This window comes from Mycobacterium sp., assembly GCF_019247615.1.
Taxonomy (GTDB): Bacteria; Actinomycetota; Actinomycetes; order Mycobacteriales; family Mycobacteriaceae; genus Mycobacterium.
On the sequence record NZ_JAFBAT010000027.1, the window covers coordinates 1 to 44,945 of the forward strand.

At 67.6% G+C, this 44,945-nt stretch carries 40 protein-coding genes and 2 pseudogenes; 33 read left to right on the plus strand and 9 right to left on the minus strand.

Annotated elements, in window-relative coordinates:
* The first annotated feature begins 41 nt into the window (after positions 1–41).
* Positions 42–470 (plus strand): cellulose-binding domain-containing protein, encoded by a 429-nt coding sequence (locus JO059_RS01705; protein ID WP_293314325.1) that lies wholly within the window; start codon positions 42–44, stop codon positions 468–470.
* An 11-nt stretch (positions 471–481) separates the two neighbouring features.
* Here the strand turns inward: JO059_RS01705 and JO059_RS01710 are convergent, their stop codons facing one another.
* Positions 482–1,747, minus strand: a complete 1,266-nt coding sequence (locus tag JO059_RS01710; protein WP_293314260.1) for an HNH endonuclease signature motif containing protein — start codon at positions 1,745–1,747, stop codon at positions 482–484.
* Between the two features lie 134 nt (positions 1,748–1,881).
* Here JO059_RS01710 and pyrR point away from each other — a divergent pair, with 134 nt between their 5' ends.
* The 7 genes from pyrR to pyrF are packed head-to-tail and all read left to right on the plus strand — an operon-like array spanning position 1,882 to position 10,578.
* Positions 1,882–2,478, plus strand: coding sequence for a bifunctional pyr operon transcriptional regulator/uracil phosphoribosyltransferase PyrR (gene pyrR / locus JO059_RS01715; RefSeq protein WP_293314262.1), 597 nt, complete (start codon positions 1,882–1,884; stop codon positions 2,476–2,478).
* Positions 2,475–3,431 (plus strand): aspartate carbamoyltransferase catalytic subunit, encoded by a 957-nt coding sequence (locus JO059_RS01720; RefSeq protein WP_293314264.1) that lies wholly within the window; start codon positions 2,475–2,477, stop codon positions 3,429–3,431. Before pyrR ends, JO059_RS01720 begins: the two co-directional genes overlap by 4 nt.
* Positions 3,428–4,720 (plus strand): dihydroorotase, encoded by a 1,293-nt coding sequence (locus tag JO059_RS01725; RefSeq protein ID WP_293314265.1) that lies wholly within the window; start codon positions 3,428–3,430, stop codon positions 4,718–4,720. The genes JO059_RS01720 and JO059_RS01725 overlap by 4 nt, the downstream gene beginning before the upstream one ends.
* Positions 4,717–5,226, plus strand: a complete 510-nt coding sequence (locus JO059_RS01730; RefSeq protein WP_293314267.1) for a transporter — start codon at positions 4,717–4,719, stop codon at positions 5,224–5,226. The genes JO059_RS01725 and JO059_RS01730 overlap by 4 nt, the downstream gene beginning before the upstream one ends.
* Positions 5,223–6,341, plus strand: a complete 1,119-nt coding sequence (carA, locus tag JO059_RS01735) for a glutamine-hydrolyzing carbamoyl-phosphate synthase small subunit (protein WP_293314269.1) — start codon at positions 5,223–5,225, stop codon at positions 6,339–6,341. The genes JO059_RS01730 and carA overlap by 4 nt, the downstream gene beginning before the upstream one ends.
* Positions 6,341–9,754, plus strand: coding sequence for a carbamoyl-phosphate synthase large subunit (gene carB, locus JO059_RS01740; protein WP_293314271.1), 3,414 nt, complete (start codon positions 6,341–6,343; stop codon positions 9,752–9,754). Before carA ends, carB begins: the two co-directional genes overlap by 1 nt.
* Entirely contained in the window at positions 9,751–10,578 is an 828-nt protein-coding gene (gene pyrF, locus JO059_RS01745) for an orotidine-5'-phosphate decarboxylase (protein WP_293314273.1), read from the plus strand. The genes carB and pyrF overlap by 4 nt, the downstream gene beginning before the upstream one ends.
* An 89-nt stretch (positions 10,579–10,667) precedes the next feature.
* Here pyrF and JO059_RS01750 read toward each other — a convergent pair.
* A pseudogene (locus JO059_RS01750) lies at positions 10,668–10,790 on the minus strand (DeoR family transcriptional regulator); the annotation flags it as partial.
* 395 nt (positions 10,791–11,185) lie between these two features.
* On the opposite strand from JO059_RS01750, the gene mihF reads away from it, so the two are divergent.
* From mihF to JO059_RS01780, 6 genes are all read left to right on the plus strand, one after another.
* Positions 11,186–11,500 (plus strand): integration host factor, actinobacterial type, encoded by a 315-nt coding sequence (gene mihF, locus JO059_RS01755; protein WP_293314275.1) that lies wholly within the window; start codon positions 11,186–11,188, stop codon positions 11,498–11,500.
* A 78-nt stretch (positions 11,501–11,578) separates the two neighbouring features.
* Positions 11,579–12,202 carry a guanylate kinase gene (gmk, locus tag JO059_RS01760; RefSeq protein ID WP_293314277.1) on the plus strand — a complete coding sequence of 208 codons (624 nt, stop codon included), beginning with the start codon at positions 11,579–11,581 and terminating at the stop codon, positions 12,200–12,202.
* Positions 12,203–12,279: 77 nt separating this feature from the next.
* Positions 12,280–12,603, plus strand: a complete 324-nt coding sequence (gene rpoZ / locus JO059_RS01765; RefSeq protein ID WP_293314279.1) for a DNA-directed RNA polymerase subunit omega — start codon at positions 12,280–12,282, stop codon at positions 12,601–12,603.
* 20 nt (positions 12,604–12,623) lie between these two features.
* Entirely contained in the window at positions 12,624–13,910 is a 1,287-nt protein-coding gene (coaBC, locus tag JO059_RS01770) for a bifunctional phosphopantothenoylcysteine decarboxylase/phosphopantothenate--cysteine ligase CoaBC (RefSeq protein ID WP_293314281.1), read from the plus strand.
* 67 nt (positions 13,911–13,977) lie between these two features.
* Positions 13,978–15,189 carry a methionine adenosyltransferase gene (metK, locus tag JO059_RS01775; RefSeq protein ID WP_293314283.1) on the plus strand — a complete coding sequence of 404 codons (1,212 nt, stop codon included), beginning with the start codon at positions 13,978–13,980 and terminating at the stop codon, positions 15,187–15,189.
* A 107-nt stretch (positions 15,190–15,296) separates the two neighbouring features.
* Complete coding sequence (locus tag JO059_RS01780) at positions 15,297–18,335, plus strand: PPE family protein (RefSeq protein ID WP_293314284.1); 3,039 nt, start codon at positions 15,297–15,299, stop codon at positions 18,333–18,335.
* A gap of 40 nt (positions 18,336–18,375) precedes the next feature.
* On the opposite strand, the gene JO059_RS01785 is transcribed toward JO059_RS01780, so the two are convergent.
* Together JO059_RS01785 and JO059_RS01790 are read right to left on the minus strand one after the other, a co-directional pair.
* On the minus strand, positions 18,376–19,854 hold the full coding sequence (locus JO059_RS01785; protein ID WP_293314286.1) for an NAD(P)/FAD-dependent oxidoreductase: 1,479 nt from the start codon (positions 19,852–19,854) through the stop codon (positions 18,376–18,378).
* On the minus strand, positions 19,851–21,239 hold the full coding sequence (locus tag JO059_RS01790) for a cytochrome P450 (RefSeq protein WP_293314288.1): 1,389 nt from the start codon (positions 21,237–21,239) through the stop codon (positions 19,851–19,853). Before JO059_RS01790 ends, JO059_RS01785 begins: the two co-directional genes overlap by 4 nt.
* 76 nt (positions 21,240–21,315) lie before the next feature.
* Here JO059_RS01790 and JO059_RS01795 point away from each other — a divergent pair, with 76 nt between their 5' ends.
* The gene (locus JO059_RS01795; protein WP_293314290.1) at positions 21,316–22,341 is read left to right on the plus strand and encodes an AraC family transcriptional regulator; all 1,026 of its coding nucleotides are present in this window, start codon (positions 21,316–21,318) and stop codon (positions 22,339–22,341) included.
* Here the strand turns inward: JO059_RS01795 and JO059_RS01800 are convergent.
* Both JO059_RS01800 and JO059_RS01805 read right to left on the minus strand, forming a co-directional pair.
* Complete coding sequence (locus tag JO059_RS01800) at positions 22,338–23,309, minus strand: alpha/beta hydrolase (protein ID WP_293314292.1); 972 nt, start codon at positions 23,307–23,309, stop codon at positions 22,338–22,340. The genes JO059_RS01795 and JO059_RS01800 overlap by 4 nt on opposite strands.
* Positions 23,310–23,334: 25 nt before the next feature.
* Positions 23,335–24,306 (minus strand): alpha/beta hydrolase, encoded by a 972-nt coding sequence (locus JO059_RS01805; RefSeq protein ID WP_293314293.1) that lies wholly within the window; start codon positions 24,304–24,306, stop codon positions 23,335–23,337.
* On the opposite strand from JO059_RS01805, the gene JO059_RS01810 reads away from it, so the two are divergent.
* The 7 genes from JO059_RS01810 to ribD all read left to right on the plus strand — a co-directional run bounded on the left by JO059_RS01810 (position 24,305) and on the right by ribD (position 32,009).
* Complete coding sequence (locus tag JO059_RS01810) at positions 24,305–25,090, plus strand: lysoplasmalogenase (protein ID WP_293314295.1); 786 nt, start codon at positions 24,305–24,307, stop codon at positions 25,088–25,090. The genes JO059_RS01805 and JO059_RS01810 overlap by 2 nt on opposite strands.
* Before the next feature lie 139 nt (positions 25,091–25,229).
* Positions 25,230–27,194, plus strand: a complete 1,965-nt coding sequence (locus tag JO059_RS01815; protein ID WP_293314327.1) for a primosomal protein N' — start codon at positions 25,230–25,232, stop codon at positions 27,192–27,194.
* 98 nt (positions 27,195–27,292) lie between these two features.
* Positions 27,293–27,781, plus strand: a complete 489-nt coding sequence (locus tag JO059_RS01820) for a MarR family transcriptional regulator (protein ID WP_293314297.1) — start codon at positions 27,293–27,295, stop codon at positions 27,779–27,781.
* A gap of 52 nt (positions 27,782–27,833) precedes the next feature.
* Positions 27,834–28,772 (plus strand): methionyl-tRNA formyltransferase, encoded by a 939-nt coding sequence (gene fmt, locus JO059_RS01825; RefSeq protein ID WP_293314299.1) that lies wholly within the window; start codon positions 27,834–27,836, stop codon positions 28,770–28,772.
* A complete protein-coding gene (locus JO059_RS01830; protein WP_293314301.1) occupies positions 28,769–30,172 on the plus strand; it encodes an rRNA small subunit methyltransferase B in 1,404 nt (467 codons plus the stop codon). Before fmt ends, JO059_RS01830 begins: the two co-directional genes overlap by 4 nt.
* Positions 30,173–30,282: 110 nt before the next feature.
* Positions 30,283–30,981: a ribulose-phosphate 3-epimerase gene (gene rpe / locus JO059_RS01835; protein ID WP_293314303.1), complete on the plus strand. Its 699-nt coding sequence runs from the start codon at positions 30,283–30,285 to the stop codon at positions 30,979–30,981.
* Positions 30,978–32,009 carry a bifunctional diaminohydroxyphosphoribosylaminopyrimidine deaminase/5-amino-6-(5-phosphoribosylamino)uracil reductase RibD gene (ribD, locus tag JO059_RS01840; RefSeq protein WP_293314304.1) on the plus strand — a complete coding sequence of 344 codons (1,032 nt, stop codon included), beginning with the start codon at positions 30,978–30,980 and terminating at the stop codon, positions 32,007–32,009. Before rpe ends, ribD begins: the two co-directional genes overlap by 4 nt.
* A 27-nt stretch (positions 32,010–32,036) precedes the next feature.
* Here ribD and JO059_RS01845 read toward each other — a convergent pair whose 3' ends face one another.
* A complete protein-coding gene (locus tag JO059_RS01845; RefSeq protein ID WP_293314306.1) occupies positions 32,037–33,599 on the minus strand; it encodes an MFS transporter in 1,563 nt (520 codons plus the stop codon).
* Positions 33,596–34,303 (minus strand): LppX_LprAFG lipoprotein, encoded by a 708-nt coding sequence (locus tag JO059_RS01850; RefSeq protein ID WP_293314307.1) that lies wholly within the window; start codon positions 34,301–34,303, stop codon positions 33,596–33,598. Before JO059_RS01850 ends, JO059_RS01845 begins: the two co-directional genes overlap by 4 nt.
* Before the next feature lie 84 nt (positions 34,304–34,387).
* Between JO059_RS01850 and JO059_RS01855 the strand changes: the two genes are divergently transcribed.
* Positions 34,388–35,044 (plus strand): riboflavin synthase, encoded by a 657-nt coding sequence (locus JO059_RS01855; RefSeq protein WP_293314309.1) that lies wholly within the window; start codon positions 34,388–34,390, stop codon positions 35,042–35,044.
* 96 nt (positions 35,045–35,140) lie between these two features.
* Positions 35,141–35,904: pseudogene (locus JO059_RS01860) on the plus strand (PE family protein); the annotation flags it as partial.
* 99 nt (positions 35,905–36,003) lie between these two features.
* Here JO059_RS01860 and JO059_RS01865 read toward each other — a convergent pair.
* Positions 36,004–36,390 (minus strand): hypothetical protein, encoded by a 387-nt coding sequence (locus tag JO059_RS01865; RefSeq protein ID WP_293314311.1) that lies wholly within the window; start codon positions 36,388–36,390, stop codon positions 36,004–36,006.
* Between the two features lie 252 nt (positions 36,391–36,642).
* On the opposite strand from JO059_RS01865, the gene JO059_RS01870 reads away from it, so the two are divergent.
* The 9 genes from JO059_RS01870 to JO059_RS01910 form a co-directional block, all read left to right on the plus strand.
* Complete coding sequence (locus JO059_RS01870) at positions 36,643–37,920, plus strand: bifunctional 3,4-dihydroxy-2-butanone-4-phosphate synthase/GTP cyclohydrolase II (protein ID WP_293314312.1); 1,278 nt, start codon at positions 36,643–36,645, stop codon at positions 37,918–37,920.
* Positions 37,917–38,399, plus strand: a complete 483-nt coding sequence (gene ribH, locus JO059_RS01875) for a 6,7-dimethyl-8-ribityllumazine synthase (RefSeq protein WP_293314314.1) — start codon at positions 37,917–37,919, stop codon at positions 38,397–38,399. The genes JO059_RS01870 and ribH overlap by 4 nt, the downstream gene beginning before the upstream one ends.
* A 5-nt stretch (positions 38,400–38,404) precedes the next feature.
* Complete coding sequence (locus JO059_RS01880; protein ID WP_293314328.1) at positions 38,405–38,869, plus strand: PH domain-containing protein; 465 nt, start codon at positions 38,405–38,407, stop codon at positions 38,867–38,869.
* A gap of 88 nt (positions 38,870–38,957) precedes the next feature.
* On the plus strand, positions 38,958–39,353 hold the full coding sequence (locus JO059_RS01885; RefSeq protein WP_293314316.1) for a DUF4189 domain-containing protein: 396 nt from the start codon (positions 38,958–38,960) through the stop codon (positions 39,351–39,353).
* 30 nt (positions 39,354–39,383) lie between these two features.
* The gene (gene uvrC, locus JO059_RS01890) at positions 39,384–41,327 is read left to right on the plus strand and encodes an excinuclease ABC subunit UvrC (RefSeq protein ID WP_293314318.1); all 1,944 of its coding nucleotides are present in this window, start codon (positions 39,384–39,386) and stop codon (positions 41,325–41,327) included.
* Positions 41,324–42,247: an RNase adapter RapZ gene (gene rapZ / locus JO059_RS01895; protein WP_293314320.1), complete on the plus strand. Its 924-nt coding sequence runs from the start codon at positions 41,324–41,326 to the stop codon at positions 42,245–42,247. The genes uvrC and rapZ overlap by 4 nt, the downstream gene beginning before the upstream one ends.
* Before the next feature lie 20 nt (positions 42,248–42,267).
* Positions 42,268–43,305: a uridine diphosphate-N-acetylglucosamine-binding protein YvcK gene (gene yvcK / locus JO059_RS01900; protein WP_293314330.1), complete on the plus strand. Its 1,038-nt coding sequence runs from the start codon at positions 42,268–42,270 to the stop codon at positions 43,303–43,305.
* The gene (gene whiA / locus JO059_RS01905) at positions 43,302–44,279 is read left to right on the plus strand and encodes a DNA-binding protein WhiA (protein WP_293314322.1); all 978 of its coding nucleotides are present in this window, start codon (positions 43,302–43,304) and stop codon (positions 44,277–44,279) included. The genes yvcK and whiA overlap by 4 nt, the downstream gene beginning before the upstream one ends.
* A gap of 20 nt (positions 44,280–44,299) precedes the next feature.
* Positions 44,300–44,945: wax ester/triacylglycerol synthase family O-acyltransferase (locus JO059_RS01910; RefSeq protein ID WP_293314323.1), on the plus strand; the 646-nt coding region annotated here is incomplete at its 3' end.

Below are 44,945 nucleotides of genomic sequence, written 5' to 3' on the forward strand. Positions count from 1 at the left end.
GGTGTGTCCGGGCCAGAATTTTGGCTCTAGTGTTGGCTGCTATGGCCGGACTGGACAATTACGTGAAGCGCTGGCGCGCAGCGCTTCACGTTTCCGTGTCGGCATTGACAGTTGCCGGCCTCGGACTCGCCATTGCCCCCGTAGCTCATGCAGCTGCGGCCACGGCGACGTTGTCGGTGTCACATTCGTGGCAGACCGGTTTCATCGCCGAATTCACCGTCACCAACTCGAGCATCGCGCCGCTGAGCGATTGGAGGCTTGATTTCGACTTGCCGGCGGGGGAATCCGTCTTGCACACGTGGAATAGCAAATTTGCTCAATCTGGCACCCACTACGTTCTCACCCCCGCGAACTGGAATCGCGTCATCGCACCGGGTGGTTCAGCCACAGGTGGTATGAGAGGTGTGCTGACCGGTTCCTACTCGCCGCCGGCGAATTGCGTGCTCAACGGGCAATACCCTTGCGGCTAGCTTAGCTATAGCTACGCGGCGTGGTGCCGGGCAATCGTGACAGCGATGCTGGTCTCCACCTCGCTGACGAATATCTCGAGCGGCAACCCTTTCGGCGGTGCGGTCGAGCGATAGTGCATCCCGGTCGGAGTGATGAATTCGGCTATGTGAGAGCATGTTTCATCTATCGTCGCGTGGACCCGCCAGCCCGCTGCTTCTTTGGCGTAGTTGCAGAGCTCACACGACCCGACGCCATTGGTCGCGCTGGTCGGTCCGCCGCGGCGATGCGGCCGGGCGTGGTCGTGGTGGCGGATCGGGGCATCGCAGTACGGGGTGCGGCAGCGCTCATCGCGCAATTCGATGAATGCCGCCAGCCCCTTCGGGAAGCAGCGCGCCCGTGACTCCATGGTCACCAGCGCCCCCGAGCGGGGATGGCGGTAAAGCCGCCGAAGCGTGGCACGCGACCGAGCATCGCCGACGGCGGTCCGCACCAGATTGCGGGCCACGCCCGCCGGTATCGGCCCGTACCCGGCGACGGTCGCCGTGGTCTCGTCACCGCCCAGAAGCGTCTCGTCGGTCAGGATGAGGTTGACCGCGACCGGTTGCGGCACGTCCGCGGGTCTTCCCGTGATGCGCTCGACCAGCGTGTCCGCCATGACCTGGCCGCGCGTGCGGTCGTCGAACGTGGTGTCGGCGGCCCTCTTGAGCGCCGCATACACCGAAACGCCAAGGGCCATCGGGAGCAGCGCCGTCACGTAGGTCATGGTGTCGGGGGCGGGTCGAATCGTCACCGTGCGCTCGGATTCGGCCTTGGCCGCACGATCCACCACCGCCTGCGCATTGAGTCGGTACGCGATTGCCCGGGCTGCCGCGGCGATCCGCGCGTCGCCCATCCCCTCGAGCTTCGACCCCTCGGCGCACAGCTCGGCGTCCAGCGCACGGCGATCGTCGAGGTCCAGGCAAGCCGATTCCCGCACGATCAGCGTGGCCCGCCACTCCGACAACAGGCCAGCTTCCAGCGCGGCGAGTGTGTGGGGCATCTCGTGCACGAGCGCCTTGGCGAAACCGAGATGCCGCCCGCCCCTAGCTGGCGAGTCCCGCCGTGCGAGCGCGATCTCGCTGGCGAGTCCGCGGCCGCGCTGAGCGGCCGGGATCCCGGCGGCAGCCTCGTTGCGACGACGTAATCCGTCGAGGTCTGCGGCCGCGCGTGCCTGCTCTGCGGCGGCGGCCGACTTGACCGTCTCCCACTCTCGGATCCGCGCGATGAGCGCCGCCTCTGCGGCATCCCTTTCGAACATGCTTTCGATACTACACGGGCGCACCGACACGATGACTGCGGTGCGGCGGCGCCGCGCGAAAGTGCTAGGCTGCCCGGCAGTCGACATCCTTTAACGATCCGTCCGGCGAGGCGGAGAAGGAGGTCAAATCACGCATGGGCGCCGCGGGTGACACCAGCTGTGCAGGTGACAGTGCAGGTGACAAAGGCCGCGAATCCCGGGAGTTGATGTCGGCGGCCGACGTGGGCCGCACCATCTCCCGCATCGCGCACCAGATCATCGAGAAGACCGCGCTGGATGGTTCGGACGCGCCCAGGGTGGTGCTGCTGGGAATCCCGACCCGTGGCGTGATACTCGCCGAGCGCCTGGCGACCAACATCGGCGAGTACAGCGGGGTCCAAATTCCCCACGGCGCGCTCGACATCACGCTCTACCGCGACGACCTGATGATCAAACCGCCGCGGCCACTGGCGGCAACCTCGATCCCGACCGGCGGCATCGACGAGGCACTGGTGATCCTGGTCGACGACGTCCTGTACTCGGGCCGCTCGGTGCGATCGGCCCTGGACGCACTGCGCGACGTGGGCCGCCCGCGGGCGGTGCAACTGGCGGTGCTGGTCGACCGCGGCCATCGCGAACTTCCGCTGCGCGCCGACTATGTCGGCAAGAACGTGCCCACCTCGCGCAATGAGAGCGTGCACGTGCTGCTGAGCGAGCACGACGGCCGCGACGGGGTGGTGATCTCGCGATGACGCGCCATCTGCTTGCGGCCGGCGACCTGAGCCGCGACGACGCCACCGCCATCCTCGACGACGCCGACCGGTTCGCGCAGGCGCTCGTGGGCCGTGAGATCAAGAAGCTGCCGACGTTGCGGGGCCGCACGATCGTGACGATGTTCTACGAGAACTCCACCCGAACCCGGGTGTCCTTCGAGGTGGCGGGCAAGTGGATGAGCGCCGACGTGATCAACGTCAGCGCGGCCGGATCCTCGGTGGGCAAGGGGGAGTCACTGCGCGACACCGCGCTGACCCTGCGGGCGGCCGGCGCGGACGCGCTGATCATCCGGCATCCGGCGTCCGGTGCGGCGCACCTGCTGGCCGAGTGGACTTCGGCGGTGAAAGCCGCCGATGGCTCTGCCCCCGCGGTGATCAATGCCGGCGACGGCACTCACGAGCACCCGACGCAGGCGCTGCTGGACGCCCTGACCGTACGGCAGCGGCTCGGTGCCATCGAGGGTCGCCGCATCGTCATCGTCGGCGACATCCTGCACAGCCGGGTCGCCCGTTCCAATGTCATGCTGCTGGCCACGATGGGCGCCGAGGTGGTGCTCGTGGCGCCCCCCACCTTGTTGCCGATCGGTGTGGAGGGCTGGCCGGTCACCGTCTCGCATGACTTCGACGCCGAGCTGCCGGCCGCAGACGCGGTGTTGATGCTGCGGGTGCAAGCCGAGCGGATGAACGGCGGCTTCTTCCCGTCGGTGCGCGAGTATTCGGTGCGGTACGGGCTGTCCGACCGGCGCCAGGCGCTGCTGCCGGACCACGCCGTCGTGCTGCACCCTGGACCCATGGTCCGCGGCATGGAAATCTCGTCGTCGGTCGCGGACTCATCACAATCAGCCGTGCTGCAACAGGTTTCGAATGGAGTGCACGTGCGGATGGCGGTGCTCTTTCACGTGTTGGTGGGGGCGGAGGAGGTCGCGGCGTGACTGTGCTGATTCGTGGTGTGCGCCTCTACGGTGAAGGCGACCGCGTCGACGTCCTGGTCGATGACGGCCAGATCGCCGATATCGGTCGCCGACTTGAGATTCCGGACACCGCCGACGTCATCGACGCGACGGGCCACGTGTTACTGCCGGGATTCGTCGACCTACACACCCACTTGCGCGAGCCGGGTCGCGAATACGCCGAGGACATCGAAACAGGTTCGGCCGCAGCGGCTTTGGGTGGCTATACGGCGGTGTTCGCGATGGCCAACACCAATCCGGTGGCCGACAGCCCGGTGGTCACCGACCATGTCTGGCACCGTGGCCAGCAGGTCGGCCTGGTCGACGTGCACCCAGTCGGCGCCGTCACCGTCGGGCTCGGCGGAACCGTGCTGACCGAGATGGGCATGATGGCGGCCGGCGCCGCGCAGGTGCGGATGTTCTCCGACGACGGGGTCTGCGTGCACGACCCGTTGGTGATGCGCCGCGCCCTGGAGTACGCGACCGGCCTGGGCGTGCTGATCGCCCAGCACGCCGAGGAGCCGAGGCTGACCGTCGGCGCCGTCGCCCACGAGGGGCCCACCGCCGCCAGGCTGGGACTCTCGGGTTGGCCGCGGGCGGCCGAGGAGTCGATCGTCGCCCGTGACGCGCTGCTGGCCCGCGACGCCGGCGCCCGGGTGCACATCTGCCACGCCTCCACCGCCGGCACCGTCGAGATCCTCAAATGGGCCAAGGCCCAGGGCATTTCGATAACGGCCGAGGTCACCCCCCATCACCTGCTGCTCGACGACAGCAGGCTCGCCAGCTACGACGGGGTGAACCGGGTCAACCCGCCGCTGCGCGAGGCCGCCGACGCGGCCGCGTTGCGTCAAGCGCTGGTCGACGGGGTAGTCGACTGTGTGGCCACCGACCATGCCCCGCACGCCGAGCACGAGAAATGTGTTGAGTTCTCGGCGGCCCGCCCTGGCATGCTGGGGTTGCAGACGGCGCTTTCCGTGGTGGTTCAGACGATGGTGGCGCCGGGCCTGCTGACGTGGCGGGACGTAGCGAGGGTGATGAGCGAGAATCCCGCTCGCATCGCGGGTTTGCCCGATCAGGGACGCCCGCTGGAGGTCGGGGAACCGGCCAACGTGACCGTGGTGGATCCGGACGCCACCTGGACGGTCGCCGGTCCGGAGCTGGCCAGCCGGTCAGCCAATACGCCGTACGAGGCAATGACCTTGCCGGCCACGGTGACCGCGACCCTGTTGCGGGGAAAGGTCACCGCTCGGGACGGGAAGAGCCCCGCATGAACTCCGCAACGCTGGTGGGGTCGCTGATCTTCGCGGCCGTGCTGGTGGTCGTGATCGCGGTGCTGATTCAGCTGATGATGCGTGGCTGGCAGCGCCGCGCGCAGCGGCAGGAGGAGCTGATCGGCGACCTGCCCGAGATGCCCGCAACCGTGGGCGCCGCGTCGATCACGACACGCGGCCACTACTGCGGCTCGATGATGGCACCCGACTGGAACGAGCGGATCGCGGCCGGGGATTTGGGTTACCGGAGCAAGGCGGTGCTGATCCGTTACCCGGCGGGAATCATGGTGGAACGCGTACGGGCCCATCCCATTTGGATTCCTCAGGACTCCATCACGGATATCCGCATGGAACGCCGCATGACACCGAGGGTCGGTTCCCGCATTGGGATATTGGCGATCCGCTGGCGGCTGGCGTCGGGGGCCGAGATCGATACCGGCTTTCGGGCGGAGCACCGGGACGACTACCAACAGTGGCTGGAATCCCAGCAGAAGGGAGCCGCGTGAGCAAAGCGCTATTAGTGCTCGAGGACGGCCGGGTGTTCACCGGCACGTCGTTCGGCAAGGTCGGCCAGGCGCTCGGGGAGGCCGTCTTTTCCACCGGCATGTCCGGTTATCAGGAGACGCTGACCGACCCCAGCTACCACCGGCAGATCGTGGTGGCCACCGCGCCGCAAATCGGAAATACCGGCTGGAACGGTGAGGACGCCGAGAGCCGCGGCGACAAGATTTGGGTCGCGGGCTACGCAATACGCGACCCGTCGCCCCGCGCCTCCAACTGGCGTGCCACCGGCACGCTGGAGGACGAGCTGGTCCGCCAGGGCATCGTCGGGATCGCCGGCATCGACACCCGCGCGGTGGTGCGTCACCTGCGCAGCCGCGGTTCGATGAAGGCGGGGGTGTTCTCGGGTGACGTGCTGTCCGACGGAGACGAGCTGTTGGACCGGGTGCGGGACCAGGAATCGATGCTGGGCGCCGACCTCGCCGGCGAGGTCAGCACCGGAAACACCTACATTGTTGAACCTGAAGGGCCGCAAAGGTTTAGCGTGGCAGCGCTCGACCTCGGCATCAAGACCAACACGCCGCGTAACTTCGCCCAGCGCGGTGTCCGCAGCCATGTGCTGCCGGCGTCGGCGACATTCGAGCAGATCCTCGACGTCAAACCGGACGGCGTGTTCCTGTCCAACGGGCCGGGCGACCCGGCCACCGCCGACCACGTGGTCGCGCTCACTCGTGAGGTACTGGCCGCCGGAATACCCTTGTTCGGAATTTGTTTCGGCAACCAGATACTCGGGCGCGCGCTGGGCCTGAGCACCTACAAGATGGTCTTCGGACACCGCGGCATCAACGTGCCGGTGATCGACCACGCCACCGGGCGGGTCGCGGTGACCGCGCAGAATCACGGGTTCGCGCTGGAGGGCGAGGCGGGCCAGTCCTTCGACACGCCGTTCGGCCGGGCGCTCGTCAGCCACACGTGCGCCAATGACGGTGTGGTCGAAGGCGTCAAACTCGCCGACGGGCGAGCGTTCTCGGTGCAATACCACCCCGAGGCGGCCGCCGGCCCGCACGACGCGGAGTACCTCTTCGACCAGTTCGTCGACCTGATGGCGGGAGGACGCTAGTGCCGCGCCGCACCGACTTGCGCCATGTGCTGGTGATCGGCTCCGGGCCGATCGTGATCGGGCAGGCCGCCGAATTCGACTATTCGGGCACCCAGGCATGCCGGGTGCTGCGCGCCGAGGGGCTGCAGGTCAGCCTGATCAACTCCAACCCGGCCACCATCATGACCGACCCGGAGTACGCCGACTTCACCTACGTCGAGCCGATCACCCCGGCGTTCGTCGAACGGGTGATCGCCCAGCAGGCCGAGCGCGGCAACAGGATTGACGCTTTGCTGGCCACCCTGGGTGGTCAGACCGCACTGAACACCGCGGTCGCGCTGTACGAAAACGGGGCGCTGGAGCGCTACGGCGTCGAGCTCATCGGCGCGGATTTCGACGCCATCCAGCGTGGCGAGGACCGGCAGCGGTTCAAGGACATCGTCGCCAAGGTCGGCGGCGAATCCGCCCGCAGCCGAGTCTGTTTCACCATCGACGAGGTCCGGGAGACGGTCGAGGAGGTCGGACTGCCGGTGGTCGTGCGGCCCAGCTTCACCATGGGCGGGCTGGGCTCGGGCATGGCGCACTCCGCCGACGAGGTCGACCGGATGGCCGGCGCCGGCCTGGCCGCGAGCCCCAGCGCCAACGTGCTCATCGAGGAATCGATTTACGGCTGGAAGGAATTCGAACTCGAGCTGATGCGCGACGGCCACGACAACGTGGTGGTGGTGTGCTCCATCGAGAATGTCGACCCGATGGGCGTGCACACCGGAGACTCGGTGACCGTCGCGCCGGCCATGACGCTGACGGACCGGGAATACCAGCGGATGCGCGACCTCGGCATCGCGATCCTGCGCGAGGTCGGCGTGGACACCGGCGGCTGCAACATCCAGTTCGCGGTCAACCCGAACGATGGCCGGCTGATCGTCGTCGAGATGAACCCGCGGGTGTCCCGGTCGAGCGCCCTGGCCTCCAAGGCCACCGGCTTCCCGATCGCGAAGATTGCGGCCAAGCTGGCCATCGGCTACACCCTCGACGAGATCGTCAACGACATCACCAAGGAAACCCCGGCCTGCTTCGAGCCCACCCTGGACTATGTCGTGGTCAAGGCGCCGCGGTTCGCGTTCGAGAAATTCCCCGGCGCGGACGCCACCCTGACCACCACCATGAAATCCGTCGGCGAGGCAATGTCGTTGGGCCGCAACTTCGTCGAGGCCCTCGGCAAGGTCATGCGGTCACTGGAGACCGGCCGCGCCGGCTTCTGGACCACCGCCGACCCGGCCGGTGATGTCGAGGAGGCGCTGCACCGGCTGCAAACCCCGAACGAGGGCCGGCTCTACGACATCGAACTGGCGCTGCGGCTGGGCGCCGCCATCGAAGAGGTTGCCGAGGCCTCCGGTGTGGACCCATGGTTCGTCGCACAGATCGGCGAGCTGGTCAAGCTTCGCGGCGAGCTCGTCGCCGCCCCCGTGCTCGACGCCCAGCTGCTGCGCCGGGCCAAGCACAGCGGATTGTCTGATCGACAAATCGCCTCGCTGCGACCGGAGTTGGCCGGCGAGAACGGCGTGCGCTCGCTGCGCGAACGGCTGGGCATCCACCCGGTGTACAAGACGGTGGACACCTGCGCCGCGGAATTCGAGGCCAAGACGCCCTACCATTACAGCAGCTACGAACTCGACCCCGCCGCCGAGACCGAGGTGGCCCCGCAGGCCGAGAAACCGAAGGTGCTCATCCTCGGCTCGGGCCCCAACCGCATCGGCCAGGGCATCGAATTCGACTACAGCTGCGTGCATGCGGCAACCACGTTGTCCCAGGCCGGTTTCGAGACCGTGATGATCAACTGCAACCCCGAGACGGTGTCCACCGACTACGACACCGCCGACCGGCTGTACTTCGAGCCGCTGACATTCGAGGATGTCCTCGAGGTGTTCCACGCGGAGAGCCAATCGGGCAGCGGCGGGCCCGGCGTCGTCGGCGTCATCGTGCAGCTCGGCGGCCAGACCCCGCTCGGCCTGGCGCAACGGCTCTTCGACGCCGGGGTGCCGATCGTGGGCACACCGCCGGAAGCGATCGACCTGGCCGAGGACAGAGGCGCCTTCGGCGACGTGCTCAGCGCCGCCGGCCTCCCCGCGCCGAAGTACGGCACCGCAACGACTTTCGCCCAGGCTCGCCGCATCGCCGACGAGATCGGCTACCCGGTGCTGGTGCGGCCGTCGTATGTGTTGGGCGGCCGCGGCATGGAGATCGTCTACGACGAGGAGACGCTGGAGGGCTACATCACCCGCGCCACCGCGCTCTCGCCCGAACACCCGGTGCTCGTCGACCGCTTCCTCGAGGACGCGGTGGAGATCGACGTCGATGCATTGTGCGACGGCGCCGAGGTCTACATCGGCGGCATCATGGAGCACATCGAGGAGGCCGGCATCCACTCCGGCGACTCGGCCTGCGCCCTGCCGCCGGTCACCCTTGGCCGCAGCGACATCGAAAAGGTGCGCCGCGCCACCGAAGCCATCGCCCACGGCATCGGCGTCGTCGGGCTGCTCAACGTGCAATATGCCCTCAAGGACGACGTGCTGTACGTCCTCGAAGCCAATCCGCGCGCCAGCCGCACGGTGCCATTCGTCTCGAAGGCCAGCGCGATCCCGCTGGCCAAGGCCTGCGCCCGGATCATGTTGGGGGCCAGCATATCTCAGCTCCGCTCCGAGGGGATGCTCGCGCCCGACGGTGACGGCGCACACGCGCCGCCGCAAGCCCCGATCGCGGTCAAGGAGGCGGTGTTGCCATTCCATCGCTTCCGGCGCGTCGACGGGGCCGCCATCGATTCGCTGCTCGGACCGGAGATGAAGTCGACCGGCGAGGTGATGGGTATCGACCGCGACTTCGGGAGCGCCTTCGCCAAGAGCCAGACCGCCGCGTACGGATCGTTGCCGGCAGACGGCACGGTGTTCGTGTCGGTGGCCAACCGGGACAAACGGTCACTGGTGTTTCCGGTCAAACGGTTGGCGGACTTAGGCTTTCGTGTGCTTGCCACCGAGGGCACCGCGGAGATGTTGCGCCGCAACGGGATCCCATGCGACGAGGTGCGAAAGCACTTTGAGCCTCCGCAGCCTGGCCGACCGGCGACGTCCGCGGTCGACGCCATCAGGGCCGGCGAGGTCGACATGGTGATCAACACGCCGTTCGGGAATTCCGGTCCGCGCATCGACGGCTACGAGATCCGCTCGGCAGCGGTGTCGGTCAACATCCCCTGCGTCACCACGGTGCAGGGCGCCTCCGCCGCCGTGCAGGGCATCGAAGCGGGGATCCGCGGAGACATCGGCGTGCGGTCGCTGCAGGAGCTGCACAGCGCGATCGGTGCGCACAGCGCCGCGGCCATCGGTGCGCACGGCGCCGCGGCCATCGGTGCGCACGGCGCCGGCGATGAGGGGGCCCGGTGACCGGCTTCGCCGCGCGGCTGGCCGAGGCGAAGCGCACGCGCGGACCGCTGTGCCTGGGCATCGATCCGCACCCGGAACTGCTGCGGGCCTGGGACCTGCCGACCACCGCGGACGGGCTGGCCGCATTCTGCGACATCTGCGTCGAGGCTTTTTCCGGCTTCGCCGTCGTCAAGCCCCAGGTGGCATTCTTCGAGGCCTATGGCGCCGCCGGGTTCGCGGTGCTGGAACGCACGATTGCCGCGCTGCGATCGGTCGGGGTGTTGGTGTTGGCCGATGCCAAGCGGGGGGACATCGGGTCGACCATGGCGGCCTATGCCGCCGCCTGGGCGGGCGACTCCCCGTTGGCCGCGGACGCCGTCACCGCCTCGCCCTATCTGGGGTTCGGCTCGCTGCGGCCGCTGCTGGAGGCCGCAGCGGCGCACGACCGGGGGGTGTTCGTGCTGGCGGCAACCTCCAACCCGGAGGGTGCAACCGTGCAGCGCGCCATGTTCGACGGCCGCGCCGTTTCCCAGCTGATCGTCGACCAGGCGGCGGTCATCAACCGGTCAGCCACCGGATCCGAACGCGGATACGTGGGCGTGGTCCTCGGGGCAACCGTTTTCGAGGCCCCGGATGTCAGCGGGCTGGGGGGCCCGGTGCTGGTCCCCGGTGTCGGGGCGCAGGGCGGCCGCCCGGAGAAACTCGGGGAGCTCGGCGGAGCGCTGCCCGATCAGCTCTTGCCCGCGGTCGCCCGCGAGGTGCTTCGGGCGGGCCCGGTCGTGGCGGACCTGCGCGCGGCGGGCGAACGCATGTTGGATGCCGTCGCATACCTGTCGACCAAGTAGGGCGACGCGTCCGACGCGGAAGCCCTCAGGGGAGGCTTGCGGTCTCGACGATGACGGTCGTCGCCTTCACGACGGCCACCGCGACTGACCGCCAGGGTGGCCTGGTTGATCCGTCGCCGGACAGTGTCATCGCTGACTCCGAGCAGCTCGGCCGCCTGACGGACGCGCAGGTGGGCACGCGTTGATGGTAGTCCGGGGTTCTGAGCTGCCAGTTGACGCGGCGCGCGACACGCGCGACACGCCGCAGCCAAATGCGTGATCCGTGGCACTCGCGCCCGCGGCAGAGTCGGCAAGGGCTTCTCCGGTGGCCGCCAGTGCGCCACTTCAGACCGTCATCTCGCCGAAAGCCCTGGTAGGCACCAAATTTGGGAATCGGCCGAGGCGAGCGGGCCGGCGCGCTAGCGCAATGTCGAGCCGGTGTCGGCGACACCGCGGCGCCCGTCCCCCCGGCCCGCCCTCCGGGCTCACGCTGGACGTTTGCGCGCTTAAGCAGGGGGGCGGGTTAGATTTCGTCAGGAAGGCTGAGTACGGTCGTCTGCGCTGGCAGAAGTACCCGGCGAAGACAAAAGAGATCGACTGAGATCGATTGATCAGATACGGAGGAATCGTGGCCCTTCCCCAGTTGACCGACGAGCAACGCGCGGCCGCCTTGGAGAAGGCGGCTGCCGCACGTCGAGCACGAGCAGAGCTCAAGGACCGGCTCAAGCGTGGTGGCACCAACCTCTCCCAGGTGCTCAAGGACGCCGAGCGCGATGAAGTCCTTGGCAAGATGAAGGTGTCCGCGCTGCTCGAGGCCTTGCCGAAGGTGGGCAAGGTGAAGGCGCAGGAGATCATGAACGAGCTGGAAATTGCTCCCACCCGCCGCCTGCGCGGCCTCGGCGACCGGCAGCGCAAGGCCCTGCTGGAAAAGTTCGGCTCCTAGCCGGCCGACGATGCAGGCCGGAAGGCCTGAGGAGAAGGCGGGCAGTCGGATCGAGCCGGCATCGGCCCGGGAGCGCCGGTGAGCGCCGGCCGGGGACCGGACGTCGACGACGGGACACGTAACGGGCCAACGGCCCGGGGGCGCGTCGTCGTCCTGTCCGGTCCCTCCGCGGTCGGCAAGTCAACCTTGGTCCGGTGTCTGCGCGAGCGGATTCCCAACCTGCAGTTCAGCGTCTCGGCCACCACCCGGGCGCCCCGACCAGGCGAGATCGACGGCGTCGACTACCACTTCGTCAGCCCCACCCGCTTCCAGCAACTGATCGACGAGGGCGAGCTCCTGGAGTGGGCCGACATCCACGGCGGCCTGCACCGATCGGGCACGCTGGCCGAGCCGGTGCGGGCCGCCACCGCCTCCGGGGTTCCCGTGCTCATCGAGGTCGACCTGGCGGGGGCGCGGGCGATCAAGAGAGCCATGCCCGAGGTCGTTACCGTATTCCTGGCACCTCCCAGCTGGGAGGACCTGGAGGCGAGGCTGGTCGGTCGCGGCACCGAGACACCCGAGGTGATGCGGCGCCGCCTGGACACCGCGCGCGTCGAAATGGCGGCTCAAAATGACTTCGATGAGGTCGTGGTCAACAGTCAATTGGAGTCTGCGTGCGCCGAATTGGTATCCTTGCTGGTAAATCCGTCGGGCCCGGCCTGAAACGCCTCGCGGGACCCCGTTAAGCACCGAATTTCTAGAGATTCCAGCCGCTCTCAACCCCCAGGAGATTGACCTACGTGAGTACTCCCCAGTCCGACGCGTCGCTGACCGCCGTGGACCAGTTCGATCCGTCGGCAGGCGGCCATGGGGGCTACGACACCCCCCTGGGCATCACCAACCCACCCATCGACGAGCTGCTGGACCGCGTGTCCAGCAAGTATGCGCTGGTGATCTACGCGGCCAAGCGGGCGCGGCAGATTAACGACTACTACAACCAGCTCGGCGAGGGCATCCTCGAGTACGTCGGTCCACTGGTCGAGCCCGGGCTGCAGGAGAAGCCGCTGTCCATCGCGTTGCGCGAGATCCACGCCGACCTGCTCGAGCACACCGAGGGCGAGTAACTAGGGCACGGCCGGGCGCTGTGGACGGAAACCGGGTTCCCAAAGGACTCCCCAAACGAGTCCCCAAACGAGTCGTCGTCGGCGTTTCTGGGGGCATCGCCGCCTATAAGGCGTGCACGGTCGTTCGTCAGCTCGCCGAGGCCGGTCATGAGGTGCGCGTCATCCCCACCGAGTCCGCGCTGCGGTTCGTCGGGGCGGCCACGTTCGAGGCGCTTTCCGGCCAGCCAGTGCGTACCGGCGTCTTCGACGACATCCCCGAGGTACCGCACGTCCAGCTGGGCAAGCAGGCCGACCTGGTCGTTGTTGCGCCCGCCACAGCCGACCTGTTGGCCCGTGCGGTGCACGGCCGGGCCGACGACTTGCTGACCGCGACGCTGCTCACGGCGCGCTGCCCGCAGTTGTTCGCTCCTGCCATGCACACCGAGATGTGGCTGCATCCGGCCACCGTCGACAACGTGGCGACGCTGCGTCGGCGCGGCGCGGTGGTGCTCGAACCCGCGGCCGGGCGCCTCACCGGGACCGACAGCGGGCCCGGAAGGCTGCCGGAGGCCGAGGAGATCACCACCTTGGCTCAGTTGCTCCTGGAGCGCCACGACGCGCTGCCCTACGACCTCGCCGGCTGGCGGCTCTTGGTGACCGCCGGCGGCACCCGCGAACCGATCGATCCGGTGCGTTTCGTCGGCAACCGCAGCTCCGGCAAGCAGGGATATGCGGTGGCCCGGGTCGCCGCCCAGCGTGGGGCCGAGGTGACGCTCATCGCGGGGCACACCGCCGGACTGATCGACCCCGCCGGGGTCAACGTCGTGCACGTCGGTTCGGCGCAGCAGCTCGCCGAGGCGGTGTCCAAGCACGCCCCGGCGGCGGATGTCCTGGTGATGGCGGCGGCCGTCGCCGACTTCCGGCCCGCACAGGTCGCCGCCGCCAAGATCAAGAAGGGCCCGGATGAGCGCGACGATCCGCCGCCCATCGAACTGGTCCGCAATGACGACGTGCTCGCCGGGGCGGTGCGGGCCCGCGCGCATGGGCAGCTGCCCAACCTGCGGGCCATCGTCGGCTTCGCCGCCGAAACCGGCGACGCCAACGGCGACGTGCTGTTTCACGCCCGGGAAAAGCTGCGGCGCAAGGGGTGTGACCTGTTGGTCGTCAACGCCGTCGGCGACAACAAGGCGTTCGAGGTGGACAGCAACGACGGCTGGCTGCTGGCATCCGACGGCACCGAGTCAGCGTTGGAGCACGGCTCCAAGACGCTGATGGCCAGTCGTATCGTGGACGCGATCGTCGCGTTCCTGCACGGAGACGGCAGGTAGCCGCGCACTTCGAGTGACGCCGAACCGATAACATTCGGCTGACTAATTCTTGGGAAGGATTGAGACTGTGAGCGAAAAGGGTCGTCTGTTCACCAGTGAGTCGGTGACCGAAGGGCACCCCGACAAGATCTGTGACGCCATCAGCGACTCGGTCCTGGACGCGCTGCTGGCCCAGGACCCACGCTCACGCGTCGCGGTCGAGACGCTGGTGACCACCGGGCAGGTGCATGTGGTCGGCGAGGTCACGACCTCGGCGAAGGAGGCCTTCGCCGACATCACCAACACCGTCCGCAAGCGCATCCTCGAGATCGGCTACGACTCGTCGGAGAAGGGCTTCGACGGGGCATCCTGCGGGGTGAACATCGGCATCGGGGCGCAGTCCCCCGACATCGCCCAGGGGGTCGACACCGCCTACGAGGCGCGCGTCGAGGGCGAGCAGGACCCCCTCGACGCCCAGGGCGCCGGTGACCAGGGCCTGATGTTCGGCTACGCGATCAACGACACCCCCGAACTGATGCCGCTGCCGATCGCGCTGGCCCACCGCCTGTCGCGGCGGTTGACCGAGGTCCGCAAGAACGGCGTGCTGCCGTACCTGCGTCCCGACGGCAAGACCCAGGTCACCATCGCCTACGAGGACAACGTTCCCGTCCGGCTGGACACCGTCGTGATCTCCACTCAGCATGCGGCCGACATCGACCTGGAGAACACGCTCACGCCCGACATCCGCGAAAAGGTCCTCAACACCGTGCTGGACGACCTCGCACACCGGACCCTGGACACGTCGTCGACACGGCTTTTGATCAACCCGACCGGCAAGTTCGTGCTCGGCGGGCCGATGGGCGACGCCGGGCTGACGGGCCGCAAGATCATCGTCGACACGTATGGCGGCTGGGCCCGCCACGGCGGCGGGGCCTTCTCCGGCAAGGATCCGTCCAAGGTGGACCGGTCGGCCGCTTACGCGATGCGCTGGGTGGCAAAGAACATCGTCGCCGCCGGGCTGGCCGAACGCGTCGAGGTCCAAGTTGCCTACGCCATCGGCAAAGCCGCCCCCGTCGGCCTGTTCGTCGAGACCTTCGGCACCGCGACCGTTGACCCGGTCAAGATCGAGAAGATCGTCCCGGAAGTCTTCGACCTGCGGCCCGGCGCCATCATCCGCGACCTGGACCTGCTGCGGCCGATCTACGCGCAGACCGCCGCCTACGGGCACTTCGGCCGTACCGACATCGAGCTGCCGTGGGAGCAACTCAACATGGTCGACGAGCTCAAGCGCGCCGTCTAGCGCCGCGATTCAGACCCAAAGCCCGGCGCGCATCGCTGCGCCGATTTGGCGCGGTATTCGTGCCCAATTTATGAGACACATGTTTTATAGGGCTTTATGGTGACCTGATGGCCGCCAGTTTCGCGGTATCGCCGCCGGAGGTCAACTCCGTGCAGATGTTTGCCGGCGTTGGACCGGTACCGATGCTGACAGCCGCAACGGCATGGGACGAGGTTGCCGCCGAGTTGGATTCCGCGGCTGCATCTTTTGGGTCGGTGATCTCGGGGCTGGCGGGGTCGTCCTGGCAAGGCGCGGCGTCGGTGGCGATGGCGGGTGCTGCCGCACCGTATGCGCAGTGGTTGAGCGCGACGGCAGCGCAGGCCGCACAAGCGGCGGTCCAAGCCAGGTTGGTGGCGGCGGGGTTCGCGGCGGCGCTGGCCGCGACGGTGCATCCGGCGACGGTGGCGGGTAACCGCGCTCGGCTGGGATCCCTGGTGGCGTCGAACCTGCTGGGGCAGAATGCTCCGGCGATCGCAGCCGCGGAGGCCGAGTATGAGCAATTTTGGGCTCAGGATGTGGCCGCGATGCTGGGTTACCATGCGGCGGCGTCGGAGGCGGTCTCGGCGTTGACGCCGTTCAGCTATCCGCTGCAAAGCCTGGGGAGCGTCGCCGGACCGCCCGGCAGGGTTGTCAGGGCAGCTTCGGCCAGCGTAGCCGCGGCCGGGAAAGATGTGGCCGGCCAAGTCGCAGCTGCCAAAGGGGCAATTGCGGAACCCGCGAGTTCGGGACGCGTTTCCTTCGGGATCAGTCTGCCGAGTTTTCCCGTGAGTGAAAGTCGGAGCTACACCTTCACCATTCCTTACAGAACGGTTCTCCCCACGGTCACTATCCCAAGCTTTACCCTCAGCGCCTTCAGCTGGGGCTCGCCAACGAGTCAGTACAGCGGCACTATTGGTCCTGTCACGATCCCTCCCGTCACCATCCTTGGCCCCACGGTGGGGATTAACGTCAGCGAAGTGGTCACTTTCGGTATCACCGGTACCGTCGGTCCCACGAACATCGTGCGCATTGATTTCGTGCCAGTTGGCAACGGCCTGATGAGCTTCCCCGTCCCCAAAATTAGCGTGCTGAGCGGCCCCGTGAACCTCAACGCGAGAATCACAGTCAATACACCACTCACCGGCGACGTCGGGGACATCAGGATCCCCAACCTGCAAATTCCGGCTTTCCCTTTGGATTTGCAATACAACAATACAACCTCCGCAATACAGGCAGACTTGGACTTTACGTCGTTCGGCCCTATTTCGCTGGGAACGATCAGTACCAGTTCAATTCCATTGAGCTTTGACGTAGGCAATGGTCTTGCGTTGGATCTACCCCTCACGGGCACTATCGGGCCCCATATCATTACGCGGTTTAATATTTTATCGCTGCCGGGATTTGGGAATTTGTACGGCCCGTTGCCGGATTTCTTCAACAGTGGCATCGCTGGCGGCCCGGATATCGGTAACTTGGGCATCGGTACATCAGGTTTGCCCGCCATCGGGTCGCTAGGTTTTGGGGTGGGGAGTCACGGTAACGGCTTCTCTTCCCCGTACCACACGAGCAACTGGGGCTTGGCGACCGGAGCCAGGATTATCGGTAGTCATCTGTCGAGTTTCTTGAACCACGGCAGCGTCTTCAGCGCGGGTCCGGCAAATGTCGGCGGCTTAATCGCGGGCTTTGCGAACCTCAGCAATCTCGACGTGGGCAGTGGGAACGTCGGTGTGCACGACATTGGTTTCGGAAACACCGGCAGCCACGACATCGGCCTTGGAAATACGGGCAACAACAACATCGGCATCGGCAACAGCGGAAATCACAACATCGGCTTGGGCGACGGGGGTCTGGGCGGCGGCAACAACAACGTCGGGATCGGGCTAACTGGCGATAACCAGCATGGTTTCGGCGGCTGGAACTCGGGCCCCAACAATAGGGGCCTGTTCAATTCGGGCAGCCGACACCAGGGTATTGGCAATTCGGGCACCGGAAACCGGGGCTTCGGCAACTCGGGCAGCATGAACACGGGCATCGCCAACAGTGGCATCGCGAACACGGGCATGTTCAACACGGGAAGTCACCGCAACAGTCCGATCAATCTGCCCAGCGTGCTCAACGTGCCCGCCATTCCCGTCAACCTCCACGCGAACATCCCCGTCGACATACCGATCACCGGCGACATCGGCCCGATTGTCATCAATATTCCACCGATTAATTCCATCCCCTTGGCCGGCACCGTGAAACTTTCCGTGGGCGGCACTCAGTATGTTAATCAGGCTGTCACCGGCTACTTCGGCTCACCGCCCGGTACCGATTCCAGCCCCATCATCATCAATCCGATCACTATCGACGTCACCCCGCTTAACCTCACCGTGGGCGGCCCAACGACAAACTTGGGTATAAATATCACCGGTAACATCGGTCCCTATCATGGTCTGATCAATCTCGCCAGGCCGCTCAACGTTTCCGGCATTCCCGTCAACCTGCACGCGAACCTACCCATCGATATACCCATCACCGGCAGCATCGGTTCTATCAGCATCGAGCCGATCACCACCAACCAATTCCCGCTACTCATCAATGACACGGTGTTCAGCAACCCGGAAACACTCTCTGGCCCCGTCGGTCCGATCACGATTTCGGCCACGTCTCCCGGGCCCCCGATACCTATCACTACCAGTGCCATCACATTCAACGGGGCCCTCGGCAGTCCGACTACCACGTTAGGTGTAACCAGCACCGGTTTCCTGGGCCCCGTCGACCTCAAAACTATCCGTATCACAAGCGTGCCAGGCTTTGGCAATCTCGTTCCTAGCTTTGCGGTCGGCGTTCCCTATATCCCGTTGAGTCTTCATACGAGCATCCCCGTCGACATACCTGTCAGCGGTGAAATCGGCGCTGTCACCATCCCGCCCATCACGGTTTCTGTACCTCTCGACCTCGTGCAAACTTATCATTTATTTGGTCCACATGAGGTCACGGTTATCGACCAGACGTATCAATTCGACATACCGCAACAAACGCACACAATTCCCAATAACACGTTTAGCTTCACAGTAGGCAGACCGGGAAGGATCTTGCACGTTCCTACTACTTTTAATTTGGGTCCCTTGGCCCTGAAATTCTAATGGCGGAGGTTCGTGCTCGCGGGGGGACCGCCCGTGGTCCTCAACGGCTGAACCGGTAATCGTCGAGATTGAATCGCCGGCTGCGCCAGTAGGCCTCGAGCGTGGTGGCGGGACGGATCGGGACGTCGCCGTTCTTGTCGAAGTAATAGCTATTGGCCAGCCGGCAACTGTCCTGCCAGAAAATCTGCCGGTGCCGCTTGCGCATCATCTCCGCGAAGTACCGGGCGTTGGCCTCCTCGGTGACCTCAACCCGGGTCGCGCCGGTGCGCCGCGCCCGCTTCAGGCACCGCACGATGTGGTGGGTCTGCGTCTCGATGAGCGCGAAATACGATGACCCGACGTAGCCGTAGGGGCCCAGCACGCTGAACATGTTCGGGTAACCGGGGACGCTGACACCCTCGTAGGCCTGGAGTCGGTGTTCGTTCCAGAACTTGCTCAAAGACCGGCCACCGGTGCCCGTGACCGCGTAGGTGGGGACGTGGTCGGGGTCCATGACCTTGAAGCCGGTGGCCAGTATCAGCACGTCGATCTCATGGTTTTCACCGTCGGTGGTGGCCACCGCCGAGGGCGTGACCTTGTCGATCGGTTCGGTGACCAGCCGCACATTGGCGCGGTTGAATGTCGACAGATAGGTGTTGTGGAACCCGGGCCGCTTGCAGCCTACCGCGTATCGCGGGGTGAGCTGGTCGCGCACCACGGGATCGTCGACCTGTTGGCTCAGGTAGCGGCGGCCCGCCGCCGCCATCCGCTTGGCCAGCGGAAACACCGAAAAGTAGTTCACCGAGATCGGGAACGTCAGCTCGACGAACGCTTGGCTGAGCAGCCGCTGGGCCGACTTGCCGCCCGGAATTCGCATCGCCCATCGCGCCGCCGTGGGTAGCGGCACGTCGAATTTGGGGAAGCACCAGATCGGGGTGCGCTGAAAGACGCTGAGCTGCTTGACAATCGGCGCGATCTCGGGGATGACTTGCACGGCGGAAGCGCCGGTGCCGATGATCGCGACGCGCTTGCCCGCCAGGTCCTCGCCGTGGTCCCACCGCGCGGTGTGCATGGTGATGCCGTCGAACGAGTCCACACCGTCGATGTCCGGCAGGTTGGGCACGGTCAGCACACCGGTGGCGCCGATCACGAATCGGGCCGTTAGTTCGCCGCCGGGGTCCGTCTGAATCCGCCACAGCGCATGGTGCTCGTCGAACTCCGCGGCGATCACCTTGGTGTTGAACCGGATTCGCGACCGGATGCCGTATTTGTCGACGCAGTGGTCGGCGTACGCCTTGAGCTCGCGGCCCGGTGCGTATGTTCGCGACCAGCGGGGGCTCTGCTCGAAGGAGAACTGGTAGGAGAACGACGGAATGTCCACGGCGATACCGGGATAGGTGTTCCAGTGCCAGGTGCCGCCGACGCCATCCCCGGCTTCGACGACGAGATAGTCGGCGAAGCCGGCCTTGTCCAGTTCGATTGCGGCGCCGATGCCCGAAAATCCGGCCCCCACGATCAGCGTGTGGTAATCGGGTTTCATCGGCGCCTGCTTGCCGTGACGTGCACCCCGCGCTTGGGCCGCAGAGTCAAGGTCGCCTCGAGTTCGACCGGGTCGTCGGGGCAGAGCTCAAAGGTGAAGCGCTGGCTCATGATTGCCGCCATTAGCACCATCTCCATCAGGGCGAAGCTCTGTCCGATACAGATGCGCCGACCGCCGCCGAACGGCAGGTATGCCGAGCGGGGACGGTCCTTATCCGGCGGACAGAACCGGGTTGGGTCGAAGGTTTCCGGGTCGGGCCACCAGCGTGGGTCGTGGTGGATGTGGTGGATCGGGATGAGGACGGTGGTGCCGCGGCGGATGTGGTGTCCGCCAATGACGTCGTCCTCGATGGCGCGCCGCGAGATGGTCCACACCGCGGAGAAGTAGCGCTGCGATTCCTGCAGGCATGCGGTGGTCCACGGCAAGCTGCCCAGGTCGTCGGCGGTTGGACGGCGAGTACCCAGCACATCGTCGACCTCGGCGAGCATCCGATCCCGGGCCTCGGTGTGCTGCGCCAACAGATACCAGAACCAGGACATGGCATTCGCGGTGGTTTCGTGACCGGCGAGCATGAACGTCAACGCCTCGTCGCGGATCCGCTGGCGTGGCCATCGTCCGCCGTCGGCGCGGAGCAACACATTGAGCAGGTCGGCGGAGTCGGTCGGGTGCAGCAGGCGGTGATCGATCACCGCGTTGACCGCACGGTCGAGCGTCAGCAAGATGTCCTGCATGTCGCGCAACGGTGGCGGCAGCCGGACGCCGCAGAAGGCAAACCAGTGCAGCGCGTCGTAGACCGGCCGCGGCATCAGGCCCCACAATGCGAATCGCTGCAGCCGCTCAGCATGCCGTAGTCCGCGGGTGGCCAGGTCGCTCATGCTCTGGACCAACGGTCCGAAGTCTTGGCTGAACAGGGAATTGGCGACCACGCGCAGGGTGGCCTCGACCATCGTCTCATGGATGTCGAACGGTTTGCCGGTTTCCAGCGCATCGGTGACGTCTGTGATCGGGTCGATCATCAGGTCGACGATGTCGTTCAGGCGGCGCCGCGCGAAGGTCGGGTTCAGGACGCCGCGGTGAGTGGCCCAGGAATCGCCCTCGTCGGTGAGCAGATTGATGCCCACGGTCGCCCGGATGGGCTCGTATTCGTTTGATTTCACGTATTTCAGCCGGGCCTCGTGCAGCACGTGATCGACATATTCGGGGTGGCTGATCGAGACGAAACGTCTACCAGCACAACGAAATCGGACGATATCGTGGCCGCGTGTCCGGCCCGCGAATCCGTTGCCCACATCGAATCCGACAGTGAGGGCTTCCCGCGTCATCGTCCAGGAGCTCAGCCGGGTGGCCGGTCCCGTTCGGGGCCGCTCGGCAGTGAGGATGGCCATAACTCCAACTGTATGGATGACGGCGGCGGTCAGTAATGAGATTATCGGACACAGAGTTGGGAATTTAGGACACCTGATGGAACTTCTGCCGACGCTGAGTCACCCGGTGCATGCGACCCGGGTGCTGTGCGAAGTGGCCAACGAACGCGGGGTCCCGACCAACGAGGTGCTGGCCGGTACCTCGATCGATCCTGCCGATCTCAACAAGCCGGACACGATGGTCAGCGCGGTCGACGAGATCACCGCGGTGCGCCGGCTGCTGGCCCGGCTTCCCGGGGTCGCGGGGATCGGCGTCGATGTGGGCAGCCGGTCCACGCTCACCCACCTCGGATTGTTCGGGTTTGCGGTGATGTCGTGCGGCACTCTTCGCGAACTGTTTTCCATCGCGATGCGCTATTTCTCGCTGACCACGATGCACATCCACCTCACGCTGTTCGAAACCGCCGAAGAGTGCGTCATCGAACTCGACGCCGATCACCTGCCCACCGACGTGCAGGGCTTCTTCATCGAGCGCGACATCGCCGGAATCATCGCGACCACAATCGGTTTCGTGCTTCCGGTGGCGGAGAAATACGCGGACGAGGTCTCGGCTGAGCTGGCGGTCGACGAGGAACTGCTGCGGCCGCTGCTCGAACTGGTGCCGGTGCACGTGCGGTTCGGCCGGGCGCACAACCGGTTGCACATCCCGCGCGCCATGTTCGACGAGCCGCTGCCGCAGGCCGACCCGCACACGCTGGAGATGTGCATGGCGCAGTGCGACGTGCTGATGCAGAAGAGCGAGCGCCGCCGGGGCATCACGGCGTTGGTGCGCAGCAAGCTGTTCCGCGATTCCGGCGTCTTCCTCACTCTTCCCGACGTCGCGGGCCAACTCGGCATCCACCCGCGAACGCTGCGCCGTCGGCTCGCAGAGGAGGGCACGTCCTTCCGTGCCCTGCTCAACGAAGCCCGCTCAACGGTGGCGGTCGACTTGCTGCGCAACGTCGGGCTGACCGTCGAAGAGGTGTCGACGCGGCTGGGGTACACGGAGGTCTCGACCTTCTCGCACGCGTTCAAGCGCTGGCATGGCGTCGCGCCGAGCGCCTACACGCAGCGCGGCCCCTAGGCGTGCAGCGCCTTCCTCAACGCCGCGATCCCGCGGTTGGTGGCCTCGGCGGCGGCGGGTATCACCAGCGCGAAGCTGGCGTAACCGTGCACCAGGGTCGGCTCGTTGCTCAGCTCGGCCGGCACACCCGCAAGGTTGAGCAGCTCGGCGTACCGTGCCCCGTCGTCGCGCAGCGGATCGTGCTCGGCGGTTCCGATGTAGGCGGGCGGCAAACCGGACAAATCGGCCGCATTGGCGGGCGAGAGGGTGGCGGGTAGTGCCTGAGGATCCGTGATGTCGACGCCGGGCAGATACCAGCCCAGAAAGGCGTCGATGACTTCCCGGTCCAGGATGGGCGCGAAGGCGTTCTCGGTGAACGACGGCAGCGACATGTCGGCCGTGACGACCGGGTACCAGAGCAGCTGGAAGGCGAGCGCCGGTCCGCCGTGATCGCGCGCGAGATGCGTCATCACCGCGGCGAGGTTACCCCCCGCGGAGTCGCCGGCCACGGCGATGCGATCCGGGTCGCCGCCGAGGTCGGCGGCGTTCTCGGCCACCCACCGCAACGCGGCCCAGCAATCGTTCACCCCGGCCGGGAAGGGATGCTCGGGGGCCAGCCGGTAGTCGACCGAAACCACGATGGCCTCCGCGCCGACGGCGTGGGAGCGGGCCACGGGGTCGTGCGTCTCCAGGTCGCCCAGCGCGAATCCGCCGCCGTGGTAGAAGACCACCACGGGCAGTGGTCGATCGAGCTCATCCTCGCCGGACGGCCAGTAGATCCGAACGGGAATGTCCGTGAGATCGCCGTAACCGATCGTTCGGTCTTCTACCTGCACCTCCGGCAGCAGCTGCGGCGGCACTTGGAGCTGCCGCAGCCTCGAGCGCGCCACCTCGACACCGTCGGCGGCGCTGAAGGTCATCGGAAACGCGTCGAGCAACGCTTTGAACGTCGGATCGATGCCCGCTCGGGCGATGGTCGGCTCAATCATGCGTTTACCGTACCGTTCCGAGCCGTTAATGCAGCGCAGCTCGCAAGGCGGCGAGCCCGCGATCCATTGCCGCGGTGGCGGCGGGGACCACACCCGCATAACCCAGGTAGCCGTGCACCATGGTGTCGGCGTTGTGCAACTCGACGGGGACGCCGGCAGCGGCCAGCAGCTCGCCGTATCGGATGCCGTCGTCGCGCAGCGGGTCGTGACCGGCCACTGCGATGTAGGCCGGCGGTAGGTTACCGAGGTCTTCAGCCCGCCCCGGCGCCATGCCCGGCGGGGGATCGGAGGGGTCGACTTCGCCTGCATACCAACGGGAGAACGCGGCCACCGCATCGGCGTCGAGGATCGGCGCGGCGGCGTTCTCGGTGAAGGACGGCAGTGACGGATCCCACAGCGTGGAGGGGTACCACAACAGCTGAAAAGCGATCGGCGGTCCGTTGTGGTCACGCGCCAGCTGCGCCGTCACCGCGGAGAGGGTCGCGCCGGCTGAATCTCCGGCGACTGCCATCCATGTGGTCCCCCGATCGACGACGGCACCAATGTCATCGGCGTGCGCGGCGACCCACTGCGTTGCGGCCCAGGCGTCTTCGACGGCGGCGGGATAGGGGTGCTCGGGCGCCAACCGGTAGTCGACGGATACCACGATCGCGTCGGCGCCCACCGCGTGCTGACGCGACGTCCCGTCGTGGGTGTCCAGGTCGCCGACGACGAAGCCGCCGCCGTGGAAATACAGAACGACGGGCGTTGCCGCGCTTCGCCCGGGATGAGTTGGTGGCCAATAGATCCGGATTCCGATTGGGCCGCCGGGACCCGGGATGGCCCGGTCCTCGACCAGCAGCTCGGGGTGCAGCGGGCGGCGCGGCAGGTCGCGGAACCGCCGTCGCAGAGCCTCGACACCATCGCGGGCTGATAGCCGGAACGGAACCGCATCAAGTACCTTCAGCAGAGTGGGGTCGATACCGGGTTTCTCGTCGGCGGTGTCCAGGCTGGGCATGGAAGTACCGTACGCACCCCGGCGGGTGTCGGGGGCCTGGGTCTTGGCCGGCTGGGCAGGGACCGCCTATGGCGTATACCTGACCGTGCTCGCCTTGCGCTCGCCGCCGGGAACCGTGTTGACCGGCCACTGGTTCCTGCAGCCGGTGTTCAAGGCGTCGATGGCGCTGCTGCTGGCGGTCGCCGCGCTGGGACACATCGTCATCCGCGAGCGACGCTGGCTGGTGCCGGCGCTGCTGTTGTCGGCCGCCGGCGACTGGCTGTTGGCGATTCCCTGGTCGACGCTTTCATTCGGCCTCGGGCTCTCGGCGTTTCTGTTGGCACACTTGTGTTTTCTGGTCGCGTTGGTCCCCCTGGCCCAACCGTCGACGGTGCGGGTGGCCGGCGTCATCTTGGTGTGTCTGGTTGCGGTGTCCCTGCTGGCGTGGTTCTGGCCGCACCTGAGCCGCGACAAGCTGACCATTCCGGTGACGGCCTATATGGTCGCGCTGGCCGCGATGGTGTGCATGGCGCTGCTCGCGGACTTGCCGACAATCTGGACCGCGGTGGGGGCGGTGTGTTTCGGGGTTTCCGATGCGATGATCGGCATCGGCCGGTTCATCCTGAACAACGACGCGCTGGCGGTGCCGATCTGGTGGCTGTACGCCGCGGCTCAGATCCTGATCACCGCCGGATTCTTTTTCGGCCGAGTGGATAGCGGTGAGGAATCGGAATACGACGCCGATTACGACGCGGAGTATGACGAGGAGTACGACGAGTACGAATCCGACTCCGACGAGCGATAGTGTCGGTCACCGGCGTTACGGTGGGCCGCGTGGCGAACACATTGGCTGACAAGGTAACTCGGGGCTCGAGGACGCGGTGACGCGGAGCGGCGGTGCGCGCACTCCCGTCGAGGTCGAACCGATCGCCCGAGTGCTGCCGATGCTCTCGGTGCCGCACCTGGACCGCGAGTTCGATTACCTGGTATCGGCCGAACAGTCCGACGATGCGCAGCCCGGCGTACGCGTGCGGGTGCGCTTCCACGGTCGGCTGGTCGACGGGTTTCTGCTCGAGCGCCGCAACGACACCGACCACGCGGGCAAGCTGGGCTGGCTCGATCGTGTGGTGTCGGCCGAACCGGTACTGACGGCGGAAACCCGTCGATTGGTCGACGCCGTGGCGGCCCGCTATGCGGGCACCCGCCCCGATGTGTTGCGGCTGGCCGTTCCGCCCCGGCATGCCCGGGTGGAACGCGAGGCCACGGCGACGGTTGCGCTGCCCGACACGTCGATTCCGGCGCCGGTCGACCCGTCGGGCTGGGACGTTTACGGCCGCGGCGGGCAGTTCCTTGCCGCTCTGGCCGAGTCTCGTGCCGCGCGCGCGGTCTGGCAGGCGCTGCCGGGCGAGCAGTGGGCCGAGCGGTTCGCGGAGGCGGCGGCGCAAACCATCCGGACGGGGCGCGCGGCGCTGGCGATCGTGCCTGATCAGCGCGATCTGGACGCGCTGTGGCGGGCGGCGACGGCGCGGATCGACGAGAACAGCGTGGTGGCCCTTTCGGCCGGACTCGGGCCGGCGGCCCGCTATCGGCGTTGGCTTGCCGCGCTGCGCGGTACGGCGCGCTTCGTGATCGGCACCCGGAGCGCGGTGTTCGCTCCGGTGAGCGACCTGGGGCTGGTCATGGTGTGGGCCGATGCCGATGACACCCTGGCCGAGCCCCGGGCGCCCTACCCCCATGCCCGGGAGGTCGCGATGCTGCGCGCGCATCAGGCACGCTGCGCGGCGCTGATCGGTGGTTATTCGCGGACCGCCGAAGCTCACGCGCTGGTGCGCAGCGGATGGGCGCGGGACATCATCGCGGCCCGGCCGGTGATGCGTGCCCGTACCCCGCGGGTGGTCGCCCTCGACGACAGCGGCTACGCCGACGAACGCGACCCCGCGGCGCGCACGGCGCGCATCCCGTACATTGCGCTGCGAGCGGCTCGCGCCGCGCTGGATGCCGGAGCGCCGGTGTTGGTTCAGGTACCGCGGCGCGGCTACATCCCGTCGTTGGCCTGCGGACGTTGCCGCACCATCGCGCGCTGCCGGCACTGCACCGGACCGCTGTCCCTGCACGAACGCGGCCCGGGTGGCGTGTGCCGCTGGTGCGGACGCGCCGAGCCGATGTTGCGCTGCGCGCGCTGTGGATCCGACGCGGTGCGGGCGGTGGTCGTCGGGGCTCGCCGCACGGCCGAAGAGCTCGGCCGCGCCTTCGCGGGTACACCGGTCGTCACCTCGGCAGGTGACGCGATCGTTGCCGAGGTGGCCGCCAGCCCGGCCCTCGTGGTTGCCACTCCGGGTGCGGAACCCCGCGCACGGGGCGGGTACGGCGCGGCACTGCTGCTGGATACCTGGGCGCTGTTGGGTCGGCAAGATCTGCGCGCGGCCGAGGACGCCCTCTGGCGGTGGATGGCCGCCGCCGCGCTGGTGCGTGCCCGCGGCGACGGCGGCACGGTGTTGGTGGTCGCCGAATCATCCATCCCCACAGTGCAATCGCTGATTCGCTGGGATCCGGTCGGTCACGCGGAGGCTGAACTGGCGGCTCGAACCGAGGTTGGTCTGCCACCGAGTGTGCACATGGCCGCCGTGGACGGGACGGCCGCCGCCGTTGACGCCCTGCTTGCAGAAGCCCGGCTGGGCGAGCAGGCAAGCCTGCACGCCGATCTGCTGGGACCGGTGGATCCGCCGCCGGGTGTGCGCCGCCCGGCGGGAACCCCCGCCGGGGTACCGGTGACCAGAATGCTGGTGCGCGTGCGCCGCGAGCAGGGCCTGGCGCTGGCGGCCAGCCTGCGACGGGGCGCCAGTTTGCTCAGTGCCCGCCAAGGCCAGGAGCCGGTTCGGATCCAGCTAGACCCGTTGCACATCGGTTAAACACCCGGTGCCAAATCGATCCCTATGGCGATAATATGTGTCGGAATGTGTCACCGAGTCCGATATTGGATGTTGGCCGGCAGGGGGAGAGGGCAGCGATGGTTTCGGACCACGTGACCTCGGCCGACGAGTCGCTGGACGCCATCACCGACGCGTTGCTGACGGCTTCCCGGTTGCTGGTGGCCATTTCGGCGCGTTCCATCGCGCAGGTCGACGAGACGATCACCATTCCGCAGTTCCGGACCCTGGTCATCTTGGCCAACCGCGGTCCCATCAACCTCGCCACGCTGGCGGGTTTGCTGGGTGTGCAACCTTCGGCCACCGGCCGGATGGTCGACCGGCTCGTTGCCGCCGGGCTGATCGACCGGCTGCCGCACCCGACGTCACGGCGCGAACTGCTGGCCGCGCTGACCAGGCGCGGCCGTGAGGTGGTTCGGAAGGTCACCGCCCACCGGCGTGCCGAGATCGCCGGCATTGTGGAGAAGATGCCGCCGCCGGAGCGCCACGGTCTGGTGCGGGCGCTGACGGCGTTCACCGCCACCGGGGGGGAGCCAGACGTCCAGCTGGACGCGGATATCGATGTGTAGCCTGCTGTCGATCAGGCGTGGCCCCCATCGAGCCGCTTCTTAGACTGGGCCCGTGCGTCTCGTCTTCGCCGGCACCCCGGAACCCGCGCTGCCCGCGTTACGCCACCTCATCCACTCAACCCGGCACGACGTGGTCGCGGTGCTGACTCGACCCGACGCTGCGGCCGGTCGTCGCCGCAAGCCGGCGCCCTCACCCGTGGCACGCGAGGCGCTCGCCCGCGGCATTCCACTGCTGCGGCCGGAGCGCCCCAATTCGCCGGAGTTCGTCGCCGAACTGTCGGAGTTGGCACCGGATTGTTGCGCCGTCGTGGCCTACGGCGCGCTGCTGCGCGACGCCCTGCTCGCCGTGCCCCCATGCGGCTGGATCAACCTGCACTTTTCGCTGTTGCCCGCCTGGCGCGGCGCGGCACCGGTGCAGGCCGCGATCGCCGCGGGCGACACGATCACCGGAGCGACCACCTTCCGGATCGAGCCGGACCTGGACAGCGGACCGGTCTACGGGGTGGTCACCGAGGCGATCCGTCCCACCGACACCGCGGGTGATTTGCTTGCGCGACTTGCAGTTTCGGGTGCGGAGCTGCTGTCGGCGACGCTGGACGGCATCGCCGAGGGCACGCTGACGCCGCAGCCGCAACCGACCGACCGAGTCAGCATGGCGCCGAAGATTACCGTCGAGCAGGCCCGCGTGCGTTGGGAATTGCCGGCGGCCGTGGTGGAGCGCCGGATCCGCGCCGTCACTCCGAATCCTGGCGCGTGGACCGTCATCGGTGAGTTGCGGGTCAAACTCGGGCCGGTGCGGCTCGGCGACGGCTGCGCCCCGCCGGAGCCCTTGGCGCCCGGCGCAATTCACGTAGACCGACAAGGCGTGTGGGTAGGTACCAGCTCGGAACCGGTACGGCTGGGCCAAATTCAACCGCCCGGCAAGAAATTCATGGACGCCGTCGACTGGGCGCGGGGCGCCCGGCTCGATCCCGCGGCACGGGCGTCATGAATCAACCCCGTCCGCGGGACCGAGGCAGCGGCAAGGACCGTCGAGCCCTGGACCCGGCCCGTGCCGCGGCGTTCGAGGTGCTGCGCGCCGTCAGCGAGCGCGATGCGTACGCGAACCTGGCGCTGCCCGCGCTGCTGCGCGAGCGCGGAATCAGCGGGCGCGACGCTGCTTTCGCCACCGAACTGACCTACGGCACCTGCCGCACCCGGGGACTGCTCGACGCCATCATCGGGGCCGCCGCCGGGCGGTCGCCGGAAGCCATCAACCCCGTCCTGCTCGACCTGCTCCGGCTGGGGACTTATCAGCTGCTGCGCACCCGGGTCGACCCGCACGCCGCCGTGTCCACCACGGTGGATCAGGCCGGCATCGAATTCGATTCGGCGCGAGCAGGTTTCGTCAACGGTGTGCTGCGGACCATTTCCGGCCGCGACGAGAAGTCGTGGGTAGCCGAGCTGGCTCCCGACGCGGCGCGAGATCCGATCGGGCACGCGGCCTTCGTGAGCGCACATCCGCGCTGGATCGCGCAGGCCTTTGCCGACGCGCTGGGTGCGGCCGCCACTGAACTCGACGAGCTGCTGGCCAGCGACGACCAACGGCCTCAGGTGCACCTCGCGGCGCGCCCCGGAGTGCTGACGGCCGCCGAGCTCGCCGATGCGGTCGGGGGCACCATCGGTCGGTATTCGCCGTACGCGGTGTATCTGCCGAAAGGGAATCCCGGCCGGCTCCAACCGGTCCGCGACGGCTCCGCCCTGGTCCAGGACGAGGGCAGCCAGTTGGTTGCCCGGGCCGTGACGCTCGCGTCCGTCGAGGGCGACGCCGGACGGTGGCTGGACCTGTGTGCGGGTCCGGGCGGCAAGACCGCGCTGCTCGCCGCGCTCGGCCGGAGTCAATACCCAGAATCCGGGGCTCGCATCACGGCCGTGGAGCCGTTGGCGGGTCGCGCGGATCTGGTCGCGGAGAACACCCGAGGGTTGCCGGTCGACGTCGTGCGCGTCGATGGGCGCCGCAGCGGTCTCGAGCCGGGCTTCGACCGCGTACTCGTCGACGCGCCGTGTACCGGGTTGGGGGCGCTGCGGCGGCGGCCCGAGGCGCGCTGGCGCCGCCGGCCCTCCGACGTGCCAACGCTGGCAAAGCTGCAGCGCGAGCTGCTGGCCGCCGCAATCGAGCTGACCCGGCCCGGCGGAGTGGTGCTCTACGCGACGTGCTCGCCGCACCTCGCGGAAACCGTTGGGGTGGTGGGCGATGCGCTGCGCCGCCATCCGGTGCGCACACTGGACGCCCGCCCGCTGTTCGAGCCCGTCCGAGAAGGCCTCGGGGATGGCCCGTATGTGCAGCTCTGGCCGCACCGGCACGGCACCGACGCCATGTTCGCGGCCGCGCTACGCCGCTTACCGGCGTAGCGCGGGCGCGACTTGATGACCGTGCCGCGGCCGCGCTACGCCGCTTGCCGGCGTAGCGCTACGCCGCGCCTGAGGTGAGCCCGTCGGCCGGGCTGCGTAATGTGGCGCGCATGGCTCGCAGTTCGGGACCTCTGACGGGGCCGTTGATCGCCCCCTCGATCCTCGCCGCTGATTTCGCCAGACTCGCCGACGAAGCGGCCGCCGTGCGGGGCGCCGACTGGTTGCATGTCGACGTGATGGACAACCACTTCGTGCCGAACCTGACCATTGGCCTGCCGGTCGTCGAGGACCTACTGGCGACCACCACCATTCCGATGGACTGCCATTTGATGATCGAGGACCCGGACCGCTGGGCGCCCCCGTACGCCGAAGCGGGTGCCTACAACGTCACCTTCCACGCCGAGGCCACGGACAACCCCATCAGCGTCGCCCGCGATATCCACGCCGCCGGCGCCAAAGCGGGGCTCAGCATCAAGCCCAAGACTCCGCTGGAGCCGTACCTGGAGATCCTGCCGCACTTCGATACCTTCCTCGTCATGTCGGTGGAGCCCGGTTTCGGCGGTCAGAGCTTCATCCCCGAGGTGCTGGGGAAGGTTCGTACGGTGCGGAAGATGGCCGACGCGGGGGAGCTGACGATCCTCGTCGAGATCGACGGCGGCATCAACGAAGACACCATCGAGCAGGCCGCCGAGGCCGGCGTCGACTGCTTTGTCGCCGGCTCCGCGGTTTACGGTGCCGACAATCCGGAGGCGGCATTGGAGTCATTGCGCCGACAGGCCGCGGGCGCGTCACCGCATCTGCGCGCATGAACCAGCCCCAGTCGGTCAAGAGCATCGACGACGCGATGCGCCTGGCGATCGAACAGTCTTACTCGGTCAAGGGCACCACCTATCCGAACCCCCCGGTCGGAGCGGTCATCGTCGACCAGGAGGGGCGGGTCGTCGGCGTCGGCGCCACCCAGCCCGCGGGCGGGGACCACGCCGAGGTGATGGCTCTGCGCCGGGCCGGCAGCTTGGCCGCCGGCGGCATCGCGGTGATCACCCTCGAGCCGTGCAATCACTTCGGGAAGACGCCGCCGTGCGTGAACGCCCTGATCGACGCGAGGGTCGCGACGGTGGTCTACGCCGTCGGCGATCCCAACGCGATCGCGGGCGGCGGCGCGGGCCGGCTCCAGTCGGCCGGGGTGCAAGTTGGGGCAGGGGTGCTGGCCGACGTCGTGGCCGGCGGACCGCTACGGGAGTGGCTGTACAAGGTAAGGACCGGACTGCCGCACGTCACCTGGAAGTACGCCAGCAGCCTCGACGGCCGCAGCGCTGCGGCCGATGGCACCAGTCAGTGGATCTCCAGCGAGGCCTCGCGGTTCGACCTGCATCGCCGGCGGGCCATCGTCGACGCGATCGTCGTCGGCACCGGCACCGTGCTGGCCGACGATCCGGCGTTGACCGCCCGGCTGGCCGACGGTTCACTGGCGCAGCGCCAACCGCTGCGGGTGGTGGTGGGCACCCGCGAGATACCGCCTGAGGCAAAGGTTCTCAACGACGATTCGCGCACCATGGTGATTCGTACTCGCGACCCGATGGAGGTGATCAAGGCGCTCTCGGACCGCACCGATGTGCTGCTCGAGGGAGGCCCCACTCTCGCCGGCGCATTCCTGCGAGCCGGGGCGATCAACCGCATCCTTGCCTACTTCGCGCCGATCCTGCTGGGCGGTCCCATCACGGCGGTCGACGATGTCGGGGTGCCCACCATCGCGCGGGCGTTGCGCTGGCGGTTCGACGGCGTCGACCGGGCAGGTCCCGACCTGGTGCTCAGCCTGGTGCCGCACGGCTACGGATGAATGAATGACTCAGCCGGCTAGCTGCAGTCAGTGCGCTCGGGCCGGGTTTGTCTCGGCCTGCTGCTCGGGCACTTCCGGTTCTTCGGCATGCTCTTTGCGGCCGCCGACCAGCAGGCCCAGCAGCGCTCCCACCACACAGATGCCGACCGTGACCTTGAAGATGTCGCCGTACATCTCGGCGAACGCCTGGAGGTACAGGGTTGCCTGGGCGGCCACCCGCTCGAACAGGGTGGCATTGGGGGGGATCGCCGCCGTCAGCCCCGCCACGATCTGGTTGAACCGGTAGAACCCCCAGGCCGTCAGCGCGGCGATACCGATCAACATCCCCGTCATGCGGGCCACCACCACGGACGCCGAGGCGATGCCGTGTTGCGCGGCCGGGACCACCCGCAGCGCGGCCGACGACAGCGGCCCGATCACCAGGCCGAGTCCAAGACCGGCCACCAGCAGGTCGGCGTGCAAGGCCGGCACGCTGAACAACCCGAAGATGTTGTGCCGGTGCTCCATCACGTCTTCGCGCCAGTAGTGGATCAGCCAGTACCCGTAGGCGGCGATGAGCAACCCGATGAAGGTCATCAACCGGTCGCCGATCCGGGTGGCGATCCACCCGCCCAGCACGGCGCCGACCGGCAGCGCGATGAGGAACCACAGCAGCAACCCGGCGGCCTGATTCTGGTTCATCTGCAGCACGCCCTGCCCGAACAGCTCCACGTCGACCAGCGTCACCATCAGCGCCGCACCCGCGGCCAGCGAGGCGCCCAGGGCGGCGAGGAAGGGGCGGAAATGCACGCCGGTCGGATCGATCAGCCGGGTGCGCGAGAAGCGCTCCCACACCACGAACGCCACCGCGGCGATAACGGCCCCGATCACCAACGGCAGCCCGTAGCTCGGCAGCACCTGCTTGCCGTCGGGGTTGGGGTTGTACAGCCCGATCACGGCGAGACCCAGCGCGATGGCCAGCAGCAGGCCGCCGACCAGGTCGATGCGCTCCGGCTCATCGGTGCGTTCCCGCGGCGGCAAGCTGAACTGGATCATCGCCATGGCGATCAGGGTGAGCGGCACGTTGATCCAGAACACATACCGCCAGTCGTGGAACAAATAGACGATAAAGATGCCGTAGAGCGGGCCCAGCACGCTACCGAGCTCCTGCGCGGCGCCGATGCCGCCCAGCACGCCGGCGCGGTTGCGTTTCGACCAGAGGTCGGCACCCAGGGCCAGGGTGACGGGCAGGAGTGCGCCGCTGGCCACGCCCTGGATGGTTCGGCCGGCGATCAGCAGATGGAAATCACCCCAATGCCCGGCCAGCGCGGTGATCACCGACCCGACGATGAAAAGCGCGAGGCTGGCCTGCAACAGCAGCTTGCGGCCGAACCGGTCGGAGGCCCGCCCCAGCAGCGGCATGGCCGCGATGTAGCCCAGCAGGTACATCGTGACGATCCAGGTGATGCGCTGCAGCTGGTTAATCGGAATCCCGACGTCGTGCATGATGTCGCGCATGATCGTGACCACGACATAGGTGTCGAGGGCGCCCAGCAGTACCGCGAGGCTGCCCGCGCTGATGGCGACGCGGCGTCCCGCCTGCGCTCTCACGAGGTCACCGGGGGCTTCGTGACGTTGACCGCCTGGCCCCAATTGGAGAACGTCATCTGAACCGAGTTGCCGGAGCTCTTCTGCAAACTGGCCTGGACGAGCTGGTGGTCGCCGGTCTCCTGGATCCACACCGTAGCCGGCACCGGCTGCGTCGCGTTGAACGGCGGCGCGAGCTTGTTCACCGCGTCCGCCGAGACGTTTCCGCTGATCTTGATCGTCGTCTGCCCGTTGATGGTTTCGCGGCCCTCGGCCTTGGCGTTGGTGAAGTTGTTCAGCGCGTTTGCCAAGCCGGAGTCCGGATTCAGGATCACCGAGGGATCGTAGATGTCGGAGGCCTTACCGAAATCGCTCCACTTGTTCGGCGTGAGGGTGGCGTACAGGTCGCCGTCGACGACGACGAAGTCCAGTTGCACGTCGGCTCCCCCTAGCGTGACGGTGGCGTTGCCTTGCGCGGCGGTGGCCGGTGCGGTGGTGAGGTCACCGGTGAGGACCTTGATTGGCATGCCCGTGATCTTGCCGTTCACCGTTAACACGAGATGGCCACTCTTGACGTTCTTGGTGGTTTCGGCGGATTGCTTGACCAGTGTGGTGGCGTCGGGCAGCGGGCCCCCGCTCTGCTTCGAACCTGACGAGCACCCGGCGATGGCAGCGGTGGCAAGGGTCAGGGAAGCGAGCACGGCAAAGAGACGGTGGCGGGTGTGCATACCCTGCATCGTAGAGGGTGCCGGTTAGCGGCCCCCCGAACGCGGGACCCGCTTCGCCCGTCGTCCACGCATTAACCTGGTGCGATGTTCACCGGAATTGTCGAGGAACTCGGGGAGGTGACCGGCCGCGACGTCCTCACCGACGCCGCGCGCCTGACGATTCGGGGGCCCGTGGTGACCGCCGACGCCGCCCACGGTGATTCGATCGCCGTCAACGGGGTGTGTCTGACTGTGGCCGAGTTGTTGCCGGACGCCCGATTCACCGCCGACGTCATGGGCGAAACCTTGAACAGATCCAATCTCGGGGAATTGCACGTGGGCAGCCGGGTGAACCTGGAGCGCGCCGCGGCGGTCAACAGCCGGCTCGGGGGGCACATCGTCCAAGGCCACGTGGACGGTACCGGCCGAGTGGTGGCTCGTTCACCCTCCGAGCATTGGGAGGTGGTGCGCATCGAGATGCCGGCGGCGGTGGCCCGCTACGTCGTCGAGAAGGGATCGATCACTGTCGACGGGGTGTCCCTGACGGTCTCGGGGCTGGGCGCCGAACCGCGCGACTGGTTCGAGGTATCGCTCATCCCGACGACGCGGGAACTGACCACGCTGGGCGGTGCTCCGGTCGGAACGCGGGTGAACCTCGAAGTGGACGTCATCGCCAAGTATGTCGAGCGGTTACTTACTCGCGGTGGCTCCGCGCCCCGCGCCGCAGAATCCGCGCCCCAGAACACTTTTCGACACATGTAGAGCAAAACGCGGAATGCTGGGCTGAAACCCGCGTACTCTCATAGAGCTTTCACATAAATCCCGGTAGCGATGTGTCGACGGCGTGGCGGAGTAGCGATGTCGTATCTCGTGGCGGTTCCCAGGGTTCGTGGCTTCGGCGGCGTCGGATCTGGCGGGCATCGGCTCGGGGCTGACCGCGGCGAATGCGGCGGCGGCGCCGTCCACGACCGCGGTGGTGGCGGCGGCGGGTGATGAGGTGTCGGCGGCGATCGCATCGCTATTTTCCACTCATGCGCAGGCTTTTCAGGCGTTCGGTGCGCAGGCGGCGGCGGCGGTTCATGCCTAGTTCGTGCAGACGATGAATGCCGCCGGGAGCGCCTACGCGGGCACCGAAGCGGCTAACGCCCCTGCATTGCAGAACACTGGCAAGACGTGCGGGCGGTGATCAATGCGCCCACCAACTTCCTGTTGGGGACCCCTTTGATCGGCAAGGGGGCCAACGGGGCGCCGGGGACCGGGCAAAACGGGGGGCCGGGCGGGCTGTTGTTCGGGCCCGGCGGTGACGGCGGGTCAGGTGCGCCTGGGCAGCCCGGCGGCAAGGGCGGCACGCTTGGTTTGTCGGCAACGGCGGCCGAGGCGGCGCCGGCGGGGCCGGCACCACGGGCTCCGCGGCCAACGGCACCAACGGCGGCAACGGCGGGGTCGGCGGTACCGGGGGCAATCCCGGCAACAACGGCAACAGGGGCTCGACCAACACCGGTGCTGTCGGCAGCGGCGGTTTCGCCGACAGCAACGGCGGTGGTGGCGGCGGCGGAGTCGCTGTCGGAGGCGACTTGAGCGGTTTCGCCGGCGGCGGCATTGGCGGCAATGGGCGGCTAGCGCTGCCGGACCAACCCCAAGCGCACTTTTGGCCGCAGCGGCGGCGTGCCGCTGCGGCCAAAAGCCCTAATTTTTCAGATCAGCTGGTTATTCGTTCCTGATCAGAGAGGGGTCCAAGCCCCGTTGTTCCAGAATCCCCAACCATTCGCGTCGGCGTTCCATACGACCTGTGCCCATGGCGCCCACACCGGTGGCGGCGGCATCGGCCGCGCCCACGGCGGCGGCGCACCATAACCGGCCGGGCCGCCGTAGTTGTCGTCCCAGTCACGGCAGTTGTTCCAGTTCTGGTAGGGGCCCAAGCCCGGGTCCCACTGGTCGCCCGGGCACCAGTGGTGGTGGTACATCGGTGCGGGAGGCGGCGCGGCCTGGGCGGCACCCGCTGTCAGGCCGAGCATGCCCGCGGCCACGCCACCGGCCGCCAGCGCGCCCGTGCACAGTCGAAGCCACGGCCGTGATTGCTTGGTGGTGTTCGATTCGTTGATGGTCATGCCCCAGCCCATTCCCCGTGCGATTTTCCCAAAACCACCTTCCCGGCGTGGCTGCCAACTTCAAATGCCACGCTTAACCGGGGCACAGGTGACGCTTACGTCGGTCGCGCCGCCTTGCGCGGCCTCGTTTGCCCTGGTCAGGGCCAGCTTGGGCACGTGCCACGTTGTTGCAATAACGGCGGCGCCGAGGTAGTTCATACTGAGTGCAACACCTGGGTCCCCGCGGGGCCGTACGACAGCAAGGCAGCAGAGATGACGAGGTTGGACTCCGTCGAACGGGCGGTTGCCGACATTGCGGCCGGTAAGGCGGTCATCGTCATCGATGACGAGGATCGGGAGAACGAAGGCGACCTGATATTTGCCGCCGAGATGGCGACCCCGGAGATGGTGGCCTTCATGGTCCGCTACACCTCCGGTTACCTGTGCGTACCATTGGACGGCGCGATCTGCGACCGGCTGGGGCTGCTGCCGATGTACGCGGTGAACCAGGACAAGCACGGAACCGCCTACACGGTCACAGTCGACGCGAAACGCGGCGTGGGCACCGGGATTTCGGCATCCGACCGGGCGACGACCATGCGGCTGCTGGCCGATCCCGACAGCGTCGCCGACGACTTCACCCGCCCCGGTCACGTTGTTCCGTTGCGCGCCAAGGACGGTGGCGTGTTACGCAGACCCGGACACACCGAAGCCGCCGTCGATCTTGCCCGGATGGCGGGACTGCAGCCCGCGGGCGCTATCTGCGAGATCGTCAGCCAGAAGGACGAAGGCTCGATGGCCCAGACCGACGAATTGCGGGTCTTCGCCGACGAACACGATCTCGCGCTGATCACCATCGCCGACCTGATCGAATGGCGGCGCAAACACGAGAAGCACATCGAGCGGATCGCCGAAGCGCGAATCCCGACTCGTCATGGGGAGTTTCGCGCGATCGGCTACGCCAGCATCTACGAGGACATCGAACATGTGGCCCTGGTCCGCGGCGAGATCGCCGGACCCAACGCCGACGGCGACGACGTGTTGGTCCGCGTGCACTCCGAATGCCTGACGGGCGACGTGTTCGGTTCCCGTCGCTGCGACTGCGGACCTCAACTGGACGCGGCGATGGCAATGGTCGCCCGCGAAGGCCGCGGCGTGGTGCTCTACATGCGCGGGCACGAGGGCCGCGGCATCGGCTTGATGCACAAGCTGCAGGCTTACCAGCTGCAGGATGCCGGCGCCGACACCGTGGACGCCAACCTCAAGCTTGGATTGCCCGCCGATGCAAGGGATTACGGGATTGGCGCGCAGATTCTGGTCGACCTGGGGGTCCGCTCGATGCGGCTGCTGACGAACAATCCGGCCAAGCGGGTCGGGCTGGACGGATACGGACTGCACATCATCGAGCGGGTGCCACTTCCGGTGCGGGCCAACGCGGAGAACATCCGCTACCTGATGACCAAACGCGACAAGATGGGTCACGACCTGGTCGGCCTCGACGACTTTCACGAGTCCGTCCACTTGCCAGGCGAATTCGGCGGTGCTCTGTGAGCCCTGGCGCCGGTGTGCCGGAGATCCCGGTGCTTGACGCATCCGGTCTGCGGCTCGGCATCGTCGCAAGCACCTGGCACACCGAGATCTGCGATGCGTTGCTGGCCGGCGCTCGCCGGGTCGTCGTCGACTCGGGCGTCGACAACCCGACGGTGGTTCGCGTCCTCGGCGCGATCGAGATTCCGGTGGTGGCCCAGGAGCTCGCCAGCAACCACGACGCCGTCATCGCCCTGGGCGTCGTGATCCGCGGCGAGACACCGCATTTCGAATATGTCTGTGATGCCGTCACCCAGGGGCTGACGCGGGTTTCCCTGGACTCCTCCACGCCGGTTGCCAACGGCGTGCTGACCACGAACACCGAAGAACAGGCACTCGCGCGGGCCGGGCTTCCGACATCGGCCGAGGACAAAGGCGCCCAGGCCGCCGGGGCCGCCCTGTCGGCCGCGCTGACCCTGCGTGACCTGCGCTCTCGGCCGTGAGACCGGTGCCGCACGCTGCCGAGGTCTGGGATGTCGAATTGCGTCCGCATCGCTCGCCACCATTCATCTATGCCGCAGCGTTCCTGATCGCCGCAGCGCACATCGTCCTCGGCCTGCTGCTCAACCTCAGACCCAGCGGGGCGATCATCCACACCGCCGACCAGGTGGCGATCGCCATCCTGGGTCTGGTGATCGCCGGCGCAGTGCTGATGTTCGCGCGGCCGCGGCTGCGGGTCGGGCCGTCGGGGCTTTCGGTCCGGAATCTTCTGGGGTACAGGCTGGTTCGGTGGCCCGACGTGGTCGGTGTGTCCTTCCCGGCCAGTAGCCGTTGGGCACGCATCGATCTACCCGACGACGAGTACATCCCCCTGATGGCGATCCAAGCCGTCGACAAGGAGCGCGCCGTGGAAGCCATGGACACGGTGCGGTCTCTGCTGGCGCGATATCACAACCACCCGCGCACAGGTTGACTACCTGAGGCTTCGACCGACGCTCTCACCGTCCTCAGGGTCAGCTCTCACCTCGTTCCGAGCTGCGGATGCGACCGTGGACGCGACCATGAGAAACGTTGCCATGACGGCGGTGATCGGTGTTCTCGTCGCCGCCGAGTCGTTGACCGCGCCGGCGGCCCGCGCAGATATCGATTTCTACTGCAGGCCGGGGTGCTGGGGTGCCATCGCGGCGTCCTCGTCGACCGGAGAAGAGGCCATCCGGCTCAACTATCGGACTCGCCATGAGGCGGAGGATGCGGCCGTCCTGTGGTGTGACGTCGCCGGCAAGACCAACGACTGCCAGGTGGTCACATCGGGACTGGGCTGTCTCGCGATCGCGGATAGCAGCGACGGGAAGACCGTCGCGGGGCGAGTCGCGTTCAGCCTGGACGCCGCCGATGCGGCGGCCCTGGACGGGGCGGGACCCGGATCGACTATCGGCCTTCACGACTGCAATGGCTGACGGCGATCGGCCGACTATTAGCCTGGTGAGGTGCCAGATCCCGCCACATATCGCCCCGCGCCCGGGTCCATTCCGGTCGAGCCGGGCGTCTACCGATTCCGGGACCTGCGCGGGCGGGTCATCTACGTCGGCAAGGCCAAGAGCCTGCGAAGCAGGCTGACGTCCTACTTCACCGACATCGCCGGCTTGCACCCGCGCACCCGGCAGATGGTGACCACCGCGGCCAAGGTCGAGTGGACGGTGGTCAACACCGAAGTCGAGGCGCTGCAGCTGGAGTACAACTGGATCAAGGAGTTCGATCCGCGCTTCAACGTCCGCTACCGCGACGACAAGTCGTACCCGGTACTGGCCGTCACCCTCAACGAGGAGTTTCCCCGGCTGATGGTCTACCGCGGCCCGCGGCGCAAGGGTGTGCGGTATTTCGGCCCGTATTCCCACGCCTGGGCGATCCGTGAAACGCTGGATTTGCTTACCAGGGTCTTCCCTGCGCGCACCTGCTCGGCCGGCGTGTTCAAGCGGCACAAGCAAATTGACCGCCCGTGCCTGCTCGGCTACATCGACAAGTGCTCGGCGCCGTGTATCGGCAGGGTCAGCCCCGAGCAGCATCGCCACATCGTGGAAGACTTCTGCGACTTCTTGTCCGGCAAGACCGATCGGTTTGCCCGGGAACTGGAACAACAAATGAACGCCGCGTCCGAGCAGCTCGATTTCGAACGGGCAGCACGGCTCCGCGACGACCTTTCCGCGCTCAAGCGTGCCATGGAGAAGCAGGCCGTCGTGCTCGGTGACGGCACGGACGCCGACGTGGTGGCCTTCGCCGACGACGAGTTGGAGGCGGCGGTGCAGGTGTTCCACGTCCGCGGCGGCCGGGTTCGCGGCCAGCGCGGCTGGATCGTCGAAAAGTCTGCGGACCCAGGCGATTCGGGTGAGGAGCAGTTGGTCGAGCAGTTCTTGACGCAGTTCTATGGCGAGCAGGCGGAGCTGGACGGCGCGGCCGACGAATCCACCAATCCGGTGCCCCGGGAAGTGCTGGTGCCGTGTCTGCCGTCCAATGCCGACGAATTGGCCAGCTGGCTGACCGGCCTGCGTGGATCGCGGGTGACGCTGCGCGTGCCGCGACGCGGGGACAAGCGCGCGCTGGCCGAGACCGTGCAGCGCAACGCGAAAGAGGCGCTGCAGCAACACAAGCTGAAACGCGCCGGCGACTTCAACGCCAGATCTGCTGCACTGCAAAGTATTCAGGACGCCTTGGGCTTGGCTCATGCCCCACTGCGGATAGAATGCGTCGACATCAGCCACGTGCAGGGCACCGATGTGGTTGCCTCGCTGGTGGTATTCGAGGATGGTCTGCCGCGCAAATCCGACTACCGCCACTTCGCCATCCGCGAGGCCGCCGGCCACGGACGCTCCGACGACGTCGCCTCCATCGCCGAGGTGACCCGACGCCGGTTCCTGCGGCACCTGAACGATCAGGCGGATCCGAATATGCTTGCCCCGGAGGGAAAGTCGCGCCGGTTCGCCTATCCGCCCAACCTGTATGTCGTCGACGGCGGCGCGCCCCAGGTCAACGCGGCCAGCGGCGTGCTCGACGAACTCGGTGTCACCGACGTCGCGGTGATCGGCTTGGCGAAGCGGCTGGAAGAGATATGGGTGCCCTCCGAGCCGGACCCGGTCATCATGCCGCGCAACAGCGAGGGACTCTATCTCTTGCAGCGGGTCCGCGACGAGGCGCACCGGTTCGCGATCACCTACCATCGCAGCAAGCGATCCAAGCGAATGACCGCCTCGGCGCTGGATTCGGTGCCAGGATTGGGAGAGCATCGTCGCAAGGCGCTGGTAACCCACTTCGGATCGATAGCCCGCCTCAAGGAGGCCACCGTCGAACAGATCACCGCTGTTCCGGGTATCGGCGTGGCCACCGCCACGGCCGTCCTCGAGGCGCTGCGGCCGACGCAACGGAACAATTCGGGATGACGAGGCACGGTGACGTGACGGAGGGCCACCCGGGCGATGCCTACCCTGAGGACGGAGCCGGCATCGACGTCGTTCTGGTGACGGGATTGTCGGGCGCCGGACGAGGTACCGCGGCCAAGGTGCTCGAGGATCTCGGCTGGTACGTCGCCGACAATCTGCCACCCCAGTTGATCACCCGGATGGTGGATTTCGGGCTCGCGGCGGGCTCGCGGATCACCCAGCTGGCGGTCGTGATGGACGTGCGGTCGCGCGGATTCACCGGCGACCTCGACGAGGTGCGAAACGAGCTGGCCACCCGCAACATCACCCCTCGCGTGGTGTTCATGGAGGCGTCCGACGACATGCTGGTGCGCCGCTACGAGCAGAATCGTCGCAGCCACCCGCTGCAGGGCACGCAGACCCTGGCCGAGGGCATTGCCGCCGAGCGCAAGATGCTGGCCCCCGTTCGGGCCACCGCCGACCTGATCATCGACACGTCGACGCTCTCGGTCCGGGGTCTGCGGGAAAGCATCGAGCGTGCCTTCGGCGGCGACACGGGCGCATCAACCAGCGTCACCGTCGAGTCCTTCGGCTTCAAGTACGGCCTGCCGATGGACGCGGACATGGTGATGGACGTGCGGTTTCTGCCGAACCCGCACTGGGTGGACGAACTGCGTCCGCTCACCGGCCAGCACCCGGCAGTGCGGGACTACGTATTGGACCAGCCGGGCGCGGCCGAGTTTCTCGACGCCTACCATCGACTGCTGAACCTGGTTGTCGACGGCTACCGCCGGGAAGGCAAGCGCTATATGACGGTCGCCATCGGGTGCACCGGTGGCAAGCATCGCAGCGTCGCGATCGCCGACGCTTTGATGCAGCTGCTGAGCGGCAATCCCCAACTCGCGGTGCGGGTGCTGCACCGGGATCTGGGCCGCGAATGAGCGGCGCCATAAGCCAGCCGATAAGTCACAGCATCGTCGCACTGGGGGGCGGGCACGGCCTGTACGCGACGCTGTCCGCGGCACGCCGACTGACGCCGCATGTCACGGCCGTGGTCACCGTCGCCGACGACGGCGGCTCATCGGGCCGGCTGCGCACCGAACTCGATGTGGTACCGCCGGGTGATCTCCGAATGGCGTTGGCCGCCTTGGCATCCGACAGCCCGTATGGACGGTTGTGGGCGACCATCCTGCAGCACCGATTCGGCGGCAGCGGCGCCCTGGCGGGGCACCCGATCGGCAACCTCCTGCTCGCCGGCCTCAACGAGGTGCTGGCCGATCCGGTCGCCGCCCTCGACGAGATCGGACGCATCCTCGGCGTCAAGGGCAGGGTGCTGCCGATGTGCCCGGTCGCGCTGCAGATCGAGGCCGACGTGTCCGGCCTGGAGGCCGACCCCCGGATGTTTCGCCTGATCCGGGGCCAGGTGGCGATCGCGACCACCCCGGGCAAGGTGCGGCGGGTGCGGCTGCTGCCGGACAACCCGCCGGCCACCCGGCAGGCGGTCGACGCCATCATGGCCGCCGACCTGGTGGTGCTCGGGCCCGGATCGTGGTTCACCAGCGTGATCCCGCACGTCCTGGTGCCGGGGCTGGCGGCGGCGCTGCGGGCCACGACTGCCCGCCGGGCGCTGGTGCTCAACCTGGTGGCCGAGCCGGGGGAGACGGCCGGTTTCTCCGTCGAGCGTCACCTGCATGTTTTGGCCCAGCATGCGCCCGGCTTCACCGTGCACGACATCATCATCGACGCCGAACGAGTGCCGAGTGAGCGGGAACGCGAGCAACTGCGCCGCACCGCGACGCTGCTCCAAGCCGACGTCCACTTCGTCGACGTGGCCAGACCTGGTACACCTTTACATGACCCGGGCAAGCTCGCGGCGGCACTGGACGGGGTGCGAGCCGGCCACGGTGGTGGTTCGGAAGGCCCCATGACCCCTTCGAACAAGACCACGGCACAGATTCCGGTCGACGTTGAAACGAGGGGTGACGACGTGTGGCGATGACGACCGAAGTCAAGGACGAGCTGAGCCGCCTGGTGGTGAAGTCGGTCAGCGCGCGTCGCGCGGAGGTCACCTCCCTATTGCGGTTCGCCGGCGGCCTGCACATCGTGGGCGGCCGGGTGGTCGTGGAGGCCGAGGTCGACCTGGGCAACATCGCGCGGCGGCTGCGCAAGGACATCTTCGAGCTCTACGGCTACAACGCCGTCGTGCATGTATTGTCCGCCAGCGGGATTCGCAAGAGCACCCGGTACGTTCTGCGGGTTGCCAACGACGGCGAGGCGCTGGCACGTCAGACGGGGCTGCTCGACATGCGGGGGCGTCCGGTGCGTGGCCTGCCGGCGCAGGTCGTCGGCGGCAGCGTCGCCGACGCCGAAGCGGCGTGGCGCGGGGCCTTCCTGGCGCACGGGTCGCTCACCGAGCCGGGGCGGTCCTCGGCGCTGGAGGTCAGCTGTCCGGGCCCCGAGGCTGCCCTGGCCCTGGTGGGCGCGGCGCGCCGGCTGGGCGTCAGCGCGAAGGCCCGCGAGGTGCGTGGTGCCGACCGGGTGGTGGTCCGCGACGGCGAGGCGATCGGAGCCCTGCTGACCCGGATGGGCGCTCAGGACACCCGGCTGATCTGGGAGGAGCGCCGGATGCGGCGCGAGGTGCGAGCCACGGCCAACCGGCTCGCCAATTTCGACGACGCCAACCTGCGGCGCTCCGCTCGCGCCGCGGTCGCGGCGGCCGCGCGGGTGGAACGCGCGCTGGAAATCCTCGGCGATAGCGTCCCCGACCACCTGGCGTCAGCGGGCAAACTGCGCGTCGAGCACCGGCAGGCCTCGTTGGAGGAGCTCGGCCGCCTGGCCGACCCGCCCATGACGAAAGATGCTGTGGCCGGGCGTATTCGGCGCTTATTGTCCATGGCAGACCGCAAGGCGAAGGTCGATGGCATCCCGGACACCGAGTCCGCGGTGACACCCGACCTATTGGAGGATGCCTGATCGGGGGTTACGGTCGGGGCATGAAACGGCTTTCCAGTATCGACGCGGCGTTTTGGTCCGCGGAAACCGCCGGCTGGCACATGCATGTGGGCGCGCTGGCGATCTGCGATCCGGAGGATGCGCCCGAGTACAGCTTTCAGCGGCTACGCGAACTGCTCATCGAGCGGCTGCCGGAGGTGCCGCAGCTGCGTTGGCGGGTCACCGGCGCGCCCCTCGGGCTCGACCGGCCCTGGTTCGTCGAGGACGCCGAACTCGACGTGGATTTCCACATCCGGCGCATCGGCGTGCCCGCGCCGGGCGGTCGCCGCGAGCTCGAGGAGTTGGCGGGCCGGCTGATGTCCTACAAGCTGGACCGCTCCCGACCGCTGTGGGAGATGTGGGTCATCGAAGGTGTCGAAGGCGGGCGGATCGCGACCCTGACCAAGATGCATCACGCGATCGTCGACGGGGTCTCGGGTGCCGGGCTCGGTGAAATCCTGCTGGACGCGACGCCGGAACCCCGTCCGCCGCAAGACGAGACGGTCGGGTCGCTGACCGGCTTCCAGCTTCCCGGCATCGAGCGGCGGGCCGTGGGCGCGCTGATCAACGTCGGCGTCAAGACGCCCTTCCGCATCGCCCGGCTGCTGGAGCAGACGCTGCGCCAGCAGATCGCCGCACTGGGCGTCA

Bases quoted from the DNA above. Each gene is read 5' to 3' on its own strand.
- JO059_RS01705 (WP_293314325.1), top strand. From the start codon at position 42: ATGGCCGGACTGGACAATTACGTGAAGCGCTGGCGCGCAGCGCTTCAC.
- JO059_RS01710 (WP_293314260.1), bottom strand. From the start codon at position 1,747: ATGTTCGAAAGGGATGCCGCAGAGGCGGCGCTCATCGCGCGGATCCGA.
- pyrR (WP_293314262.1), top strand. From the start codon at position 1,882: ATGGGCGCCGCGGGTGACACCAGCTGTGCAGGTGACAGTGCAGGTGAC.
- JO059_RS01720 (WP_293314264.1), top strand. From the start codon at position 2,475: ATGACGCGCCATCTGCTTGCGGCCGGCGACCTGAGCCGCGACGACGCC.
- JO059_RS01730 (WP_293314267.1), top strand. From the start codon at position 4,717: ATGAACTCCGCAACGCTGGTGGGGTCGCTGATCTTCGCGGCCGTGCTG.
- JO059_RS01780 (WP_293314284.1), top strand. From the start codon at position 15,297: ATGGCCGCCAGTTTCGCGGTATCGCCGCCGGAGGTCAACTCCGTGCAG.
- JO059_RS01785 (WP_293314286.1), bottom strand. From the start codon at position 19,854: ATGAAACCCGATTACCACACGCTGATCGTGGGGGCCGGATTTTCGGGC.
- JO059_RS01790 (WP_293314288.1), bottom strand. From the start codon at position 21,239: ATGGCCATCCTCACTGCCGAGCGGCCCCGAACGGGACCGGCCACCCGG.
- JO059_RS01795 (WP_293314290.1), top strand. From the start codon at position 21,316: ATGGAACTTCTGCCGACGCTGAGTCACCCGGTGCATGCGACCCGGGTG.
- JO059_RS01800 (WP_293314292.1), bottom strand. From the start codon at position 23,309: ATGATTGAGCCGACCATCGCCCGAGCGGGCATCGATCCGACGTTCAAA.
- JO059_RS01810 (WP_293314295.1), top strand. From the start codon at position 24,305: ATGGAAGTACCGTACGCACCCCGGCGGGTGTCGGGGGCCTGGGTCTTG.
- JO059_RS01805 (WP_293314293.1), bottom strand. From the start codon at position 24,306: ATGCCCAGCCTGGACACCGCCGACGAGAAACCCGGTATCGACCCCACT.
- JO059_RS01815 (WP_293314327.1), top strand. From the start codon at position 25,230: ATGCTCTCGGTGCCGCACCTGGACCGCGAGTTCGATTACCTGGTATCG.
- JO059_RS01820 (WP_293314297.1), top strand. From the start codon at position 27,293: ATGGTTTCGGACCACGTGACCTCGGCCGACGAGTCGCTGGACGCCATC.
- JO059_RS01830 (WP_293314301.1), top strand. From the start codon at position 28,769: ATGAATCAACCCCGTCCGCGGGACCGAGGCAGCGGCAAGGACCGTCGA.
- rpe (WP_293314303.1), top strand. From the start codon at position 30,283: ATGGCTCGCAGTTCGGGACCTCTGACGGGGCCGTTGATCGCCCCCTCG.
- ribD (WP_293314304.1), top strand. From the start codon at position 30,978: ATGAACCAGCCCCAGTCGGTCAAGAGCATCGACGACGCGATGCGCCTG.
- JO059_RS01850 (WP_293314307.1), bottom strand. From the start codon at position 34,303: ATGCACACCCGCCACCGTCTCTTTGCCGTGCTCGCTTCCCTGACCCTT.
- JO059_RS01855 (WP_293314309.1), top strand. From the start codon at position 34,388: ATGTTCACCGGAATTGTCGAGGAACTCGGGGAGGTGACCGGCCGCGAC.
- JO059_RS01865 (WP_293314311.1), bottom strand. From the start codon at position 36,390: ATGACCATCAACGAATCGAACACCACCAAGCAATCACGGCCGTGGCTT.
- JO059_RS01870 (WP_293314312.1), top strand. From the start codon at position 36,643: ATGACGAGGTTGGACTCCGTCGAACGGGCGGTTGCCGACATTGCGGCC.
- JO059_RS01885 (WP_293314316.1), top strand. From the start codon at position 38,958: ATGAGAAACGTTGCCATGACGGCGGTGATCGGTGTTCTCGTCGCCGCC.
- rapZ (WP_293314320.1), top strand. From the start codon at position 41,324: ATGACGAGGCACGGTGACGTGACGGAGGGCCACCCGGGCGATGCCTAC.
- whiA (WP_293314322.1), top strand. From the start codon at position 43,302: ATGACGACCGAAGTCAAGGACGAGCTGAGCCGCCTGGTGGTGAAGTCG.